At 42.1% G+C, this 57,671-nt stretch carries 44 protein-coding genes and 1 pseudogene (1 of these 45 running past the window's edge); 33 read left to right on the forward strand and 12 right to left on the reverse strand.

The window, feature by feature from the left end:
- Window positions 1–330: 330 nt before the first annotated feature.
- On the forward strand, window positions 331–1,359 hold the full coding sequence (locus tag HUZ36_RS21895; protein ID WP_176033615.1) for a tetratricopeptide repeat protein: 1,029 nt from the start codon (window positions 331–333) through the stop codon (window positions 1,357–1,359).
- 59 nt (window positions 1,360–1,418) lie between these two features.
- Here HUZ36_RS21895 and HUZ36_RS18170 read toward each other — a convergent pair whose 3' ends face one another.
- Window positions 1,419–2,198 carry a nucleoside-binding protein gene (locus tag HUZ36_RS18170; RefSeq protein ID WP_176033616.1) on the reverse strand — a complete coding sequence of 260 codons (780 nt, stop codon included), beginning with the start codon at window positions 2,196–2,198 and terminating at the stop codon, window positions 1,419–1,421.
- 73 nt (window positions 2,199–2,271) lie between these two features.
- Complete coding sequence (locus tag HUZ36_RS18175) at window positions 2,272–3,585, reverse strand: Na+/H+ antiporter NhaC family protein (protein WP_176033617.1); 1,314 nt, start codon at window positions 3,583–3,585, stop codon at window positions 2,272–2,274.
- Between the two features lie 273 nt (window positions 3,586–3,858).
- Between HUZ36_RS18175 and dapB the strand changes: the two genes are divergently transcribed.
- From dapB to HUZ36_RS18215, 8 genes are all read left to right on the forward strand, one after another.
- Window positions 3,859–4,662: a 4-hydroxy-tetrahydrodipicolinate reductase gene (dapB, locus tag HUZ36_RS18180; protein WP_176033618.1), complete on the forward strand. Its 804-nt coding sequence runs from the start codon at window positions 3,859–3,861 to the stop codon at window positions 4,660–4,662.
- 207 nt (window positions 4,663–4,869) lie between these two features.
- On the forward strand, window positions 4,870–6,006 hold the full coding sequence (gene carA / locus HUZ36_RS18185) for a glutamine-hydrolyzing carbamoyl-phosphate synthase small subunit (RefSeq protein WP_128732656.1): 1,137 nt from the start codon (window positions 4,870–4,872) through the stop codon (window positions 6,004–6,006).
- A 16-nt stretch (window positions 6,007–6,022) separates the two neighbouring features.
- Window positions 6,023–9,241 carry a carbamoyl-phosphate synthase large subunit gene (gene carB, locus HUZ36_RS18190; protein ID WP_176033619.1) on the forward strand — a complete coding sequence of 1,073 codons (3,219 nt, stop codon included), beginning with the start codon at window positions 6,023–6,025 and terminating at the stop codon, window positions 9,239–9,241.
- Window positions 9,242–9,287: 46 nt separating this feature from the next.
- Window positions 9,288–9,764: a transcription elongation factor GreA gene (gene greA / locus HUZ36_RS18195; RefSeq protein WP_125253230.1), complete on the forward strand. Its 477-nt coding sequence runs from the start codon at window positions 9,288–9,290 to the stop codon at window positions 9,762–9,764.
- Window positions 9,765–10,091: 327 nt separating this feature from the next.
- Entirely contained in the window at window positions 10,092–10,697 is a 606-nt protein-coding gene (locus tag HUZ36_RS18200; RefSeq protein ID WP_147391121.1) for a hypothetical protein, read from the forward strand.
- Between the two features lie 532 nt (window positions 10,698–11,229).
- A complete protein-coding gene (locus tag HUZ36_RS18205) occupies window positions 11,230–11,505 on the forward strand; it encodes a hypothetical protein (RefSeq protein WP_147390501.1) in 276 nt (91 codons plus the stop codon).
- Between the two features lie 504 nt (window positions 11,506–12,009).
- Window positions 12,010–14,805, forward strand: coding sequence for a collagenase (locus HUZ36_RS18210; protein ID WP_176033620.1), 2,796 nt, complete (start codon window positions 12,010–12,012; stop codon window positions 14,803–14,805).
- A gap of 351 nt (window positions 14,806–15,156) precedes the next feature.
- A complete protein-coding gene (locus HUZ36_RS18215) occupies window positions 15,157–15,909 on the forward strand; it encodes a transporter substrate-binding domain-containing protein (RefSeq protein WP_176033621.1) in 753 nt (250 codons plus the stop codon).
- A gap of 135 nt (window positions 15,910–16,044) precedes the next feature.
- Here HUZ36_RS18215 and HUZ36_RS18220 read toward each other — a convergent pair whose 3' ends face one another.
- Window positions 16,045–16,485, reverse strand: a complete 441-nt coding sequence (locus HUZ36_RS18220; RefSeq protein ID WP_128731049.1) for a VOC family protein — start codon at window positions 16,483–16,485, stop codon at window positions 16,045–16,047.
- 160 nt (window positions 16,486–16,645) lie between these two features.
- Here HUZ36_RS18220 and HUZ36_RS18225 point away from each other — a divergent pair, with 160 nt between their 5' ends.
- The 8 genes from HUZ36_RS18225 to HUZ36_RS18255 all read left to right on the forward strand — a co-directional run bounded on the left by HUZ36_RS18225 (window position 16,646) and on the right by HUZ36_RS18255 (window position 25,173).
- The gene (locus HUZ36_RS18225; protein ID WP_254879585.1) at window positions 16,646–17,707 is read left to right on the forward strand and encodes a GGDEF domain-containing protein; all 1,062 of its coding nucleotides are present in this window, start codon (window positions 16,646–16,648) and stop codon (window positions 17,705–17,707) included.
- Between the two features lie 11 nt (window positions 17,708–17,718).
- On the forward strand, window positions 17,719–17,823 hold the full coding sequence (locus HUZ36_RS21805; protein WP_368659807.1) for a hypothetical protein: 105 nt from the start codon (window positions 17,719–17,721) through the stop codon (window positions 17,821–17,823).
- A 117-nt stretch (window positions 17,824–17,940) separates the two neighbouring features.
- Complete coding sequence (locus HUZ36_RS18230; protein ID WP_176033622.1) at window positions 17,941–19,002, forward strand: DUF2066 domain-containing protein; 1,062 nt, start codon at window positions 17,941–17,943, stop codon at window positions 19,000–19,002.
- 1 nt (window position 19,003) lies between these two features.
- Window positions 19,004–19,708, forward strand: coding sequence for a DnaA inactivator Hda (gene hda, locus HUZ36_RS18235; protein ID WP_125253222.1), 705 nt, complete (start codon window positions 19,004–19,006; stop codon window positions 19,706–19,708).
- An 83-nt stretch (window positions 19,709–19,791) separates the two neighbouring features.
- Window positions 19,792–20,772 (forward strand): phenylalanine--tRNA ligase subunit alpha, encoded by a 981-nt coding sequence (pheS, locus tag HUZ36_RS18240; protein WP_125253221.1) that lies wholly within the window; start codon window positions 19,792–19,794, stop codon window positions 20,770–20,772.
- 13 nt (window positions 20,773–20,785) lie between these two features.
- Window positions 20,786–23,173 (forward strand): phenylalanine--tRNA ligase subunit beta, encoded by a 2,388-nt coding sequence (gene pheT, locus HUZ36_RS18245; protein ID WP_176033623.1) that lies wholly within the window; start codon window positions 20,786–20,788, stop codon window positions 23,171–23,173.
- 2 nt (window positions 23,174–23,175) lie between these two features.
- Window positions 23,176–23,475, forward strand: a complete 300-nt coding sequence (gene ihfA, locus HUZ36_RS18250; RefSeq protein WP_099641651.1) for an integration host factor subunit alpha — start codon at window positions 23,176–23,178, stop codon at window positions 23,473–23,475.
- Between the two features lie 111 nt (window positions 23,476–23,586).
- Entirely contained in the window at window positions 23,587–25,173 is a 1,587-nt protein-coding gene (locus HUZ36_RS18255; protein ID WP_176033624.1) for an EAL domain-containing protein, read from the forward strand.
- 516 nt (window positions 25,174–25,689) lie between these two features.
- Here the strand turns inward: HUZ36_RS18255 and HUZ36_RS18260 are convergent.
- Window positions 25,690–26,610, reverse strand: coding sequence for a LysR family transcriptional regulator (locus tag HUZ36_RS18260; RefSeq protein ID WP_176033625.1), 921 nt, complete (start codon window positions 26,608–26,610; stop codon window positions 25,690–25,692).
- A 92-nt stretch (window positions 26,611–26,702) separates the two neighbouring features.
- On the opposite strand from HUZ36_RS18260, the gene HUZ36_RS18265 reads away from it, so the two are divergent.
- The 3 genes from HUZ36_RS18265 to HUZ36_RS18275 all read left to right on the forward strand — a co-directional run bounded on the left by HUZ36_RS18265 (window position 26,703) and on the right by HUZ36_RS18275 (window position 28,085).
- Window positions 26,703–27,161 (forward strand): DMT family transporter, encoded by a 459-nt coding sequence (locus tag HUZ36_RS18265; protein WP_176033626.1) that lies wholly within the window; start codon window positions 26,703–26,705, stop codon window positions 27,159–27,161.
- The gene (locus HUZ36_RS18270; RefSeq protein ID WP_147390492.1) at window positions 27,161–27,586 is read left to right on the forward strand and encodes a DMT family transporter; all 426 of its coding nucleotides are present in this window, start codon (window positions 27,161–27,163) and stop codon (window positions 27,584–27,586) included. Before HUZ36_RS18265 ends, HUZ36_RS18270 begins: the two co-directional genes overlap by 1 nt.
- 157 nt (window positions 27,587–27,743) lie before the next feature.
- The gene (locus tag HUZ36_RS18275; RefSeq protein ID WP_147390491.1) at window positions 27,744–28,085 is read left to right on the forward strand and encodes a hypothetical protein; all 342 of its coding nucleotides are present in this window, start codon (window positions 27,744–27,746) and stop codon (window positions 28,083–28,085) included.
- A 40-nt stretch (window positions 28,086–28,125) separates the two neighbouring features.
- Here HUZ36_RS18275 and HUZ36_RS18280 read toward each other — a convergent pair.
- A pseudogene (locus HUZ36_RS18280) lies at window positions 28,126–28,359 on the reverse strand (IS110 family transposase); the annotation flags it as partial.
- A gap of 60 nt (window positions 28,360–28,419) precedes the next feature.
- Complete coding sequence (locus HUZ36_RS18285; RefSeq protein ID WP_176033627.1) at window positions 28,420–30,042, reverse strand: alpha-glucosidase family protein; 1,623 nt, start codon at window positions 30,040–30,042, stop codon at window positions 28,420–28,422.
- Between the two features lie 617 nt (window positions 30,043–30,659).
- Between HUZ36_RS18285 and HUZ36_RS18290 the strand changes: the two genes are divergently transcribed.
- The 5 genes from HUZ36_RS18290 (at window position 30,660) to HUZ36_RS18310 (ending at window position 41,364) form a co-directional block, all read left to right on the forward strand.
- A complete protein-coding gene (locus HUZ36_RS18290; protein WP_176033628.1) occupies window positions 30,660–33,515 on the forward strand; it encodes a TonB-dependent receptor in 2,856 nt (951 codons plus the stop codon).
- 319 nt (window positions 33,516–33,834) lie between these two features.
- A complete protein-coding gene (locus HUZ36_RS18295; RefSeq protein WP_147391099.1) occupies window positions 33,835–35,349 on the forward strand; it encodes a tryptophan halogenase family protein in 1,515 nt (504 codons plus the stop codon).
- A 230-nt stretch (window positions 35,350–35,579) separates the two neighbouring features.
- Window positions 35,580–37,454 (forward strand): alpha-amylase family glycosyl hydrolase, encoded by a 1,875-nt coding sequence (locus HUZ36_RS18300; protein ID WP_176033629.1) that lies wholly within the window; start codon window positions 35,580–35,582, stop codon window positions 37,452–37,454.
- A gap of 3 nt (window positions 37,455–37,457) precedes the next feature.
- Window positions 37,458–38,957, forward strand: coding sequence for an MFS transporter (locus HUZ36_RS18305; protein ID WP_176033630.1), 1,500 nt, complete (start codon window positions 37,458–37,460; stop codon window positions 38,955–38,957).
- 10 nt (window positions 38,958–38,967) lie between these two features.
- Window positions 38,968–41,364 carry a glycoside hydrolase family 15 protein gene (locus HUZ36_RS18310; RefSeq protein ID WP_176033631.1) on the forward strand — a complete coding sequence of 799 codons (2,397 nt, stop codon included), beginning with the start codon at window positions 38,968–38,970 and terminating at the stop codon, window positions 41,362–41,364.
- Window positions 41,365–41,418: 54 nt separating this feature from the next.
- Here the strand turns inward: HUZ36_RS18310 and HUZ36_RS18315 are convergent, their stop codons facing one another.
- Window positions 41,419–42,438, reverse strand: a complete 1,020-nt coding sequence (locus HUZ36_RS18315) for a LacI family DNA-binding transcriptional regulator (RefSeq protein WP_128730164.1) — start codon at window positions 42,436–42,438, stop codon at window positions 41,419–41,421.
- 316 nt (window positions 42,439–42,754) lie between these two features.
- On the opposite strand from HUZ36_RS18315, the gene glk reads away from it, so the two are divergent.
- The 7 genes from glk (at window position 42,755) to HUZ36_RS18350 (ending at window position 50,525) form a co-directional block, all read left to right on the forward strand.
- Complete coding sequence (gene glk / locus HUZ36_RS18320; RefSeq protein WP_128730162.1) at window positions 42,755–43,762, forward strand: glucokinase; 1,008 nt, start codon at window positions 42,755–42,757, stop codon at window positions 43,760–43,762.
- A 4-nt stretch (window positions 43,763–43,766) separates the two neighbouring features.
- A complete protein-coding gene (locus HUZ36_RS18325; RefSeq protein ID WP_125253207.1) occupies window positions 43,767–44,786 on the forward strand; it encodes a LacI family DNA-binding transcriptional regulator in 1,020 nt (339 codons plus the stop codon).
- A gap of 693 nt (window positions 44,787–45,479) precedes the next feature.
- A complete protein-coding gene (edd, locus tag HUZ36_RS18330) occupies window positions 45,480–47,333 on the forward strand; it encodes a phosphogluconate dehydratase (protein WP_176033632.1) in 1,854 nt (617 codons plus the stop codon).
- Between the two features lie 23 nt (window positions 47,334–47,356).
- Complete coding sequence (locus HUZ36_RS18335) at window positions 47,357–47,977, forward strand: bifunctional 4-hydroxy-2-oxoglutarate aldolase/2-dehydro-3-deoxy-phosphogluconate aldolase (RefSeq protein ID WP_125253205.1); 621 nt, start codon at window positions 47,357–47,359, stop codon at window positions 47,975–47,977.
- A gap of 17 nt (window positions 47,978–47,994) precedes the next feature.
- Window positions 47,995–48,999, forward strand: coding sequence for a type I glyceraldehyde-3-phosphate dehydrogenase (gene gap, locus HUZ36_RS18340; protein WP_128732661.1), 1,005 nt, complete (start codon window positions 47,995–47,997; stop codon window positions 48,997–48,999).
- A 167-nt stretch (window positions 49,000–49,166) separates the two neighbouring features.
- Complete coding sequence (gene adk, locus HUZ36_RS18345; protein ID WP_125253203.1) at window positions 49,167–49,811, forward strand: adenylate kinase; 645 nt, start codon at window positions 49,167–49,169, stop codon at window positions 49,809–49,811.
- 564 nt (window positions 49,812–50,375) lie between these two features.
- Window positions 50,376–50,525, forward strand: a complete 150-nt coding sequence (locus HUZ36_RS18350) for a hypothetical protein (protein ID WP_176033633.1) — start codon at window positions 50,376–50,378, stop codon at window positions 50,523–50,525.
- A gap of 470 nt (window positions 50,526–50,995) precedes the next feature.
- On the opposite strand, the gene HUZ36_RS18355 is transcribed toward HUZ36_RS18350, so the two are convergent.
- The 4 genes from HUZ36_RS18355 to cmoA form a co-directional block, all read right to left on the reverse strand.
- Complete coding sequence (locus tag HUZ36_RS18355; protein ID WP_147390309.1) at window positions 50,996–52,318, reverse strand: hypothetical protein; 1,323 nt, start codon at window positions 52,316–52,318, stop codon at window positions 50,996–50,998.
- 208 nt (window positions 52,319–52,526) lie between these two features.
- Window positions 52,527–52,946: a hypothetical protein gene (locus tag HUZ36_RS18360; protein ID WP_125253201.1), complete on the reverse strand. Its 420-nt coding sequence runs from the start codon at window positions 52,944–52,946 to the stop codon at window positions 52,527–52,529.
- 516 nt (window positions 52,947–53,462) lie between these two features.
- Complete coding sequence (gene cmoB / locus HUZ36_RS18365) at window positions 53,463–54,431, reverse strand: tRNA 5-methoxyuridine(34)/uridine 5-oxyacetic acid(34) synthase CmoB (protein WP_147390308.1); 969 nt, start codon at window positions 54,429–54,431, stop codon at window positions 53,463–53,465.
- An 8-nt stretch (window positions 54,432–54,439) separates the two neighbouring features.
- Window positions 54,440–55,165 carry a carboxy-S-adenosyl-L-methionine synthase CmoA gene (gene cmoA / locus HUZ36_RS18370; RefSeq protein ID WP_176033634.1) on the reverse strand — a complete coding sequence of 242 codons (726 nt, stop codon included), beginning with the start codon at window positions 55,163–55,165 and terminating at the stop codon, window positions 54,440–54,442.
- A 115-nt stretch (window positions 55,166–55,280) separates the two neighbouring features.
- On the opposite strand from cmoA, the gene HUZ36_RS18375 reads away from it, so the two are divergent.
- Window positions 55,281–55,958 carry a DUF3334 family protein gene (locus tag HUZ36_RS18375; protein WP_125253198.1) on the forward strand — a complete coding sequence of 226 codons (678 nt, stop codon included), beginning with the start codon at window positions 55,281–55,283 and terminating at the stop codon, window positions 55,956–55,958.
- A 392-nt stretch (window positions 55,959–56,350) separates the two neighbouring features.
- Here the strand turns inward: HUZ36_RS18375 and HUZ36_RS18380 are convergent, their stop codons facing one another.
- Window positions 56,351–57,671: the 3' portion of a response regulator gene (locus tag HUZ36_RS18380; RefSeq protein WP_176033635.1), read on the reverse strand. 2,411 nt of this gene lie beyond the right edge of the window; only the last 1,321 of its 3,732 coding nucleotides appear in the window; its start codon lies beyond the right edge, outside the window; it ends in the stop codon at window positions 56,351–56,353.

Genomic DNA, 57,671 nt, shown 5'->3' on the forward strand with positions numbered 1-57,671 from the left:
TAGGAGGCGGTTTACCCGCCGAGCTGTTGGGTCTCTCAAACAAAAAGAATAAAACAGTCTACTCTGTAACATCGCGAAGTAAACTCGCACCCACCACGATATCAACAAGGTGCTGTACTTTGTAGGAGGCGGTTTACCCGCCGAGCTGTTAGGTCTCTCAAACAAAAAGAATAAAAACATCCTACTTTGTAACATCGCGAGGTAAATTCGCTCCCACTACAATATCAACTTCATTGTCGAGTCAGATTTTTACTCTTTTATGTGATAAGTTTGATGTAAACTACTAAGCTTCATTATGATTGTTTAAGCTGGCGCGATAGGAGTATTTGTGTGCTACAGGTTGCATTATTGCTTTCTGCATTTGTTGTGTTAACGCCTAACGAGCTATTCAAGACACTACAGGCTATTCAGGGAGCAAACGCGTCTAATCCGAGCGAAGCTTTGGAAATATATACCAAGGTACAGCCAGTCCTGCCTAAAACCCCTTCAAAAGGGTTATACGAAATTCATTTAGCCGGCCTCAAGTCAGGAATTAGAGCAAACGATGTTGGGTTAATCAAAAGTATTATTAACCTTTTCTCAGAAAATAAAGATTGGTTACATTATTTAAACTATGAGAAAGGTGAAATAGCCACTTATCTTGCTATTTATTTTAGAAGGACCGGTAAGTTTGAGCTGGCAGAGAAGAGCTATGAATGTGCAATTCGATTTTCGACAAATGAACAAAAGCAAAAGATCATAAATAACTTAGCTGTACTATATCGGACAGCGGGTCAGTTGGATGAAGCTGAAGAGATTCTTGATAGAGCTCTTATCGAGTATAGGGAAGAGGAACACATTAAAGCAGCGTTACATAATAATTTAGCGAACGTATATTTTGATCGGGCAAATTATGAAAAAGCGGCTGAGTTGTATCGGCTGGCGTTTCTACACCATCAACAGTCGGGGGAGAACTACGAGGCCAGCTATGTTGGCCTGAACCTACTCAATAGCTATATTGCGTCAAAACAATGGCAGGGCTATCAGCGTTATGTCAATACAGTGAAAATGCGCGTTGATCAAACCCAAGACAGCGAGTTAATAACAGTATTAATGTGGCAAGAACTTACTGTTAAAAGAGCAGAGCAGGTTGCTGAGTTGAATCAAGAACAGCAAGTTTTTTTATTAGACTCCCTTCCTATGCTTATGAAAACAGAGTATCACCACAACATAACAAGGTATGTGTCACTGCTACAGTTGCCGAAACTAACTACGCTATATCAAGATTTCGCCACTTATAAGAACCTAAGTGTCAGAAAACTAGATGATAATAAGCAGTCTCTAGATCTCGTTTTGTCTTGGTGCCAAGAGGGAATTTAGTTCAGTGTCGGCTACAAGAAGCATAAACGCTAGTAGCCGCTGCATCATGGGTACTGGGTTTAGAAAGTCCATGCAAGGTGTAATTGTGGAACGGATTCGTTGGTATCTGTACCAAGTTTGTTGTGCCAATACTGCCATTCCACACCTAACATCAGCTGATTATCTGGCATCCCCAACGCATAGCCGAGATCCCATTGAAGAATTGGTTGTGCGAGCAGCCAGCCTTTAACATCATTACCAAGCTCGTTTTCTCGCTCGCCAATATATTCTACATGGCCAGTAAGATAGAACTTTTGTTCGCCTATTTTGAAAGGATAGCCCCATGCAAGATCTATCATCCAACTATCACTTTCCTTAGGAGCGCCGCCATTGCTGATCCCTTGGCTATCGTCTTGATAGAGAGTAAATGTAGATGAGAAAAAGTTGAACCCTTCAAAGTTCCAGTTCACTTTGACACCAGGTAAGTATTTCATCACTTTAGCATCTCCAGCTGCATTGAAGCCCATTGTTAGGCTAACGTCAGCTATAGCGTCAAAAGAAGACTTAAAATCAGCAATCTTTGACATGGAGAAGCTTGAATACCACTCCCCATAAAAGTCACCATCTTGATAGTCATCAGTGAGATCATCTTTACTGTAATCGATAAAAAAGAAGTTATCACCATAGCGATAGCCTGAAGCATGTTGAAGCGAATAAACGGTTGTGGTTGCTTCATTTTTGCTAAAGGGGTTTTTAAAGTCGCCGTGGTTGACGTGCAGCTGTGTAGTGCTCCAATCAGCGGCATAGCTAAGTGAGCTAACAGCAAGTGAGGATAAAGTAATGAGCGTATTGAGTTTCATTTATTAATTCGGATAACATTAAAAATGAAAGTATAACAAAAGCGCCCTAAGTTGGGCGCTTAAAGTAAATAAATTATGCTTTATTTCTTCTTAGGCAAATAACACAAATGGCAGTGAGCGCTAGAATAAAACAGTAATAAGATGAACTAGATACATCCCACGGGCTGATTTTAAAAGTAGCACCGAGTAACAGTGCCTGTGCACCATAGGGTAAAGAACCCTGCATAACGCACGCAAAAATATCGAGTAAGCTTGCAGAGCGCTTAGCTGAAATGTTTCCGTCTTCAGCTAGCTTTTTAGCAACAGGGCCAGCAACAATAATACTTACAGTGTTATTTGCAATACATAGATTACTGGTTAATACAAGCGCTGCAATACCGAGTTGATCAGCGACTTGGCGGTGCCATTTAGCAATGATACTGGTAATTTTTTGGATTTGCTTTGCTAAAAAATCGAGGCCGCCATTGATACGAATAAACTCGGATAGGCCACCAATGAACATAGATAGTAAGAAAATCTCCTGCATATCACTGAAGCCTTTGTAGACGTCATTTAGGAACGCTGCGCCTTGGTAGTCACCCACAAAACCTATGCAGCCAGCAAACACAATGCCACTAAAAAGAACAACAAAAACATTAATCCCAATCACTGCCAAGACCAAGATAAACGCATAGGGTAAAACTAATAGCCAATCAAACGGTTTGGTTTCTACAACCTGCGGCTCTGGGGTTAAAAATACTAATAGCAAGACAGTCAACAACGCAGCAGGTAGGGCTATCTTTAGATTCTCTCTAAATTTATCTTTCATTTCACAGCCTTGGGTTCGTGTGGCTGCAATTGTGGTGTCAGAAATAATAGATAAGTTATCGCCAAACATTGCACCCGATACTATAGTGCCAGCCATCAGTGCAGGGTCGATCCCCGTTTTCATCGCCACTGCAACAGCAATAGGGCCAATCGCACCAATTGTGCCCATGGAAGTTCCCATTGCAGTAGAGACGACAGCGGAAATAAGGAAAAGGCCAGGTAATAGGAAAGCTGGAGGAATAAGTGACAAACCTGCGTTAACCACAGCATCGACACCACCTGTTGCACTTGCAACGGCTGAGAAAGCACCTGCCAATAAATAGATGAGGCACATGGTGATGATGTTGCTGTGTCCAGCGCCTCGAATAAACGTTTCGACACTGCGGTTTATGGTATCTTTATTGAGTAAAAAAGCCAAAACAATGGCGGGTAGAATAGCAACGGGCGCTTTTAATTGATAAAACGCATAGTCGACGCCCTGTGATTGTAAATACAATCCTGCGCCAAGAAAAATCCCTACAAAGGTCAGCAGTGGCAATAATGATAGTTTTGCCTTTGTTTGATTGTAATTTGGTTGCATAGCACTCCCCAACATAAAGCACAGCCAATAATTGGCTGTAAAACCGCAAAACACGCCTAATAAGATGAAGTTTTTTCAACCCTAATAGGTTAGCGAGCGCGGCAGTTTATATGTTTAGACGTCTAAAGTCTAATGTTTTATTATTTTCAACTTGACTGACTATGACATACAGATACGGTAAACTCTACTCCTGCAAAAACGCATTTCTACATATCCGGTTAGCCATAATTGCTACCATTCGGATAATTAATATCGTAAAAATAAGGGTGACACATGACAAGAATAGGTATTTATGGTGCGAATGGCAGAATGGGACTTGCATTAATTGAAGCTTGTTATTTATCGCAACAAGCTGAGCTGATCTGCGCTTTCGTTCGAGAAAGTTCACAATACCTTGATAAAGCAATTACTCAATTGCAGCCAAAGGCAGACACAAATATTCGTTTTAGCTCTGAACAAGATACGCTTGAAAATGTTGATGTATTAATCGACTTCACTTTACCTGAGGGAATGAAGCAACACCTATCAGCCGCGATTGCTGCTAAAAAGCCAATGGTGATCGGTACCACAGGTCTTACTACAACTGAAATGGAACTGCTAGTTGAGGCTGCAAAGGAAATACCTATTGTCTTTTCTCGTAATTATAGTGTGGGTATTAATCTTCTCCTTAATTTAGTGCAAACAGCGGCACAGAAGCTTGCTGACGAGATGGACATTGAAATCTTTGAGGCACACCACCGCCACAAAATCGACGCTCCGTCAGGTACCGCACTGGCTATTGGTGAAGCGATAGCAGAAGCTAAAGGCTGGCAGCATGACGATGTTGCGGTTTATGACCGAAGTCACAGCCATGAAGCGAAATCACAACATGAGATTGGTTATTCGGTGCTTAGAGCGGGTGATATAGTAGGTGAACATACCGCTTACTTTGCAACAATGGGGGAAAGACTCGAATTAACACATAAAGCTGCATCGAGATTGACCTTTGCATCAGGCGCTGTAAGGGCTGCGCAATGGTTAAAAGATAAACCAGCAGGCCTTTACGATATGCAAGATGTCCTAGATTTAAAGAAGTAAGCATATCATTTTGCGGCTTTAAAGTAAAAAAAGAGTTTAAAGGCTTATTTTTGTAATTTTGGTGATTTTAATTAGACGAAATGTGATTCATGCTGTAGACTATAACGAATTTGCCAAAATTTTAATAACTGCGTGTTACCAAGCGCTTTGTAGACGGGATGTTGAGCGTTTTGCTTTCGCCCGTTTTTTACTATCTAGGAGGTTAACTTGACTAAATCCGCTCTGTTAGTCCTTGAAGACGGCACGGTTTTTCGTGGTACTGCTATCGGTGCTGACGGTATGTCAGTCGGTGAAGTAGTATTCAATACGTCAATGACGGGGTATCAAGAGATCTTAACGGATCCTTCATACGCGGAACAAATCGTTACGCTCACTTACCCACATATCGGCAACACCGGTACTAACAGCGAAGATGAGGAAGCGGACAAAATCTGGGCAAAAGGCCTAGTGATCCGTGACTTACCACTGCTTGCGAGTAATTTCCGTAATGAACAGTCATTAAGTGACTACTTAAAAGAACGCAATATCTTAGGGATAGCAGATATTGATACTCGTAAACTCACTCGCATTCTTCGTGATAAAGGAGCCCAAAATGGTTGTATTATCGCAGGTGATGAAGTTGACGAGCAACAAGCGCTAGAAGCTGCGCAAGCATTCCCTGGCTTAAAAGGGATGGATTTAGCAAAAGTAGTGACAACAGAAACTCAGTTTGAATGGCGTGAATCAAGCTGGACTCTGGGCGAAGGTTTTAAAACACTTCGCGCTGAAGATGAAAAGTTTCATGTTGTTGCCTATGACTTTGGTGTGAAAAAGAACATTCTTAGAATGCTAGTTGACAGAGGCTGTAAACTAACAGTTGTTCCAGCAGAAACCTCCGCTGCTGATGTCCTAGCACTCAACCCTGATGGCATCTTCCTATCAAACGGTCCTGGTGACCCTGAACCATGTACTTATGCCATTGACGCGATAAAAGCATTTTTAGAAACAGACACACCTATTTTCGGTATTTGCTTAGGCCACCAGTTATTAGCACTCGCTTCTGGTGCAAAAACAGTGAAAATGAAGTTTGGTCACCATGGTGGCAACCACCCGGTTAAAGACTTAGATCGTAACGTTGTGATGATCACAGCACAAAACCATGGCTTCGCTGCTGACGAAGCAACGCTTCCTGATAACCTACGTGCAACGCATAAGTCTTTGTTTGATGGCACACTGCAAGGGATCCATCGTACTGATAAGCCTGCGTTTAGCTTCCAAGGTCACCCTGAAGCAAGCCCAGGTCCACATGATGCAGCACCGTTATTCGACCATTTCATTGAATTAATGCAATCTCGCAACGCTTAATTAGACCGGAGTAATAATGCCAAAACGTACTGACATAAAAAGCATTCTGATTTTGGGCGCAGGCCCAATTGTTATCGGCCAAGCCTGTGAATTTGACTACTCTGGTGCTCAGGCCTGTAAAGCGCTGAGAGAAGAAGGATATCGAGTCATTCTTGTAAACTCGAACCCTGCAACGATCATGACTGACCCTGAAATGGCTGATGCAACGTACATTGAACCAATTCACTGGGAAGTTGTTGAAAAAATCATCGAAAAAGAAAAGCCAGATGCTGTCCTTCCTACGATGGGTGGTCAGACAGCACTAAACTGTGCGCTTGATTTAGACAAGCATGGTGTACTTGCTAAGCACGGTGTAGAGTTAATTGGTGCGACGGCAGATGCAATCGACAAAGCAGAAAACCGCGAGCGTTTTGATATCGCGATGAAAAACATTGGCCTTGAGTGTCCTCGCGCAGAGATTGCACACTCAATGGATGAAGCAAAAGACGTGCTAACGCGTATCGGTTTCCCATGTATCATCCGTCCTTCTTTCACCATGGGTGGTACCGGTGGCGGTGTTGCTTACAACATGGAAGAATTTGAAGAAATCTGTACACGTGGTTTAGACCTTTCACCAACTAATGAGCTTCTAATTGATGAGAGCTTACTAGGTTGGAAAGAGTATGAGATGGAAGTTGTTCGTGACAAAAACGACAACTGCATCATTGTATGTTCTATTGAAAACTTTGACCCCATGGGTGTTCACACAGGTGACTCAATCACTGTTGCACCAGCACAAACATTAACTGACAAAGAATACCAGCTAATGCGTAATGCTTCGATGGCGGTACTACGTGAAATTGGTGTTGAAACAGGTGGTTCAAACGTTCAATTTGGTGTGAATCCAAAGGATGGCCGTATGGTTATCATTGAGATGAACCCTCGTGTATCTCGTTCATCTGCACTAGCCTCAAAAGCAACGGGTTTCCCAATCGCGAAAATTGCAGCAAAATTGGCTGTGGGCTACACGCTTGATGAGCTACAAAACGACATCACTGGTGGCGCGACACCGGCGTCATTCGAGCCTTCAATTGACTACGTTGTTACCAAAATCCCTCGTTTTAACTTTGAGAAGTTCGCTGGTGCAAATGACCGTCTAACGACTCAGATGAAGTCTGTTGGTGAGGTTATGGCGATTGGTCGTAACCAACAAGAGTCTCTTCACAAAGCACTTCGTGGTTTAGAAGTGGGTGCAACAGGTTTTAACCCGATTGTTGCACTTGATGCGCCAAACGCAAAAGAAACCATCATTCGTGAGTTACGTGAGCCAGGTGCAGAGCGTATTTGGTACATTGCAGATGCAATGCGTCACGGTATGAGCGTTGAAGATGTATTTGAGTTAACCAAGATTGATCGCTGGTACTTAGTGCAGATTGAAGACATCATTAAAGATGAAACTAAGATTGCAGAAGCGGGTCTTGCTGGTCTTAACAAAGATTTCCTTCGTCGCCTCAAGCGCAAAGGTTTCGCTGATGCGCGCATCGCTGAGATTGCAGGTGTTTCTGAAAAAGAAATCCGCAAGAAGCGTCATCAGTTAGAAATTCTACCTGTTTACAAGCGTGTTGATACTTGTGCAGCAGAATTCAGCTCAGACACAGCTTACATGTACTCTACATATGACGAAGAATGTGAAGCAGCACCGTCTGACAAAGACAAGATCATGGTTATCGGCGGCGGCCCTAACCGTATTGGTCAAGGCATCGAATTTGATTACTGTTGTGTTCATGCGGCGCTTGCAATGCGTGAAGATGGCTATGAAACTATCATGGTTAACTGTAACCCTGAGACTGTTTCAACCGACTATGATACGTCAGATCGTCTATTCTTCGAGCCAATTACACTTGAAGATGTGCTAGAAATCGTACGCGTTGAGAAGCCAAAAGGCGTTATCGTTCAGTACGGTGGTCAAACACCACTTAAGCTAGCGCGTGACCTTGAAGCGAATGGTGTGCCAGTTATTGGTACTTCTCCTGACGCAATCGACCGTGCAGAAGACCGTGAGCGTTTCCAGCAACTTGTTGAGCGCCTTGACCTTCTTCAGCCTGAGAACGCGACAGTTACTTCTCTAGAAGAAGCGGTTGCTAAGTCTCAAGAGATCGGTTTCCCATTAGTTGTTCGTCCATCATACGTATTAGGTGGTCGTGCTATGGAAATCGTATATGACGAAGATGACTTACGTCGTTACATGACTGAGGCGGTATCTGTATCTAACGAAGCACCAGTTCTTCTTGACCGCTTCTTAGATGATGCAATCGAAGTTGACGTTGATGCTATCTGTGATGGTGAAAACGTGATTATTGGCGGTATTATGGAGCACATCGAGCAGGCGGGTGTTCACTCAGGTGACTCAGCATGTTCATTACCAGCACACTCTCTATCGCAAGATATTCAAGACGTTATGCGCAAGCAAGTACGTGATATGGCGCTAGAGCTTGGTGTTGTGGGTTTAATGAATACTCAGTTTGCTGTGAAAGATGGCAAAGTATACCTAATCGAGGTTAACCCTCGTGCAGCACGTACAGTACCGTTTGTTTCGAAGGCAACGGGTGTTGCACTGGCAAAAGTAGCAGCGCGTTGTATGGTTGGGCAGTCTCTTGAAAGCCAAGGTGTAACAAAAGAAGTTATCCCTCCTTATTATAGCGTGAAGGAAGTTGTACTCCCATTCGCTAAATTCTTAGGTGTTGACCCAATGCGTGGTCCAGAGATGCGCTCTACGGGTGAAGTGATGGGTGTTGGTGAAAACTTCGCCGAAGCATTCGCAAAAGCCCAATTAGGTGCATCAAACACTTTACCACGTGGCGGCCGCGCGCTACTATCTGTGCGTAATGGTGATAAGGCACGCGTCGTTGAACTGGCTAAGACAATGAAAGCCATTGGTTTTGAGCTAGATGCAACGAATGGTACGGCGAAAGCGCTTGAAGAAGCGGGTATTGAAGTACGTCGCGTAAACAAAGTATTCGAAGGCCGTCCTCATATTCTTGACCGTATCAAGAATGGTGAGTACAGCTATATCGTTAATACGACCGAAGGTCGCCAAGCTATTGAAGACTCGAAGGTGTTACGTCGTGGTGCACTTCAGCATAAGACTAACTACACCACTACGCTAAATGCAGCGTTTGCAAACTGTACAGCGAATGCAGCTGACGACAGAAGCTCTGTAAACTCTGTTCAAGAATTACACCAGCGTTTGAACTAAAAAGAACAAAGCCAGAGCATATGCTCTGGCGATGAGTGAGATACTTATGCAATCAATTCCGATGACAGTGCGAGGCGAAGAATTGCTTCGTGAAGAACTGAATCATTTAAAAAAAGTTGTTCGCCCAAAAATTGTTGCAGACATTGCAGAAGCACGTGAACACGGCGATTTGAAAGAAAACGCTGAATATCATGCAGCAAGAGAGCAGCAAGGTTTTTGTGAAGGCCGTATTCAAGAAATTGAAGCGAAACTTTCAACTGCACAAATAATTGATGTAACTAAAATGCAAAATAACGGCAAGGTTATTTTTGGCAGTACGGTTACTATCGTTAATGTGGATACGGACGAAGAAGTTAGCTACCGCATTGTTGGTGATGATGAAGCAGATATTAAAAATAACTTAATTTCTGTTAACTCTCCAATTGCGCGTGGATTAATTGGCAAAGAGCTAGATGATACAGTGAATATTCAAACGCCAAATGGCCTAGTTGAGTATGAAATCATCGAGGTTGAATACAAGTAATCCTTTTCAATTAAAAGCCCGTATTTTGAAAAATACGGGCTTTTTTGTTACCCACCTTGTCATACCTCTTCCTCACCTCTATGAATATGGATGCACAGGTGTTCACTTAATACTATGTTATCAACAACCTCTTCTCGTTTATTAAGATTAATTGGTATTAATCCAGTTAATTGATGTAGCTTCTTACCCCGTGTCTCAGTCACTGAACTTAAACGAGTCTGAACGCTCACTCAGAACTTAGCTGTAATGTCATGTAATTGCTAATTATGCAAAACCTTCTAGGGTTTGTGTTAATCCTTGACACGGAACAAAAATGAGGAGGTACATGTGCCATTTGAAATGGAACAGTTTAAAACTGAAGGATTTGAGCTTTTTATATCAAGTTGGAAAGAGAGGCTAGCAAGCACAGGAATTCATCAAGAGTTACCCAGTCAAAAGCATGAGTTTTGGCGCACTCTACGACTAAGATCCACAGTGGATCTCAGCAAGCATAGCGCACTTCTCCAAGGGGTTAGCTTGGCTAGGTACGACACATACCTCGTTCTTACTGCTTTGTTGTACACCAATAGCTTGTTTGAGAGTAAAGACCTAATTATCGGCCATAACTTGCCAGGACACTTTTTTAATGACGCTAATCCAGCTCAGCAGTGTTTTTCTCGAGAATTGCTTGATTCTCTTAATCTCAACCAGCCGCTTTGCTTAATCGATGAATACTTCGAGAATTTTGAGATAAATACAATATGCTATGAGCAATTACGCAAGGCCGTTCCGACATGGCACGATGCGTTTCATGAGCTGGAAGCCGTAACAAATTTCACTTCGGCGCCACGCTCAGCATCCCAGCTTCCTAGTAGTTTATTATATTTTATACCGCAGCTATTTTCTGAAAAGCAGATTATTGAGCAGTGTAATCATTTATCCGCGCTTTATTGACTCAAACTTTAGGTAGAGAGTGTTAATACCAATTTGACTTAATACTTGCTCAATTTGAAGGAGTAAATCTGACGCTAACTGCGTTAAAAAATTTCTCATTTAGAACAACTAAATATCAAAATTTTTGCCTTGCCTACACGGATGTAGGTACCTTGGCGATAGCAGGACGCGGTAGCGGAGTTATCGACAGGATTTTCTCGCCTCAAAATAGACTACTTAATTAAGCAAATTGGTATAAAGGCCACATAAAACTTGCGGCTAAAAAAGTATAAGTTATTCGAAGTCCGGTTTGATGAATATGAGGCATTTTAGCTTTTTGGCGATAGTTGAGTACCTAGCCACAGAGTGTGAATAAGGGATAAATTTGCATGCAAATTAATTAGCCGATGATGTAACAATTGACACAGTTTGAAACGAATTTACTTTAGACTTTTTTGCTGTGCTTGCTACACTTTATTTGTTCCCAAAACCAATTAGACACCGATCCCTAAGCATTGTGATATGGATCGGTATCTTTATTTATAGGATTAGCATGAGTTTATTAAAAAGTGCACTTATTAAGACTTTAAAAAGTAAATCTACTCAGCAGGTCGCTTCGGTCGTGCTTGATAAAGCATTGAAGCAGGGAAAGGAGTTCATAGACTCACGAAACACGCAAATGAAAAGTGAGACTGATGAGTTAGTATTGGGACTTCAGCACCTATTAGTGCAGAAGCCAACGGATGGTATTTATTCCATTTCGCTTTCAAACTGTAAAATTAGAGTTAAAATATCATCAGGTGCCATCGCCCAAATAGATAAAATTTAAAATATTCTCCTTTTCTGTAAATTTCTATTCCTCACCACCGTCAGTTAACCGATTTATCTTTATTTAACCAAGGGTTGGGTTTAAATGCTCGAAACTTGATATGTACTGTAATCTGGTAGTCTCAATGACAAATTATGACTGAGCTTATGCTCAAACTTTAGGTCGGGATAAGCAGTTAGTTAGTCAACTTAGGTGCCTCAGCGCAATATTGCTCTAGCCAGAAGTGATTTCTTAATATATGGCAAATTTATACATCAAAAGCAGCTCTATTCAAGCAAAACTAACGCTGTAGTACGCGATAATGGTTTCCTTTTTGGAAACAGCGGAGGTGGTATTGTGATTTCTACTTCGCGCATTTGAGCCCCTCCAACCAAGATATAAATCACCTCACTATTCCATAATGTTATATAAAATATATTGTATACATTGTGTATTTAATGTTAGAAAAATAAAACCCAATCGGATAGACCCGTTGGGTTTGGATACACAACATAAAGGTAACTTATGAAAACAACAAAATTTACGTCAGTCATGGTCGCGTTAGCAATGGCAGGAGCGGTAAACGCCCATCAAGAGTCAGAGCGATTATTTAAGCCATTAGAGGCGTCGAGCCAGGCAAAAATTAATATCTCGCATGGTCATGAACACAACGCCAAACGGGATAAAGCGCCGGTCGCCGAGAGTGAAGCTATGCAAGTTAGCCCATTACTCGCCGCACAAACTTCTCAAGTCAATACATTTTATGCTGACCGCAGCGAGCAGCTAAGCGTTTGCGACTTAGCTAGTCTGGCAAATGCCAACAGCAGTCAAATTGTTGCTGAAGTCAAGCTGCAAGGGGCTAGTTGTATCAATGCGCTATTTTCGGCTGAAAGCAGTACTCAATCAAAAGTGTTTACTTCTGATAAAATGTATGCCGCTGCGCAAAGCACAAAAGCGCTTTCTCAGAGCTACGCTGGCAACGGTAGCTCTGATCTAGAAGCTTTATACTTATTTATTCGTGCGGGCTTCTACGTCGAGTTTTACAACGACCAAGTGAGTTTTGCAACTTGGGTAAAGCCAGCTGTGAAAGAGGCTTTGGATGCGTTTGTAAATAATAGCCACTTTTACGATGACAATGATGCACATGGCAAAGTCTTAAGCGAAGCAATAATCACCATGGACTCGTCTGAGTTGCAAGACAGCTACCTGCCAGTAGTGAAGGCTTGGCTAGCAAAATGGAATGAAAGCTATGGGCAGAAATGGAATATGCGAAGCGCGGTAAATGGCATTTTTACGATTTTATATCGTGGACAATGGAATAGTAACTTCGTAGCGCAGGTAAAAAATGATCAAGAGCTAGTCCAATTATTAGGTAACTTTACGGCGCAAACTTGGATGATAAACTCTGATTCACAATACCTCATTATCAATGCTGCAAGCGAACTGGCAAGACTAAAGCTATATGATGGTGCAGCAATACAAGACAACGTAGACAATCAACTAGTGTCACTATTTTCACGCTATGAGAGCTATGGCTTTGGGGATGGAGTATGGTTGGCTGCGGCTGATGTTGCAACGTATTACTCGGATTGTAGTAAGTTTGATATTTGTGACTTTGACAAAGAGCTAGAAGCGAAAGTTTTGTCACAGCAGCATAGCTGTAGCGACACCATTAAAATACGTGCACAAGAGTTAACACCCGTACAGCTGACATCTGCTTGTGAAAAAATGGAAGCAGAGGAAGTGCGTTTCCACGATATGCTTGAGACAGGTCGTTCACCCGTAGCAGACGATAACAATGATTTTCTTCAGGTTAATATCTTTAACAGTAGTTCAGACTATAAAAAATATGCTAAAGCCATTTTTAAAATAAGCACAGACAATGGTGGTATGTATCTGGAAGGGGATCCAAGCGATGTGAATAATATTGCTAACTTTGTTGCTTACGAGGCAAGCTATGCTAAACCCGATCACTACATCTGGAACTTAGAGCATGAGTATGTGCATTACCTTGATGGTCGTTTTGACTTGTATGGAGGATTTAATGCCCCAACCAAACCAATCGTGTGGTGGAGTGAAGGGGTTGCTGAATACATCGCAAACCTTAACGACAATCTAGCTGCTATCGATACGATTCAAGATGGCTCCACCTATACGCTAGCTGAAATCTTTAGCACCACTTACGATGGATTTGACCAAGATAGGATCTATCGTTGGGGATATTTAGGTGTCAGATTTATGTACGAAAGACACTTTGATGAAGTAAAGGCAATGCGACAAGAAACCAGAACCGCAAATTGGGATGGTTATCAAGAGCGTGTCAATCGTTGGGCGTCTCAGTATCAGTCTGAATTTGTGCAATGGTGTAATAGTTTGGTTGATGGCGGACAAAATAACGCGCCGACATCACAAATTAATGGCCCATATACAGGGACTGCTGATCAAGACATTCAGTTTTCGAGTCAAGGAAGCATAGATCCAGATGGTGACACATTAACGTATCTTTGGAGTTTTGGAGACGGTAGTGAGAGCAACATCGCTAATCCCACACATAACTATACTCAACCTGGTGAGTATCAAGTAAGTCTTACGGTTATGGATCCTGCCGGTTTAAGTCATGTAAGTAATACGATTGCTTCCATAAGTGCAGCGTCATCAGAAAAGTTACGTTCAGGAAGTCCAGTAATTATTTCAGGTGAACAAGATGAACAACTTGCCTTTTCCATTGACGTTGCTGCGGGTGTAGACAAATTAATTTTGACGACATCTGGAGGAACTGGAGATGTTGATCTGTATGTCAAAGCGGGAACAGCGCCAACATTCAATGAATTTGATTGCCGGCCTTATAAATCTGGTAACGAAGAAATATGCGAAATTGCTACCCCGGTAGCTGGCACTTATTACCTTATGCTACACGGTTACAATCGCTTTGAAAATGTTCAGTTATTAGGAGAGATCCAAACTAAGTCAACGGTTGAGGACATGTGCAAGTCTCAAGGTAGTATATCCAATGGCAGATTAACAGCCGGTAAAACGGTGTGTCTAGGTAGCCAAGATCCGATGTGGTTTAGCCTTGAAAATGTAAGTGCACAGCAATCAATTGTAATACAAACTGCCCATGGCAGCGGTGACTTGGGGCTTGAGTACAGTAATGGGGGGTGGCCAAATGGTAGCAATGTGGAGGCTAGCTCTTTTAATCAAGGTAATGTTGAATGTATCGAGCTCGATGCACAATCTTCGTATTGGGGATATATAAAAGTATCAGGTGCCCCAGCTGGTGCATCAATCAAAGTATCGTATAACGCGGGGAGCTGCAATTAGCTATAAAAGGGTAATCGACTATAATGTTTGAGGAGCTTTATGAGCTCCTTTTTCGTTACCCAGAGAATGATGTGACAGTTTTACTCAAAAGAGGCTAGGCTGTATTGATAATATAATACCAATTAGACTTAATACTTGCTCAATTTGAAAGTGTAAATCTGACGCTAACCGCGTTAAAAATGTCTTATTTTAGAACAACTAAATAAGACATTTTCCTTGCTTACTTGGATGTAGATACCTGAGCGAGAATAGAACGCGGTAGCGGAGTTATCGACAAGATTTTCCCGCCTCAAAATAGATCACGTAATTAAGATAATTGGTATAAGTGCTGTGTGAGTGATGAGGCCTGTGGTGTTAAAGATAGCTTTTCTTTCTATTTTTCTATTTCTGTTAGGGTCGTTTCCAGCATATAGCGCTCTGCAACAGACACTATATGTGTATCATAATAAGCCGCCATACATCACAGACTTAGACGCTCGTGAAGGCCTCTATTTTGATATTGTCAGGCTGATAAATAGCCATGCGACTGAGCTACAGTTTGACTTGCGATTTATTCCCCGCAAGCGTCTGGATAAACTGCTTCAAGAAGCACAGTTACCAGGCTTTATATTAGGGGTTAACCCAGCTTGGTTTGGGGACATAAAAAAACAGAAGTACCTTTGGAGCAGCCCATTAATGTATGACACGGATGAATTCGTATCGCATATTGAACATCCGTTTGAATATTATCATCCAAGCTCGTTGTCTGGCAATTTGGTCGGTACAATCGCTGGTTACTATTATCGATACCTTGATCAAAAAAATGAATATTCAAAAGTGCAAAGAGTAGATGTTAATTCTGAGGAAGCCTTGCTTGAAATGGTGTTGAAAAAACGGGTTAATGTTGCCATTGTCAGCCGCTCGACCACAGAGTATTTAGCCACTAAAAATGGTTGGAAAGAGGTGTTTTACTTTTCTCAAAATCCACATGAGACATATTACCGAGCGATTATGGCACCAGAGTCACTCAAAGCAGAATTTACGTTACTACAAGATGCACTAGACTCTGAGTTATTTAAAAAGCAACTTGTGACATTGCTAAAAAGTTATCATTTAGTCTACTGAAAAATCAAACTACAGTGGTGCCAAGTGCATGCTAACGTGCAACATCAATTTTAACTACAACATGAGCGCTAATCGTTGAGTGTATAACGGGCGGCATTAACGCTATTTTTCGAATCACGACAGCTGGGCGTTACGTTACCAGCTACCTGTATTTTCCATCGATTTCCACGGCTCTTGTGGTGGTAGTGCATCACCCTGTTGCAGTAATTCGATCGATATACCATCAGGTGACTTGATAAAGGCCATGTGGCCGCACCGAGGAGGCCTATTTATAATTACGCCGGCTTCTTGCAGTTTATGGCAAAGATCGTAAATATTTTCAACGGCAAAAGCCAAGTGCCCAAAATTACGACCGCCATCATATTTTTCGGGATCCCAGTTGTAAGTTAGCTCAATCGTGGGTGAAAAGCTCTCTCGCGCTTGCTCTGCTTGCTCAGGGGCTGCAAGATAAATCAAACTAAAACGACCTTGCTCACTGTCATACCGCTTTACCTCAATAAGCCCCAATAGATCACAATAAAAATTAAGTGACTCATTTAGATCGCTTACACGAACCATGGTGTGTAAATATTTCATTACTTATTCCTTCTGGGTTACTAACATCAATTTTAAAGCTTTACCTCATGGATTAAAAGCGAAGGCTTAACTTTATAAAAATGAGGCGGATTTCTGGCAATTTCTACATCGGGTAGTTAAGCTTTTTGACGATGGATAACGAATTAAAAGAAGGTGCTCGATGATGGCAGAACTTCCAGAGGTAATTGATAGCATGACAGACATCGTATCATGCTTAAATACAAGTGAGTCTTTGGAGCATTTTTTATTAAATGTTCACTGTATTGTGCAAAAAATTACCTATGCCGATAATTTTTATGTTGTGTTGCAACGTCAAGATGGCTCATTTGAGTTTCCTTATTTTCATGACGTCAAGGATAGTATTTCACTAGATGAGTTAAATAATTTAACTACAGCTGAGTTAAACAAGACGCTGACCTATTATGCGCTTAGTTCAGATAGCGTAAAAAATTACACCGAGCACTCGCTAAAGGCACTCACTTCCGCAGGTGTTATCGATATGCTAGGGAGCTTTCCCAAACAGTGGTTGTGTTTCCCATTAATGAATAAAGACAAGCATTTAGGTGCTTTTGTACTCCAGTCTTACCGCCGTCAAGATGAATACTCAGACAGCATGGTAGATCTTTTATACACGGTGAGTCATGTAATCGCTTCTGCAATGGATGCTTTTGCAAACCAGCAAGCATTAATTGACGCCAATCAAGCATTAAGAAAACACGAATTAGAGTTAGAAAAAACCGTACAAGCGCGAACCTTCGAACTTCAAGCGAGCCTGTCTGAGTTGCAATCAGAAATCGACAAACGCAAAGCGCTTCAAGAAAAGCTGGAATTTGATGCCTATCACGACAATCTCACGCAGCTTGCCAATAGAAAGTATTTGTTAAATGAGTTACAAAAATTATCTGCGCGTTCATCTCGTCAGCCAATTAATGTGTACCTAGGATATTTAGATTTAGATAATTTTAAACCAATCAATGACACTCATGGTCATCATAGTGGCGATGAAGTGCTGGTACATGTTGCTAGAAGATTGCAGGAGACATTAAGGGAGTATGACTTTGTATGTCGGATTGGTGGAGATGAATTTGTGTTTGTTATTAATGAAAGCATTGCATCAGACATGTTATCTCGATTAACAGAACGTATTCGCACTGAGGTTAACCAAGATATTTTGTTGAGTATGGTCAGCTTGTACAGGTTGGTTGTAGTATTGGAGTGGTGATTGCTGAAGGGGTGAGCGTGAGTGCTGAGTCGTTGTTAAAAAGGGCGGACAATGCACTTTATGAAGCAAAGAAACAAGGTAAAAATCAGGTCTCATTTAGCTTTGAACCACGCTGAACTTGAGATTAAGATCCTTATATTTATCATGTTTTTATAATTTCTTTTGGTGATTGCATGTTGGCCTTTGCTTTACGTTGGTGATTGTTTTAGGATCAAGCTTTACAGATAAAACAATTGCATTCTATGACCATTAGGCTGATCTTTATTGCACTTATTTGCTTTACCTTGACGGCAAAAGCTGTTGAAGTTCAAAATCTATATGAGACTTCACTGACCGTTAGCGATAAATCTCGTGCGACACGGGCTAAAGCGAGCCAACAGGCGCTGTTAAAAGTATTACAAAAGCTCACCGGTAAAGCTGACGATTTTTCCCATTCGGCAATTCAGTCAAGCCTAAGGCGGATCTCGGACTACATGTTGAGATATGAATATTACGACATGCAAGGCGCAACGAAAATAAAGGTTGAATTTGAGCCGGGGAAAGTTGAAGAGCTGGTTAGAGAAGCAGGCTTACCTCTTTGGGGAAATCGACGCCCTATGATTGCTATTTGGATGGTAATTGAAGACAACTTTCAGCGTGATTTCGTGACACAAGAAAGCTACCCCCAATTAGAACGATTAATTTACGATACCGCTGATGAATGGGGAGTGCCTGTTGTTGTCCCCTTGATGGACTTGGTAGACCGAAGTAACGTTAGTATTGCTGAAGTATGGGGAAACTTTTCCAACGAAGTGGAAGCTGCATCACGTCGGTATGAAGCCGAACGTGTTATTACTGCAAGGTTGTTTCAACCTCCTCATACCAGCTCTTGGCAATTAGATTGGCGTTATACTGATGCAGAGCTTTTTGAACCTGAGCAATATGTTGGCGATAAACAGCAAGTGATCATTGATATGATAAATTATGTATCTAGTACCTTGGCTCAGCAATACGTAATAGATCCCAATCAAACGCAAGATGTGCACCGAACAGTGATTACGGTCGATCAATTATTATCCTTTGCTGATGTTGAGCATGCAAGACGTAGGCTATTGTCTATGAGCACAGTGATGGATGTTGACGTCATCTATCGAGCAAAAACGGCTGTCAAGTTTGCCATTGAGCATACTTCAACAGTTTCTGATTTGCGTAAAACAATAGGCTTAGAGCAGAGCTTTAAAATATTCGTTGACCCTAGGGCGTACTACCAAATTGCCGATGATGGTAATTTAAAATATAACTGGGTGGGTCGCTAAGATGGAATCGCCACGTCAAATGGCATTGCCCGTCACATTACCTGATGACGAAACATTTTCTTCTTATTTCGGTGGTGAAGCTTCCTTAGAAGTAAGCCACCTAAAAAATGGGCTAGCTCAGCGCTCAACGGGGTTTCAATATACTTATTTGTGTGGATTAGCAGACTCTGGCAAGTCGCATTTACTCTATGCTACTTGTATCGAAGCTCAGGAGTTAGGGCTTTCCACTATTTTGCTGTCATTGCGAGAAGTACTCGACTTCGGCCCTTTGGTGCTTGATGGTTTAGACGCCTTAGATGTTGTGTGCATCGATGATGTCCATTTGGTTGCTGGGAACGAAGCATGGGAAAAAGCATTATTTAACTTTTTCAATCGCTTCAACGAAAAAGGTAAGTGTCTAGTGGTGACTGCAGACTTACTTCCTAATATGCTAAACCTGTCGTTACCAGACTTAGAATCGCGCTTGACGTGGGGTACGACATTTCAGATCCGCTCAATGAGTGATGATGACAAAGCCGAAGCATTGGTAAAAAGAGCGTATATGCGTGGCCTTGAACTTTCAGATGACTGTGCTCGATTTTTGCTCACTCGGCTAAGCCGTGACATGCGAGCACTGCTCGATGTACTAGACAAACTTGATCACGCATCCATGGCAGCGCAAAGAAAGTTAACGATTCCTTTTATAAAAGCGACTTTAAAGCTGTAACAGGGCTAGAATATCGCCTTGCAATTCAGTTATCATAAGAGATTAAATAACAGCAAATTACCTCAGCAAAGATCAGGTAGACAATGAATTTAGAAAATATTTTAGCGCAAGCGCTCGAAGCCGTAGAGCAGGCAAGCGAAATTGCGCACCTTGAGGAAGTTAGAGTTAACTACCTTGGTAAGAAAGGTGAGATCACCGGTCTTCTAAAAACGCTAGGCAAACTAGCGCCGGAAGAGCGTAAAGACGCAGGTCAAGTGATTAACCAAGCTAAAACCCAAGTACAAGATGCGATTACGGTAAAACGTGAAGCGTTAGCAAATGCAGCACTTGAGCAGAAGTTAGCCGCTGAAACCATCGATGTGACCTTACCAGGTCGTACTATGCCTGCTGGTGGCCTTCACCCAGTAACTCGCACTATTGAACGAATTGAACAATTCTTTGGTGAGCTAGGATTTGCTGTTAAATCTGGCCCAGAGGTTGAAGATGACTTTCATAACTTTGACGCGCTAAATATTCCTGAGCATCACCCAGCGCGTGCTGATCATGATACTTTCTATTTCAATCCTAAATTGGTACTGCGTACACAAACCAGTGGTGTTCAGATCCGTACAATGGAAGCAGAGCAACCACCTTTACGTATTATTTCGCCGGGCCGTGTTTATCGTAACGACTACGATCAAACACACACACCGATGTTCCATCAAGTTGAAGGCCTGATGGTAGATACTGACGTTAGCTTTACTGAACTGAAAGGGATCTTGCACGATTTCCTACGTAATTTCTTTGAAGAAGATATGGAAATTCGTTTTCGCCCTTCATACTTCCCATTTACAGAGCCTTCAGCAGAAGTAGATGTAATGGGGAAAAATGGTAAATGGTTAGAAGTGCTCGGTTGCGGTATGGTGCACCCGAACGTATTGCGTTCGGTAGGCATTGATCCTGAAAAATACACAGGTTTCGCCTTTGGTATGGGGGTTGAGCGCTTGACTATGTTGCGTTATGGCGTAACTGACTTGAGGGCTTTCTTCGAAAACGATTTAAAATTCCTAAACCAATTCAGATAAGAGCGACAAAAGTATGAAATTCAGTGAAAAGTGGTTACGCGAGTGGGTTAATCCAGCAATTGATACTGATGCGCTATCTGAGCAATTATCAATGGCTGGTTTAGAGGTTGATGGTGTAGACCCTGTAGCTGGTGACTTCCAAGGGGTTGTTATCGGTGAAGTAGTTGAGTGTGAACAACACCCAGATGCTGACAAACTTAGAGTGACAAAAGTAAACGTAGGCGAAGACGAGCTACTAGATATTGTCTGTGGTGCCGCTAACTGCCGTGTAGGTTTAAAAGTAGCGGTTGCTAAAGTGGGCGCAACGCTGCCTGGTGATTTCAAAATCAAGAAAGCTAAACTTCGTGGTCAGCCATCACATGGTATGCTTTGTGCGTTCGAAGAGCTGGGCATGGCAGAAAGTTCAGACGGTATTTTAGAGCTACCGATGGACGCGCCAATTGGCCAAGATATTCGCGAATACTTTGGCTTAGACGACGTAACTATTGATGTTGACTTAACTGCAAACCGCAGTGACTGTTTAGGGATCAAAGGTCTTGCTCGTGAAGTTGGAGTACTAAACAGTATCGATGTAACAGAAGTGGCTATCACGCCAGTTACTCCAACAATTGATGACAAAATCGCTATTGAGTTAGTAAACAGCGAAGCATGTCCACGTTACTTAGGTCGAGTGATCAAGGGCGTTAACGTTAACGCAGACACTCCATTATGGATGGTTGAAAAACTGCGCCGTTGTGGCGTGCGCTCAATTGACCCTGTGGTTGATGTTACTAACTACGTTTTGCTTGAGTTAGGCCACCCGATGCACGCATTCGATTTAAACCAAATCGAAGGTGGGATCAAAGTACGCAACGCCCATGAAAATGAAGAGCTGGTATTATTAGATGGCAATACGGCGAAGCTTAAGCCATCAACGCTGCTTATTGCAGATGACAATAAGGCACTGGCCATGGCAGGTATTTTTGGTGGTGAGCGCTCTGGTGTTAATGAGCAGACAACAGACATTTTATTAGAAAGTGCCTTCTTTGCACCGTTGGCAATTGCGGGTCAAGCGCGTAGCTATGGTTTGCATACTGATGCGTCGCACCGCTACGAGCGTGGTGTAGACCCTGTACTGCAGCGTGACGCAATGGAAAGAGCAACAGGTTTGCTGCTTGAAATCGTTGGTGGTGAAGCTGGGCCGATTGTTGAAGCGGTATCAGAAGCAGATTTACCAAAAGAGCGTGAAGTGACTTTACGCCGTGAGCGTTTAGATCGCGTTATCGGTTATCATATCGAAGATGCTAAAGTATCTGATATCTTAACGCGTCTTGGTTTAGCGGTAACATTTGCAGGCGGCCAGTGGCAAGCAATAGTACCGAGCTATCGCTTTGATATCAGCATTGAAGAAGATTTGATCGAAGAAGTGGCTCGCGTATTTGGCTACAATAATATTCCAAATGTGGCGCCAACCGCGGCGTTAAAGATGACAGATCATCAAGAAGCGCGTTTGCCAGTAGCGCGTTTTAGAGATGAGTTAGTAAGTCGTGGCTACCAAGAGGCGATCACCTACAGTTTTGTTGATCCAAAAGCTCAGCAGTTGTTGCACCCACAATCTGATGCATTAATCTTGCCACACCCAATTTCAGTGGAAATGTCGGCAATGCGCGTAAGCTTGATGACGGGCTTAATCAATGCGGTTTCTTATAACCAAAATCGTCAACAATCACGCATTCGCTTGTTCGAAACTGGGCTGAAGTTTATTAAAGATGACAGTGCAGAAAACGGTGTACGTCAAACGGCTGTAATTGGTGGTATTGCCTATGGTAATACACATAATGAACACTGGTCTGTGCCTTCACGTAAAGTGGATTTCTTTGATGTAAAAGGCGATGTAGAAGCATTACTGACACTATGTAATGATAAAGCACGTTTTAGCTTTAAAGCCGAAGCGAGTGATGGCTTGCACCCAGGCCAATCAGCTGCAATTTATGCAGATGGCAAAAAAGTCGGTTTTATCGGTGCAGTACATCCGCAGCTATTAAAGCCGTTAGAGCTTAAAGATACGCCATATGTGTTTGAAATTGACATGGCTGCTTTAGAAAACCGTCTGCTTCCTGAAGCGGTAAGCATCTCTAAATTCCCATCAAATAGAAGAGATATTGCTATTTTAGTTGCAGATGACGTAAAAATAGGCGATATTTTAGAGTGCATTGAGAAAGTTGGCGGAAATCAATTAGTTGACCTAAACTTATTCGATGTGTACAAAGGGCAAGGTGTTGAACCTGATCATAAGAGTTTAGCTATTGCTCTAACATTGCAAGCGGTTGATAGAACACTCGAAGAGAAAGACATCAACGCGGTTGTAGAAAACGTGGTGGCCGAATTGGCCAAACAATTCAATGCATCGTTGAGGGACTAGATATGGCGCTTACTAAAGCCGACATAGCTGAACACCTATTTGATAAACTGGGGATCAATAAGAAAGATGCCAAAGACTTAGTTGAAGCGTTTTTTGAAGAAATCCGCTCAGCGCTAGAAAACGGCGAGCAAGTAAAGCTCTCCGGGTTTGGTAACTTTGACCTTCGCGACAAGAAGGAACGCCCAGGTAGGAACCCAAAAACTGGGGAAGATATTCCTATCTCTGCGCGACGCGTGGTAACTTTTAGGCCAGGCCAAAAGTTAAAAACCCGTGTTGAGGTCGGCACAAGCAAAAACTTGTAAAAGTAAAAAAGCCTTGGTAGTGATACCAAGGCTTTTTTTAATTTGAAATAGTATCGTCATATACGCACGCTACACTCTGCGCCTTGTCGCATTTTGTGGAGTGAGAAGTATATGCGAGGAGCACACTCCTTAAGCAAGTTGTTAAAGAATATCTTTATTGCTTGGCTTTCTTGTAGTTTTGTTTTTTCGATAGCGACTTTATTCAGCTATGTGCACCTAAAGGAAACGGCAAAAGCTAACCTAGCTACCGTAGTAAACCGAATTGTCTCTGATATTGATAAAGAATTTACCGTTGTTGATGACACACTCAAGTATGCAGTAGATCTCTCTCTAAACTGTGATCCGCACAGTCTTCATCATATGCGCAGGCTAGTGTTTGAAAACCCTGGTATGAGCGAAATAGGGATTATAGATCCCAAGGGAAAACTCGTCTGTAATTCGTTTGGAAGATTGACTCCCCCAGTTAATACTAGCACGCCTTTAAAGCAACCTGGTTTGAGATATTATGGCCCCATTATTACTGATTATTTGGAGCTACCAGCATTTGTTCTTGCCCGTACTCGAGATGATGGCTATGAGGTAAACGTGCTGATGCCAGATCATTGGCTGAAAAGAATGTTAGACATATCAGCTCATCATGATACTAATTTTGCAGCTTTAGTTGATAACACGACAGGCGTACCCATCTTTCTAAACGGTAATTATTCACTGCCGATCCGCCAGAAACTTTTTCCAGCTAAAAACCGACAAGCTGTAGAAGGGCACTTTGACGATGGCGCTGTTAAGTTTGCTTATATTTCCGCAATCCCTAGTTTGCCGCAGTTAAGTTTGATCATTGCCAAAAACGACGACCGCTTGGTCAAAATGGAATGGATCTGGGGGCTACTGTGGGGGGTCTTGTATTGCTGCTCTTGGGGTGGGCTAACCTTTCTGTTAATTAACTATGATAAACGTCAGCTGAGCAGTAAAACGCAAATTCTACGAGCACTTGCAAATGAAGAGCTTTTCAATGTTTATCAGCCACTTGTATGTGCTCAGTCAAAAAGTATTGTTGGCGTAGAAGTATTGATCAGATGGCGCCACCCGTTAGAAGGTGTTTTGGGTCCCGCTTATTTTGTACCAGAGGCCGAGAGAGATGGCACCATACTGGATATTTCAATCGCCCAAGTGGAAGAGGCAATACGAGACTTAAGCGAGATCTTATTGCAGCAACCGAAGTTTAAAGTGTCATTTAATGTCAATGGCTTATTACTTGGATCAAAGCGATATATTGATACACTGCTTGGCGCAAAGAAGCATATTTCATCACTCACCATTGAGTTAACTGAACGAGATGTGCTGACACAGGCACAAACCAAAACGGTCTTAAATGAACTTAAGCGTGCAGGCATTGAGATAGCTATTGATGATTTTGGTACAGGTTATAGTGGCTTACAGTATTTACAGAGCTTCCCAATAGATTTACTCAAGATAGACCAAAGCTTTGTAGCTTCGATAGGCCTAGACACACTTCAGTCTCCAGTACTCGCGGCTGTAATAGATATGGCGGAAAAGCTCGATAAGAAACTAATTGCAGAAGGAGTCGAAACACAGGCTCAGGCGGATTATCTGCAAAGTCGGGGCGTCAACATTCATCAAGGATGGTTATATTACCAAGCGCTCGAGCTACCTCAGCTAAAGCATGAGATGAATAAGTGATCCGTCCTAGCATGGACTGACACTATTTGAAATTAAAACGCTCAATGAACTTCATCGGGCGTTTTGTATTTTAGTTACTGGAAAATGTATCACCCAACGGGTTAGATGTTAGCTCGGTTATCAAACATGGCCTTGTTAGCATTGTAAGGCAGGTATCTTGCGGCTAATTGGCGCAATCAAGTTAGAGGCAACACCGATCAAAGTAGAACGCACGAGTTAGCAGCTAGATAACTTTTCAAAATCAATTAGTTAACCTGCTTAATTGCTCAGGCTAGCGGCCTCTGTACGTATAAAAAATATAATTGCTTATTAAGGCAAATTTAGGTGTAATGAATACATAATGAGCGCTGAGCAATGCAGGGAAAGCTTACATAACACTAGCTAGGAAAGTGAGAGCCTCCAAAAAAAAATTCCCTTAGCATAAATAACACCAACTCTGAGACATCGAGCGGGTAGCAGCTCAGTCCAACAAGCGATTATGCAACACAAACTGCGTGTCGCATAAATACTAAAGTGTTATGAGCTTTTACCACTGTCAACCTCCCAGTAAACGGAGTGCAGTTTCTCCTCAAGAAAGTCGATGAATACTTTTACTTTCTCTGGTATGTGTCGCCTTTCTGGGTACACAGCAAAAATGCTGTGATCTGGTAAGTCATAGTTAGCCAACACTGGAACCAACTGACCTGTATTGAGGTATCTCTGAACAATAAATGTTGGCATTTGACAGATCCCTAGTCCTTGTAAAAGCATCTCACATATAGCATCACTGTTGTTTACTATGAAATTTCCAGTAGGTTCAACCTTGAGTTTTTTATCTGCTTTAAAAAATGTCCATTCAACACCCGCTTGAAATAAACTGTAATAAATACAATTGTGATCTTTCAAGTCGTGCGGGGTGTTGGGAATACCAGCTTGTTGCAAATACTCAGGGGATGCACATACAACACTGTTGCACTTAGCTAATTTCCGAGCAATTAGGCTTGAATCTTTTAATTCTCCTATCCGAATTCCGACATCGTAAGCACCAGCGATCATATCAACAACTTGATCATCCATACTTAAAATGACTTTTATATCAGGGTACAGATCTAGGAACTCTTTTAGGTGAGGAGCTAGGTGTAATCTGGAAAAAGTCATTGGGGCATTAATCTTTAATGTGCCTTTAGGCTTGCCTTGATTTAATGTCGCAGCAGTAATGCCTTGTTGAGCTATGTATACAGAATTACGAGCGTAATCTGAAAACTCTTCGCCTGATTCCGTTAGTACCAACTTGCGAGTACTCCGATGGAATAACCTTGTACCAAGGTTATCCTCTAAACTAGATATACGTTTGCTCACGGCTGACTTTGTCATTCCAAGGCGCTCAGCTGCTAATGAGAATGAGCCTGCTTCTACCACTGCAACAAATATTGGGATTGCGGAAAAAACATCTTTCATTGGTGAGTTTTACTCAACTTAGTTGTGATAATCTAGCTATTATACATCAATTTGTTGTTAATTATAATGCCCTCATCAGAAGAGGAAAATTTATGTTAAAACAAAGTGGTTTAGTTTTAGTAGCTATTTTTAGTGGTCTGTTACTTGCGTTAATGATCAGTGTTAATGCCGAATTAGCAAGTACTACGTCTGCATTTCAAGCATCTTGGATTGCTCATGGGGTTGGTGGCATTACAGCGTGGTTTCTTTATTCTGCATTCAAAAAAAATCACGCTCGTGCAAACCGACCAGAAATCAAGAAACAGTACTGGTTTGGAGGTGTTCCTGGTGCTTTAACAGTAGTTTTTGCATCAATGACAGTACAGAGTTATATCGGTCTGACAGGAACTTTAGCGTTAGCGCTCATTGGGCAATTTCTTCTCTCATTAATTCTTGAACATTATGGTTTGTTAAACCAACCCAAAACTAAGGTTACTATAGTCAACTTGTTGCCCACATTGCTGGTTGCAGTTGGGTCAATTTTAATAATTTACGGTAAGGTAGAGATGTAATGGAATTTATATTACTAGGTCTTCTTAACGGGTTTTGTATCACTTTAAGTCGAGTTTTGAATGGCCAGCTTAGTGTGCGTAATGGAGCTTTTCATGCTTCATTTGTGAATCATGCTGTAGGGTTTGCTTCATTGTCCTTATTGTTTATATTTGTAGCTGAACCAGTAAATGCATTACCTCAAGACCTAACTTTATATGTCGGGGGAGTTATTGGTGCGTTGTACGTAGCAGTGAATAGTTTTGTTATGGTTAGGCTTGGATCAACAAATTCAATAGTATTAGTTGTTGCTGGACAAATGCTGTTTGGGTTGTTCATCGAGGTTTATAGTTTCGGCTTTGAACAAGTTGGGGCGCAGCTTATTGGAGTTGGTTTAGTTGTCATTGGAGTTTTCTTCAAAGGACGATTAAGCTTCCAAAATAAGTAAGTACAACTACTCAAGTACGCTCATAACAAAGCATTTAAGAGTGATTCCCAACGCTTGGAATTTTTGGTGCCATCGTTGGGTTTCGTGTTTACGGTGGTATGGTTAAGTTCAGTGGTAGCGTTGCTCACACCTTAATGCGTGCGTTAGAGTTTCTTGCATGCCATACGATAAAATTATAGTCAGTGAAAATGGCCAAGAGTTCCCATACTCAGAATCATTTGATGGTGAATCATATTACTATGAAATTAGCATTTTCTTTGATGATCGTGATGGTGAGTTGTTTATTTCAAAATGGGGCTCTCATATAGCTTTCGACGATGATGATAGTTGGCTTGATTTTAAGATTGCACCTAGCGATTTCTTTCCAAATCAAAAAGAGTTAAGTCACGGTAATATTCTGAGTTATATGAATACATTACTGGAAAGAGAATCTGAGGGGCGAGTTATACCAAAGGAAGAAGTAGAGGAGCACTACCAAAGATATTTAAAATCAGAGTAGTGAAACTCTAACAAGAGACTATGGCGTCAATAGCTAAATTTTAAACTTTTGGCGCTTCCCACATTGCCCCGTTTCTGGCCATCGAATTTACGATCACAATCATCTTTCTGACACAGGCAATGAGTGATACTTTTTTGGGTTTTCCGGCAGCAACTAGCTTTTCATATTGGGATTTGAATACGGGGTTTGATTGAATCGTAGACATCATAGCCATGTATAAAACGGTCCTTACTTGATGGCGACCACCTTGTATTTTTCTGGGACCTTTGAAGCGAAAAAAAGCCGGAAAATAAAAAAGAGCGGCTTAGCGCCGCTCTATGCTGATATAGCTGTATTAAATCACTTCAGCAAAATAACAACCAAAGGCGCTCAACTGAAGTACATTGTTAGTAATGCTGCCACTTTGATGTTTGACGTCGCATTCTGACAGTGTTAGCTCAGGTAAAGTGAACGTCTGCTGGGTATCTGCTAAGTTAAAGACACATAACAAGGTTTGTTCATCCACTTTTCGATAGAAAGCTAATACCGGCTCTGGCGTGTCGATAAACTCAATTTCACCAGTTTTTAGTGCAGGTTGTGCGCCTCGCCATCTCAAAAATGCTTGATAGTAGCTAAGTGTTGAGTTGTTATCCTGTACTTGTTCATCAACTGCTCGCTCGCTATGTTCATTGGACACAGGGAGCCAAGGCTTAGCTTCTGAAAACCCAGCGTGTGGTTTGGCTTTTGTCCACGGCATTGGTGTACGGCAGCCATCACGACCTTTAAAATTAGGCCAAAATGTGATCCCGTATGGGTCTTGCAACTCTTCAAATGCCACCGCAGCTTCACCAAGGCCAAGTTCTTCACCTTGGTACATACAAACACTTCCTCGTAGCGAACCGAGTAGGGCAGTGAGCATTTTTACTTGTTCGTTATTAACTAGGCTGTTAGTACTCCAGCGACTTGCGACGCGTTCGACATCATGATTAGCAAATGCCCAACATGGCCACCCCTCGGTCATGACAGATTCGAGGCGAGATACGGTGTCTCGAATATATTTCGCACTGTAGTCGCGGGTGAGAAGTTCAAAGCTATAGCCCATGTGCAGCTTATTATCATCTGCGGTGTACTCAGCCATAGTTTGTAGCGAATCTTCTGAACTTATTTCTCCAAGGCTAACGGTTCCTGGATAGCGGTCAAGCAGCGCGCGGATCTCTTCCATAAATGCCAAGTTTTCAGGCTGGGTATTATTGTAATAGTGGTACTGGAAAGCATACGGGTTGTCTTCGCTAAAACCTCTTCCCTGACGTAACGCAACTGGCTTTGCCGGGTTATCTCTTAATTGTTGGTCATGAAAGCAAAAGTTAATTGCATCTAATCTAAAGCCATCAACACCTTTTTTCAGCCAGAACTCAACATTATCTAGGACAGCTTTACGTACATCTGGATTATGGAAATTAAGATCCGGCTGCTCAGTCAAAAAATTATGTAAGTAATACTGACAACGTCTAGGCTCCCATTGCCAAGCAACACCGCCAAAGATAGACAGCCAGTTATTAGGCGGACTGCCGTCAGGTTTAGCGTCAGCCCAAACATACCAGTCAGCTTTATCGTTGATTTTATTTTCACGACTTTCGATAAACCATGGATGTTGGTTTGAGGTATGACTCAGGACTTGATCAATGATTATCTTAATATCACGCTCGTGAGCTTGGTTAATCAATTCATCAAAATCTTCAATCGCACCAAACATAGGGTCTACATCACGATAATCGCTAATATCATAGCCAAAATCTTTCATTGGTGACTTGAAAAACGGTGAGACCCACACCGCATCTACGCCAAGAGATTTGATGTAGTCCAGACGATGGATTATTCCTTTTAAGTCGCCGATACCATCTGCATTACTATCTTGAAAACTGCGAGGGTAGATTTGATAAATAACTGCACCTTTCCACCATTCATTATTACTAGCCATGTACATTCTCCGGCTGCTCACCTTATTGCTTTGTGGTTGTGTTGCTTACTAGTCTTGATAAGCACCACTATATTGTGGCAAAGAATACGTCATGGTTTTTAGGCTGTAAAAAACCTGCATACGTATGCAGGTTTTGCATTGCGGGATAAAGTAAAGTCCAAGCAAGATATATTTCTGTCAAAAGACTTTACCAATTAGATGTAATTGATTTGATTGTTCTGTATTTATTGGGTCTAGCTGTGATTTATTGGTAAGACCAATTTAAGCTTGGTGGGCGAATACACAACAGCTCCGATATTATAGAGGTATAGCAAATGACCGTAACGCATTTGGGTTAAAATTTAGTGAACTTTACACCGAATAAAATTAACGAGAGGACTAATAACCTTTAATCATAAAAAGTTATATATTTCATTTGGTTAGGTTTTGTTTTCGTAAACTACCTGTAAATTTTATTAAAATACACTAGCTTTGAATACGTATGCACAAAGTTGTTTGCAAATTTAATCAACCGCTAGTATTTACCAGACAACAATAGTGCCAGATTGTTTTTTCATCAAATTGCACGCCGATGAGCAAATCGCACAATATAATATGGTTAATTGGGATAAAACATTATGTCTAAGTTCAAACCGAGTATGCTAACACTTGCACTGATTGCAGCGGGTGTGAGTCACGCAGCTCCAGTCGAAGATAACGCCGTTGACAAAGATGAAAATGTAGAAGTGATAGAGGTTCGTGGGATCTCGCGCAGTATTATCGCTTCTATTGATAAAAAAAGGTTCAGCGATACGGTCTCAGAAATAGTTGATGCTGGAGATTTGGCGGCTTTACCAGATGTTTCTATTGCAGACTCGTTAAGCCGTTTACCAGGCATAACGGCTGTTAGAGCAAGTGGACAGTCTTCTCAGTTAAATATCCGCGGAATGAATGGCGACTTTATTCAAACGACACTCAATGGGCGCGAGCAAGCCAGTACTAGTGGCTATACTGCTGGTAGTCGCTGGATCTCGTTTGACCAATATCCGTCTGAGCTAATTAATCAAGCTGCGGTCTATAAGTCTCCCAAAGCTTCTCTTGTTGAAGGCGGGGTTGCAGGAACGGTAGAGCTAAAAACCGCTAATCCACTTGATGCTGAAAATGAGCATAACTTTAATTCTTCAGTTAGATATTCATACAACGATGCTGCGTCTGATGTTGGTGCTGATTCTACAGGAGAGCGCATAAGCTTTTCTTATCGTGGTAAGTTTCTTGATGAGACACTGGGCTTTGCAATAGGGGGAGCTTATTTAAATCAACCTAATAATGCCATCGATATTTCTGCACATGCCCCAACTCGCTCCCAAGATTTTGACGGTGATGGTAATGAAGAACGCTCGGTTAACGGTTTTCAATATCGCTCGGCAAAAGGAAGCGATGAGAGGCTTGGCCTGTTAAGTACTTTGGTTTATCAACCAACAGACACATTCAAGGTACAATTTGACTATTTTCACTCAAAATTTGAATCGGAAGATAAAAAGAGCGGTTTAAATATTGAAGGCTTTTCAAAAGATCTGAACTCTCTGTATTCCATTGACAATGCTGTTGTAAAAGATGGTTTCTTGGTTGCCGGTGACGTGACGATTACCGACCCTACAGGCCCTTGGGTGGAAATGCGCTCTGAGGATCAATCTACAGATTCGACGACAGACAGCTTTGGCTTAAACTTGCAGTACACCACTGACACTTGGGAAATAGCCCTTGACATCGCACACAGTGAAGGCGAAAAAACGCGAAGAGATATGATTGCCTCTATGCACGCCTACGAGTTCGGTACGGCGACACTGGAAGATGGTACGCTGGTAAATACATGGCAGGAATTAAGAAACCAAACGTTTTCTTTTGAGCAAAGAGAAAAAGACTCACCGTTTTTAACTTTGGGTAATGGCTATACCGATCTTTCAAATATGCGCTTGGGAGACTGGGAGCAATTTCCACATAAGTATACGGATGAGTTGGACAGCGTAAAAGTTGACTTCAAATATTATATTGAAAATAGCTTTATTTCATCGATTGAGGTTGGCGCACGTTGGTCAGACCGAGAGTTTACCGATCAACGTTCGACGTTTAGATGGGGCGCTCGTGAAGGGCAAAATGGTTATCAGCTACCTGATGGCACTATTGTCACGAATAAAGGCTGTGAGTTTAATGATCAAAACCACCCATGTATTCCTCACGATGTGACGGGGTTTGTCTCGCTTAGAGAGACGCGTGGCTTCCAATACTTAGAGTTAGACCTTGAAGGTATCGCTGATCAGGTCTTTGGGCCCGGCAATTATGACGCGCAACAAACTTGGGGTCATAACTGGACTCTTATTGAAAGTGGTGTGGTTAAAGAAGAAGTACTTGCAGGTTACATCATGGCCAACATAGACACCGAAATCGCAGACATTCCTGTGACTGGTAACTTCGGTGTAAGAGTTGTTAGAACTGATACTAAATCTATTGGGATCCAACAGATCCAAGGTAATGAAGTAGGTGATTCAATCGTGGATGATAATGGTGTTGAAAGAACGGATTATCGCCATGTCAACTATGGTCCAGAGTACACTGACACACTACCTTCATTAAACCTGAACTTCAGAGTAAGTGACACCGACCAAATCAGATTTGCAGCAGCAGAGGTGATAGGTCGACCGCCTGTCTATCAGCTAAGAGGGGGCGCAGGCTCATGGGCTGATACGGCAAATGATGGTAAAACTCCTCGTTACAATGTGTGGTCAAAAGGTAATCCAAATCTAGACCCATTTAGAGCAACTCAAATAGATTTGTCATACGAGCGCTATTTTGAAGATGGTGGTGCTTTTGTTGCAGCTTTATTCTGGAAGGATATTGAGTCATTAATTGAAAGTATCACTTATCAAGAAGGTGAAGTCGACTGGGCTGATATTGGTCTGGAAGTTCCGGAAGGATTTGTGGCTGGTCAGTATCAGACCACACAAAATAATGATCAGGGCGGCTATGTCCGAGGTATCGAACTTGCCTACACGACAATGTTTGATAACTTACCGGGGATTTTTTCCGGTTTAGGCTTCAATGCTAACTATTCATATACCGAAAGTGAAACCACCGTTGATGGTGGCGGTAACTTCCCAGATCAACAGCTACCACTGCCTGGTTTGTCTAAAAATGTCTGGAGTGCAACGGTATTTTGGAACATTGATTCATTCACAACTCACTTAAATATTCGTTACCGTGACGAGTACGTTTATGAGGGGGCGTCACCTGGTGGGTCATCGTTAGCATGGGCTGATGAATATACGGTAGTCGATTGGCAAGCATCATATAATTTTGAAAATGGCTTAGAGGCTGTGTTGCAAGTAAATAACCTGACTGACGAACCGAATACGACAAATTATGGTACAGCTCTGGCGACAGGGGAATACAAGGAATTTGGTCGCCAGTATTATCTGGGCTTTAACTATAGTTTTTAATCAATAAGAACTTGATAGCCACCAAAGTAAACCCCTGCTTTGGTGGTTTTTTTATAATCGCTGAAGCAGTAGTTGATTGCTATCATCTATTTTCTAACAAGGCGTATTTATACCAATTTGACTTAATACTTGCTCAATTTGAAGGAGTAAATCTGGCGCTAATAGCGTTAAAAATTTCTTATTTAGAACAACTAAATAACAAAATTTTTGCCTAGTTATCGACAAGATTTTCTCGCTTCAGAATAGACCACTTAATTAAGAAAATAGGTATTACTCAGCTTTTTATAAGCAATGTTGACAGTGTTAAGGTATGAAGACGATGAAAAGCCAAAAAATAGTGATTTTAGGTGGCGGAACTGCTGGTTGGATGGCTGCAAATATGATGGCTAAGAGTTGGGCAGATAAAGCGATCGAAATCACCGTTGTTGAGTCTTCCAGTATCGGTATTATTGGGGTTGGTGAGGGATCAACACCACAATTTAAGGGCTTTATGGATTACCTTGGTATTTCGGAAGCTCAATGGATGCCAGCTTGCAACGCGACATACAAAAATGGGATCCGATTTATTGATTGGTCAACGAAAACCGGATTTTCCAGTTACTTTCATCCTTTTCCCGCACAGCCAGATGACTACTCTGCACCTGCATTTTTTCATAATAGCTTCGTGAGGCGTAAGGCAATTGATGTTGAAGGTCATCCAGACCACTTTTTTTTGGCCACTCATTTAGCGAACACAAATAAGTCGCCAATTGCTGCACAAAACTTTCCGTTCGAAATCAATTACGGCTACCACTTTGACTCAAGTTTGTTGGGAGAGTTTTTGGCACGTGAAGCCGAAAAGCGCAATGTAAAGCATATTGATGCAACAATTTCAGATGTGAGAAAGCATGTGAATGGTGACATTGCGGCACTTGTTACCTCACAGGGCGTAGAAATCGCTGGAGATATTTTTGTCGATTGCTCAGGTTTTAAGAGTTTACTGCTACAACAAGCACTTGATGTCGGTTTTGAATCATTTGGCAATAACTTGTTTAATGATGCTGCGGTGGTATTAGCAACCAAACAAGGCGATATCATTCGCTCTGAAACGCAGTCGGTGGCGCGCAAATACGGATGGTCTTGGCATATCCCATTAACCAACCGGACAGGTAATGGCTATGTATATAGTCAGCGCTATTGCGATAGAGATCAGGCCGAAACAGAGTTAAGGGCCGCACTGGGTCTACTAGACTCAGACGTTGAAGCTCGCCATATAAAAATGAAAGTGGGTCAAGTGAAAACCCACTGGAAAAATAATTGTATTGCTGTTGGCTTATCTCAAGGGTTTATAGAACCATTAGAGGCGACGGCTTTACACATAGTTCAAGAGACTGTGCAAAGCTTTATAGAGTGTTATCAAGAGGCAGGATTCACGGATGGGAATCGCGACAAACATAACCATTCGATCGCAACGCGCTATCAAGCCATTAGAGATTATATTGTTGCCCATTATCGTGTAAATAGTCGCACGGATACACAGTATTGGCTTGATAATGCAAATAATAACAACCTATCTCGCTCACTATTTAATGTGCTGCAAACTTGGGTGTCAGGCAATAATTTATCGGATGAATTGGCGCGCCAAAATATTGATCAGTACTACCCATCGGTTAGCTGGCACTGTCTGCTTGCAGGCTATGGAGTCTATCCAGATCAGGCTCAGCTCAAACCAGGCAACGCGTTAGCTAAGCAATATAATATCGAAAAAATTGAAGATTACTTGAGACGATGTGGATTGAATTTTAAAGCACATCGGTTGGAACTAGATGCGCTTGCCTCAACTTTTCATAAATAACCAGACCAAGTTACTTGAAGGTAACCGACTATTAGCATCGAGTTCAACACAGTGAGCGTTAAAAAGGCATTTATTCTAAGTAGCTTAAGTTAAATATTGCTTAACAGCGCTTATCACTAGTCATAAAGCCTGAAGAATAACGATGAGTAGTTCTGTGAATACGTATGCAGGTCGTTCTAAATAAACAGTGAGGCAAGTAGACTCTGTTAAAACAGCAGTATGACAACATTATGAAAAATAAATCTTTATTATTGGCTGTTTCAGCCCTTTTAGGTGGTGCAGTGAGTATAGCTGGCTGTAGCCCTGCGCCTATCGACAAAAAGTCACAGCAGATGACGCTACAACCTGAGGTTGTGCCATTGAGTAAGCCCGTCGTGTATCAGGTATTTACTCGGTTATTTGGTAATACTAAACAAGTTAATAAACCTTGGGGAACACTAGAAGAAAATGGTGTAGGCAAGTTTTCTGACTTCACTCCAACGGCGCTGCTGGCGTTAAAAAGCATGGGGGTAACCCATGTTTGGTATACTGGCGTGCTTCATCATGCACTTGTCACTGACTATAGTAAATATGGCATTGGTCAAGATGACCCAGATGTGGTGAAAGGCAGAGCTGGCTCACCTTATGCAATCAAAGACTACTATAACGTTGACCCTGATCTTGCTAATGACCCCTCAGCACGTCTTGCAGAGTTTGAGGCGCTAATTAAACGCACCCACGAGGCGGGGCTTAAAGTCATTATCGATATTGTACCAAATCACGTTGCCCGTAATTATCAATCTTTAGGGGCACCAAATGGAACGATAGATTTTGGCGATAATGATGACACGCAAGTCACTTATGCGAAGAACAATAATTTTTATTATGTCGTAGGTGAAGCATTTGAAGTGCCAAGCAGCGATGATTATCAAGTGCTAGGTGGTGATGTACACCCTCTTGCTGATGGTAAGTTTACTGAAATTCCGGCGAAGTGGACAGGGAACGGCGCTCGATCAGCAAAGCCAGATATCAATGACTGGTATGAAACCGTCAAAGTAAACTATGGGGTTAAGCCTGATGGTAGTTATGATTTTGACCGCCTACCAGATGAATATGCAGACAAGGGCTATCAAGCACACTTCGAATTTTGGCAACACAAATCGCTGCCAGACAGTTGGTATAAGTTCCAAGCTATTACCCATTTTTGGCTAGAAAAAGGGGTGGATGGTTTTCGTTACGATATGGCTGAAATGGTGCCAGTAGAGTTTTGGAGCTTTTTAAACTCATCGATTAAAACAAAAAAACCGGACGCATTTTTGCTAGCTGAAGTATATAACCCAGCTTTATATCGGCCTTATATCAAACAAGGGAAGATGGATTACCTTTATGATAAGGTTGGTTTTTATGACACCCTAAAAGCCTTAATGCAAGGAAAAGGAGATGCTCAAACTGTATTAGATATTCATCAGTCAGTTGCGGATATTGCTCCGCATATGCTGCACTTTTTAGAAAACCATGATGAACAGCGGATCGCAAGTCCTGAGTTTGCTGGAGATGCACTTAAAGGTAAACCTGCCATGGTGGTAAGTCATCTGATAAGCACAGCTCCGTCTATGATCTACTTTGGTCAAACGGTAGGTGAAGATGGCTCGGAACAAGCAGGGTTTGGCAGTCCTAGCCGTACCAGTATTTTTGATTATATTGGGGTGCCCGAACATCAAAAATGGATGAACCACGGTAAGTTTGATGGTGCATTGCTGAGCGAAGAGCAAGTATCGCTGCGCAACTACTACATTAAGCTTTTGAATCTGGCTAAGCAACCCGCGATAGCTGCAGGGCAATACAGTCCAGTGGCTACACACAGTGATGACCCTATCAATACTGAGAAAATAATGGCATTTGGCCGCAAGCTAGGCCAACAAAAACTGCTTGTTATCAGTAATTTTGACGCACAACAATCTCGAACTGTAACAGTGCACTTGCCTGCAGATTGGCAAGGTCGCTACAGCGATATTCTCGAGGCGCACGCGAATTTACAATTACAACAGAGTGAAGTTGGCGAGCAGGTCAAAGCCACAATTACCCTTGCACCACTGGCGAGTGCGGTATATCAACTAGAGAAGTAATCTATGCAACAAGAACAACAAAAACCACAACTCAGTTTTTGGCAGATATGGAACATGTGCTTTGGCTTTCTAGGGATCCAATTTGGGTTTGCATTGCAAAATGGCAATGTTAGCCGGATTTTTCAAACGTTAGGTGCTCAAGTCGATGACATTCCTATTCTGTGGGTTGCTGCGCCACTAACAGGCCTTATTGTTCAACCTATTATTGGCTATTGGAGTGACAGAACTTGGGGTAAGTTGGGACGCAGGAGACCTTTCTTCCTGTGGGGCGCGATTCTCACGACGTTGTCACTGTTTATTATGCCAAATTCACCAACCCTTTGGATTGCAGCCGGTATGTTATGGATCATGGATGCGTCAATTAATGTGACAATGGAACCGTTTCGAGCGTTGGTTGGCGATAACCTAAATGAAAAGCAGCGTGCCAACGGTTATGCGATGCAAAGCTTTTTTATTGGCGTTGGAGCTGTGGTTGCGTCAGCCTTACCTTGGATGATGACCAATTGGTTTGATGTCAGTAATACAGCACCAGCAGGACAAATTCCTGAATCGGTAAAATATGCTTTTTATTGGGGTGGGGCGATCTTATTCGTTACGGTGATGTGGACTATTGTCAACACAAAGGAATATAGCCCAGAGCAATTAGCTGCATTTGAAAAAGCGCAAGCTCATCAGCCGCAAATAAGCACCGCAAATGTACAGGTCAACTTTTTAAAAGGCGCTGTAATAGCGGGTGGTTTTGGTGGTTGTGTGTTACTTGCTGTGGCGATAATGAAGCTTGAAAAGGAGCTTTATTTATTGAGTGGCTTATTAATTGCGTTTGCCATGGTATTTGCCGTAGCTCATGTAATGCAGCGAAAGCAAAGCGTAAATAATGGCTTTTATCATGTTATTTTTGATCTATTCACGATGCCAACAACCATGCTGCAACTTGCAGTGGTGCAATTTTTTAGCTGGTTTTCTTTATTCGCGATGTGGATTTACACCACTTCCGCGGTAACGAGCTTTCATTACGGTACTTCGGATGTAACCAGCAAACTTTATAATGACGGTGCAGATTGGGTTGGAGTGCTGTTTGCGGCTTACAATGGTTTTGCGGCCATCGCTGCAATGGTGATCCCGTTTATGGTGAAGCGTATCGGGCTTAAAGGGGCGCATGCTGCAAACCTGTCACTTGGTGCTGCTGCATTAATCAGTTTTAAATTTATCGGTGACCCAACACTACTGTGGATCCCCATGGTTGGGATTGGCTTTGCTTGGGCATCAATTTTGTCACTACCTTACGCCATGCTGAGTAATGCACTTCCGAGTAGTAAAATGGGAGTATTTATGGGCATATTTAACTTTTTTATCGTTATTCCACAATTACTCGCTGCCAGTATTTTAGGACTTATTTTGCGCCACGGTTTTGACAACCAACCGATATTTGCACTGATTATTGGGGGCGTATCGCTTTTACTCGCTGCACTAGCTGTTTCAAGAGTCACGATTAAGGCTCAATAAGGAGAACAACATGATTAAGTATTCAACAATTGCACTTGCGCTTGTCAGTGCGGGTCTTATTGGTTGCGGTACTCAGCAATCAGCAATCGATTCACATTCAGCACCGGGTGCCCCCGGTGCCAAACCTTATTGGGCTTACTCAGGTAAAACAGGTATTGGCACGTCTTACGAGGCTTATCAAAGTGGGCAATATAGTGATGCAGCTTCTACCAAAGCTGTGTCAAAGGTATGGTTTTCGCTTGCTAAAGGCATGATCACAGAAACTATGTTTGGTCTTATCCACCAAGCGCAAATTAAAGACATGCAGTTTATCATTGTTGGTGATGGGTTTGTGGTTAAAGAATCGGATACAGATAGCTTGGATGTGACCATAGATTACCTGCACAAGGATGATAGTGGCCGTCCACTGTCTCTCGCCTACAAAGTGGTCAGCAAAGATAAGCAAGATCGCTTTACGCTTGAAAAGCATATTTTTACAGACCCTGAAAGGCAAACGTTATTTGTTAGAGCAAAGGTGGATAGTAAGTTAAAGGCTGTTAAGGCGTTTGTGAACGTTAATCCTTACGTCAATAACAATGGTTTAAATGACTTTGCAAAAGTAACAGATCAAGGGCTGTTAGCGTGGGAGGGTGATAATTATTTATCGTTGCAAAGCAAAACGGGGTTTGTTGAAGCTTCTGTTGGCTTTACAGGCACCAGCGATAATTTATCAATGCTGGAGTCTACAGGTAAGTTAGCTCAAGCTTATACCACCACAGGGGAAACGTCAGGGAATGTGAACTGGCTGGCAAATTTAGGCACTATTAGCGGTAGTAATACCTTTGATTTAACCTTGAGCTTTGGTCACTCAGCGCAAAAAAGTTTTGCCGAAGGCGCAGCTTCTCTAGCTAAAGGGTATGGGCAAGTATTGGCAGATTATAATGGTGAAGGAGAGGCGATAGGGTGGCAAGACTATATCACCAGCCTTAAACCACTTAACTCAATGACCGCTAACACAACAGATAATGGCAAGCTCTTGTATACCAGTGCACTTGTATTAAAAGCACAAGAAGATAAAACCCATGCAGGCGCCTTGATCGCATCATTATCTAACCCGTGGGGAGATACAGTGCCTGCAGAGCAAGGCCATACGGGTTATAAAGCAGTATGGGTACGCGATTTTTACCAAGTGGCAATGGCATTTTTAGCGATGGGTGATGAGCAAACAGCACTAACTGCATTTGAATATTTAGAAAAAGTCCAAGTCACGGATAAAACACCAGGTAACCAAGGTGATACGGGGTGGTTCTTGCAAAAGACCCATGTTGATGGTGAACTTGAGTGGGTGGGCGTACAGCTTGATCAAACTGCAATGCCAATTATGCTAGCATGGAAACTGTGGCAAGCAGGTGTCCTAAGTGATGAGAAGTTGGTGTACTGGTACAACAAAATGCTCAAACCGGCTGCCAACTTTTTGGTTGAAGGGGGACTGGCGAAAATACTATGGAATGACACACAAATCATGCCTCCAGCAACTCAGCAAGAGCGTTGGGAAGAGCAAAATGGTTACTCCCCATCAACTACGGCTGCCATCATTTCAGGCTTAGTCACAGCAAGTGACATTGCTAAGTTAGCTGGTGACAAAGCTGGAGAAGAAAAGTTTCTAGCAACAGCACAGCAGTATAATCGTGAAGTTGAAGCCTTAATGTTCACCACCGAAGGTAACTTACAGAGTAAGCAAAGTGATGGGCGTTATTTCTTCCGAATTGGTCAGGATAAAGACCCGAACTCGAGTACACCATTAAACGCAAATAATGGCCGTCAAGGTATGGATAAGAAACAGATCATTGATGGTGGCTTTTTGGAGCTTGTGCGTTATGGGGTAAGGGCGGCAGATGCGCCAAGTATTGTAGCAACAATGCCTGAATATGATGATGAAACGATTGCAGAAAACTTGAGAGTAAAATACAGCTTTAAATTTGATGGCGATGTGAATAGCTACCCGGGTTATCGCCGCTATGGTAATGATGGCTATGGCGAAGATGAAAAGCGCGGAACAAATTATGCTGAAGGCGGACAAAATACTGATGGTCAGCGCGGTCGGGTATGGCCGTTTTTCACCGGTGAACGGGGTCATTATGACATTGCATTAGCACTGCTAGACGGTGAACTGAGTATCGATGAGCAGAGCAAAATAAAAAATACTTATGTTAAAGCGATGGAGCATTTTGCTAATGAGGGCATGATGTTACCAGAGCAAGTATGGGATGGCGTGGGTCAGAATACCTTTGAATATACGCTCGGTGAAGGAACTAATTCAGCGACACCACTAGCTTGGACACACGCAGAATACGTAAAGTTGGTTCGTTCACTACAAGAAAAACAAGTGTGGGATCACTACCCAATTGTAGATAATAAATTGCAATAACGAATACAAGCGATAAAAATGCCAAGGTTTACCTCGGCATTTTTATCGCGACTGTTACCGTGAAGACTGTCTGATAATCAGTTTAGGTGGCAGTAGTGTATCGGCTACTTGTTCTCCTCTGATCAGCCGAAGTAAATTATCAACCAGCATTTGACCTGCCAGCGTGGTATTTTGCTGTACTGTTGTCAAAGATGGAGAGACATAACCGGCCGCAGCTATGTTGTCGAAACCAACAACATGTACGTCGTGCGGTACGCGGATCCCAGCTTCTTGTAGCGCTTTGATAGCGCCAATTGCAATAAGATCACTGGCGGCAAAAAGCGCATTGAATGTCACGTTATTGGCAATAAGTGAGCGGGTCGCATGGTAACCTGAGTCTTCTGTGGAGATGGCATTGGCTATTTTACGATCGCTGACTTCGATCGCCTTTTGCTTGAGAGTATCTCTAAAGCCCTTAAAGCGAGCGAAAAATTCAGGACTATGATCCGAAGCATCGCCAATAAACGCACAATCAGTCCTAACCATTTCAATTAAATGCTTAGCGGCCAATGCACCACCGCCATAATTGTCGCAGCTCACTGTTAGATCAGGGCGATCATCAACAGATGCGCCCCAACAGACGAATTTAGTGTGATTGTCGAGTAGGGTTTGTAATTTCGATTGGTAGTCGATGTAATCACCGTAACCCAGTAAAATAAGGCCATCAGCGCGATGACTATCTTCATAGTCAGCGTGCCAATCACTGCTGGTGGATTGAAACGAGACTAATAAATCGTAACCTTCTTTTGCACATGCGCGAGTAATACTGCCCAGCATACTTAAAAAGAAAGGATTGATCTGTGATTCATCCTCCGTTGGGTCTTCAAATAGTAATAGTGCAAGTGTGCTACTTTGTTGGGTACGCAGGTTACTGGCGTTTTTATCGACTTTATAATTTAGCTTTTTTGCAATCTCATGGACACGGCGGCGTGTTTCTTCGTTAACCAACGGGCTATTTCTTAAGGCGCGTGACACGGTAGATTGTGATACGCCTGCATAGTGGGCAATATCAAATGAAGTTGCTTTACCTTTCATGTTTTTCTCAACGCTTTGGACTGTGACATTGTCAGCCATTGAGAATTTTTTTCAACCAATTTAAGAGAATTTGCAAATTTTTATTGATACAGTCTGACACCGGTGTCATAATGTCGGTGTTTTATCATTTTGTTGTCAAAACGTATTTAGCTGCCCTATGCCAAGGGCAGCATTTTTTTACCAATTAATTCAATTTAGGTAAGAGCAAAAGCCAAGGCGTGCAAATTTTGGCTAGCTGAGACAATAAATTGCAGGACGTGTGCTGGCAGCCCTGATGTTAGCCCAAGCATAATCGCAGTGATAAAGAGATAATAATATGAGCCAGACAACAAGCCATTCATCCGTGCCGTTTGAACCGATTGTCGTTGCCGACATCGGGGGAACAAATGCTAGATTTGCTATAGTGTCAGATTTCGACACACAAACTAATCGTTTTTCAATCACTCACCAAGTTACTTTTCCAAGTGCTGAATTCCAATCTTTTGAAGCCGCTATCCAAAAATATTTAACTGAGTTACCCATCCCACAACCACGCCGAGCGTGTTTAGCGGTTGCAGGTCCTATTAAGTCTCAGCAAGTACACCTAACTAATCTTGGTTGGCATTTTAATTCTGAAGACATTCAATCACAGTTTGACTTTTATGAACTGGCGGTTATAAACGACTTCGCCGCGTTTGCGTATGCTTCACCATATTTAGCATTAGAGAAAAACCTTGTAATTAAACAAGGCCAGCCAGAGTTAGGGGCAAATATTGGGGTGATGGGACCCGGAACTGGTTTTGGGGCTGCGTGTCTTGCGCGAGATATTAACGGCAGTGCAGTGATGAGCTGTGAAGCTGGGCATATTTCACTTGCACCGGTGACCGCTTTAGATAAAGAATTATTGACCGTCCTTCGTGCCAGCATTCAGCATGTCTCTGTTGAGACTGTATTTTCTGGCCCCGGTATCGCGAGACTTTACAAAGCCATGGCGCAAGTGCGTGGTGAGCAAGCAAAAGACTTAAACGCTGCGCAAGTCAGTGCTCTTGCCAAAGAATGTAAAGTGTGTGACGCGACGCTTACACATTTTTGCGACTGGATGGGCAGTGTAGCAGGCGACTTAGCGCTGACTTTTGGTGCTTTAGGTGGCGTTTATATTGGCGGTGGGATATTGCCTCGCATGCAGACTAGATTGCAAGCAAGTAGCTTTGTTGAGCGCTTTACTGAAAAAGGCATGATGTCGCAGTATACCAGCCAAATTCCAGTAACTTTGGTGGTGCAGGATAATATTCCACTAATTGGTGCTGCGGCTTGTATTCACGAGCGACGAGGATCGTTAAGGTAGGCCAATGAAAAAAGTAACTATCAATAGCGTTGCTGAGTATGCTGGAGTGTCAAAAAAGACAGTTTCTCGGGTTCTGAACAACGAACCTAATGTCAGTCCGGCAACTCGCGAAAAAGTGCTAAAAGTTTTTGAAGAATTAAATTATAAACCAAATCCAATCGCGCGGGGTCTGGCACAAAACCGCAGCTTTATTATTGGTTGCCTCTACGATAATCCATCAAAGAGTTACATCACGCGCGTGCAAAGTGGTGCGCTTGAGGCATGTCAAAAACACAGTTACAACTTATTGATCCACCCATGTGAACTGCGTGGTCAAGACCTTATTGATAACGTTGAGCAGTTACTGACGACTTCAAGATTAGATGGAATTGTACTTACCCCACCATTTTCAGACTCCAAAGAGCTGATAGCTTTTTTAAAGCAGCGAAAAATTCCGTATGCACGTGTCGCGTCGGCAATTGAAGGAGATGACTCCATTTCGATTAGAAGTAACGATGAACAGGGCGCGTTTGAACTTACAGAGCACTTGATTAAGTTAGGTCACACCGAAATAGCATTTATCAAAGGTCACCCAGATCACAGTGCCACAGAAAATCGTTTTTCCGGTTATCAGCGCGCGATCGCAAAGCATGGTATAGATTTTCAGCCGCGTTTAGTCGCAGAAGGTAACTTCAGTTACCATTCGGGTGCAGACAGCGCAAAAGCGATTTTAGATCTAGACCCTAGGCCGACAGCTGTTTTTGCTTCAAATGACTATATGGCGGCTGCCGTTTTAAAGTTGGCTACGCAACGTGAAATTAAAGTGCCGCAACAGTTGTCTATTGCAGGCTTTGATAATGCGCCGATCGCTCGGCATATTTGGCCTGGACTAACGACCATTGCACAGCCTGTCGAAGAGATGACACGTATTGCAGTAGAGGAGTTAATAAAGCATATTTCGCAGCCGCAAGAAACGCCATTTCAACATGTACTTGAAGCTAAACTCATTACTCGAGAGTCGACCCAAGCGCGCTCGAACTCATAACATTTTCAATTTTTATACTTGCCCCAAAGCCCAATGCTTAGTCATTGGGCTTTTTATTTTCGCTGTTCTTAGGAAAAATGTTAAATACAGCGCGTTCAAGTAATCCTCAGGTTTGTATCGCATTAATGAAGCTTGTTGACCCATCAGTTATACCAATTTGACTTAATACTTGCTCAATTTGAAGGAGTAAATCTGACGCTAACAGCGTTAAAAATTTCTCATTTAGAACAACTAAATAGCAAAATTTTTGCCTCGTTATCGACAAGATTTTCTCGCCTCAAAATAGACCACTTAATTAAGCAAATTGGTATTAAGCTGCATATCGTCATGCTAAGGCCAATTGAGAATTTAACTCTACAATAGTGATTATGATCAGACATTAGAATAATTATTTTTGTCATAATAATTAACAATAAAATCAAACAACAAACGATTCTTGTTACACAGATATCAGTTGAATTTCTAATGGTTATAATTTGGTCATTTTAAAAAGTTAGACTAAATTTATAAGAAAGGTTGACACCGGTGTCAGCTTTGTGAGTAAATATAGTGACACCGGTGTCAGGTTGGGGTGAGAGACAACCTGATAGCGTACCTTTGAACGGGTAAATCAAAGCAGCTCTGTACAAGGATTGCCACGAATGCTGGTAATCGTGCAGAGCCTTTTTCCTCTAACACTAGAGAGTCAGTATTATGTTGCATCCACGAATTCAGGAAGTCACCGAACGCGTCATTGAGCGAAGCAAAGCAACACGTCAAGCCTATTTAGCTCGAATCCAACAAGCAAAAAAACAAACGCGCGTACGAGCAGGACTGGGCTGTGGAAATCTAGCACACGTGATGGCTGCATGTTCAAGCAGTGACAAAGCACGTCTGAAAGAAGACGAACAACCAAATTTAGCAATTATTAATTCGTACAATGACATGCTGTCGGCGCACGAACCATATAAAGAATATCCAGATTTAATTAAAGCAGTGGCAAATAAGTTTGATGCGACTGCACAAGTGGCAGGTGGTGTACCTGCGATGTGTGACGGGGTGACACAAGGCCGCGATGGTATGGAACTGTCTTTGTTCTCTCGCGACGTAATTGCCATGTCAACAGCGGTGGCATTATCGCATGATGTTTTCGATGGAGTTTTCTGTCTTGGCGTATGCGACAAAATCGTCCCAGGATTATTAATCGGCGCGTTATCTTTTGGTCATTTACCTATTTTCTTTTTGCCAGCAGGCCCAATGCAGTCGGGGATCCCAAATAAAGAAAAAGCTCGTATTCGTCAAAAGTTCGCTCAAGGTCTAGTAAGTCGGGATGAGCTACTAGAAGCCGAAAGTGCTTCCTATCACAGTGCTGGTACTTGTACTTTTTATGGCACAGCAAATTCTAACCAGATGCTAATGGAGATCATGGGTCTTCATTTACCTGGTAGTTCGTTTATCAACCCATACACTGAGCTAAGAGATGGCCTAACAGCGAGTGCAGTTGAGACCATGTTGGCGCAACTGCTCGATGGAAAAAGTGGCAATGTACTTGCGGACATCGTGAGTGAAAAAACCGTTATTAATGGTTTAGTTGGTCTATTGTCTACTGGTGGTTCAACTAACCATGCTATCCACTTGGTGGCGATGGCAAAAGCGGCAGGTGTGCAAATTACCTGGAAGGATATGGCCGACTTGTCTGAAGTGGTGCCGTTATTAACGCGTATTTATCCAAACGGGCATGCAGATGTAAACCATTTCCAAGCAGCAGGGGGGATGGGCTTCTTGATGCGTGAATTGAGAGATGGCGGCTTCTTACACAATGACGTCAAAACAATTGTGGGCGAAGGACTTGATGCTTACACCATGGAACCATTGCTGGATATTAACAGCAATGTGATCATTAGCGATAACCAAGGGCCTGCTAAAGTGAAGTGGGTACCAGTGCCTGAGAATTCGCTAGATGAAGAAGTGCTTCGTCCAGTCGCAAATCCATTTAATAAGCAAGGTGGCTTGCAATTACTCAGTGGTAATTTGGGTAAAGCGGTGATTAAAGTATCTGCGGTACAAGAGCAGCATCAAACTGTGACGGCGCCAGCAAAGGTATTCAGTTCTCAAGGTGAATTACAAGAAGCCTTTGCTGCTGGCAAGCTTAACCAAGATTTTATTGCCGTGATTAAAGAACAAGGCCCTAAAGCGAAAGGTATGCCTGAACTTCATAAACTGACACCAGTGATGGCTACACTACAAGACCAAGGCTTTAAAGTGGCAATTGTCACCGATGGTCGTATGTCTGGTGCTTCGGGTAAAGTACCAGCAGCAATACACCTTGCGCCTGAAGCGGTTGAAGGTGGTGCAATTGCTAAAGTGCACGAAGGTGATTTGATCACTCTAAATGCACCTAAAGGCGAATTAGTGCTACACGTCTCTGATGAAGAAATGGCACAGCGTGAATTACAGCTATCACGACAGTCACAGACATTTGGTACAGGCCGAGAGCTATTTTCAGGATTTAGACACATAGTGAGTAGTGCAGATCAAGGCGCATGCTCATTTGGCATCGAAGAATAATAACAGTGGGAATGAGGGTGAGCATGAGTATTAAAGAGATATTGTCAGCAGCACCAGTGGTTCCGGTTATCGTTATTGATAACCTAGAAGACGCGGTACCGCTTGCTAGGGCATTGTTTAATGGTGGCTTGCGAGCGCTTGAAGTTACACTTCGCACACCGGTGGCAGCGCAAGCGGTGAAAGACATTAAAGCGGCTTTACCAGAGGCCTATGTCGGTACTGGCACGGTAGTGGATAAAGCAACTTTCAATGCTTCTGTAGAAGCCGGCGCTGATTTTATGGTCAGCCCTGGCGTAAATGACGAATTATTGGAACTGGCAAAGTCTTCAAGTATTCCATTCCTTCCAGGTGCCGCAACGCCAAGTGAGGTGATGAAACTTGCAAGTCATGGTTTTGAATTCTTGAAATTTTTCCCAGCAGAAGCTGCAGGTGGTGCACCAATGCTTAAGTCTATTGGCGGACCAATTCCACAAGTAAAATTCTGTCCAACGGGTGGTATTTCGTTGGCAACTGCACCTAAGTATTTAGCACTCGACAATGTGGTATGTGTGGGCGGTACTTGGATGCTTGATAAAGCGCTTATCGCAAACAAAGACTGGCAAGCCATTGAAGCGCTTGCAAAACAAGCAAGTGAAGTAAAATAGATTAGGGGACAGTTATCATGATTAATATCGCAATTAATGGCTATGGACGTATAGGTCGTAATGTACTTCGCGCACTATACGAGTCAGGTCAGAATAAAGACATTAAAGTTGTTGCCATTAACGATCTTGCACCTGCAAATGTAAATGCGCATCTAACTCAGTTTGACTCAGTACATGGCCGCTTTCAAGAGCAAGTCGTACTGAATGATAATACACTGGTTATTGGTGGAGATGAAATTACGCTAACGCAAGAGCGTGATCCTGCAAACTTACCATGGAAAACACTGGATGTTGACGTCGTGCTTGAATGTACGGGGTTGTTTACTTCTCGCGAAGCCGCTGCAAAGCACATTGAAGCGGGCGCTAAGAAAGTGATCGTTTCTGCACCGGGTACTGATATGGACGCAACGGTTGTTCATGGCGTTAACAGTGAAGTACTTAATGCTGAGTCAACGATTATTTCTAACGCATCTTGCACCACAAACTGTCTTGCGCCTATTGCAAAAGTGTTAAACGACACTATTGGAATTGAGCAAGGTAGCATGACGACTATTCATGCTTACACGAACGACCAGAACTTATCTGACGTATACCACAAAGATTTGTACCGCGCTCGAAGTGCAACACAATCGATGATCCCAACAAAAACAGGCGCAGCAAAAGCAGTAGGCCTTGTGCTGCCTGAGCTGGCGGGTAAACTAGACGGCATGGCGGTTCGCGTGCCAACTATCAATGTATCGCTAGTTGATTTAACTTTTGTTGCGAAGCGCGAGACGTCAAAAGAAGAGGTCAACGCGGCAATTAAAGCAGCTGCTGAGGGCGTAATGAGTGAAATCCTAGAGTACAATGAGCTACCTCTGGTTTCGATCGATTTTAATCATAACCCAGCTTCTTCGGTATTTGACTCAACGCAAACCAAAGTTGATGGCAAACTTGTAAAAGTGATGGCTTGGTATGATAACGAGTGGGGTTTCTCTTGCCGCATGTTAGACCAAGTGAAGGCACTAGGTACATTCTTATAATCAGGATTAATTTCTGACCAAAAGCTCTGTTAATCGCAGAGCTTTTTTGTTTTTACGAGAAAAATGACCATTCTGCCTTATCAATTGGTATAAGTCCCTTGAGGATTGGCAGCGTATATGGAAAAATTCACACACAAATACCAATAACTCCAAACGAGGATTTAATTATGCGCATCATCTTGCTAGGCGCACCGGGTGCAGGTAAAGGTACTCAAGCTCAATTTTTAATGGACAAGTATGGGATCCCTCAGATCTCTACAGGTGACATGTTACGTGCCGCAATTAAAGAGGGAACACCACTGGGTCTTGAAGCGAAAAAAGTCATGGATGCCGGTCAATTGGTGTCTGATGAAATTATTATCGGCTTAGTCAAAGAGCGCATTGCTAAAGAAGATTGTGCAAACGGCTTCTTGCTTGACGGTTTTCCACGTACTATCCCACAAGCTGATGCAATGAAAGAAAATGGCATCAATGTAGACCATGTCATCGAGTTTGACGTTGCGGATGAGATCATTGTTGAGCGTATGAGTGGTCGTCGTGTACACCCAGGTTCTGGCCGTGTTTACCACATTGTTTACAATCCGCCTAAAGTTGAAGGCAAAGACGATGTGACAGGTGAAGACCTTATCATCCGTGATGACGATACAGAAGAAACAGTACGTAAACGCCTAGCAATTTATCACGAGCAAACTAAGCCACTTGTAGATTACTACAGCGCTGAAGCGGACGCCGGTAACACGCAGTATCACAAACTTGATGGTACTCAAGCTGTTGATGCGGTCAGCAAGCAGCTTGGTGAGCTTTTAGGCTAAAGTTTACAAATCGAAATAAAAAGGAGCTAATTTTAGCTCCTTTTTTAGTATATTAACCTCGCAACAAAAAGAATATTTAAGTCTCCTAAAAAGGTAAAAGTTTCACTCTACATGCCCAAGCTCCAGTTCTAGCGAGCAGTTTGCTAGCAAATCCAGACTGGCCTAGCAATTTCCATAGATTAGCAGGTGTTACGGTACAATTGCTTCCTCTCAGCTAGATATAGTGAAGGTTTTCAGCAGTAATAGTTGGTTAAGTTTGGATCCTGGTGATCCACACCTTCACAAGGTGTTGTATTCATCCAGAGAGATTTTTTAATTAAAGTAGTTGTTGAAAGCTTAAAAAAAGCTGTATGCAGTATACCTTAGAGCAACTAGCGGATAGGGGCTCAGGTCGTTTACTCGTCACCTGAGTAACAAGTCTTTCTAACGCAAATTCATACTTTCCGTATTAAAAAACAGGACAATTTAAAAGCAAATGTTTGCTAACTATCTCAATGTTGTTATTATTTTTTTACTTGCAATGTAAGCAAGTTGAAAATTCAGATTGTCATTAAGGATAAAAAAATGAAATTAAAAGTAAAAAAGAAAAGTATGTTAAACCTATCTGATAACAAGTCATTAAACCAAAAACTGACACCACAAGTTGCGGGAGGCGGATTTACTTCCAGTTGGTTTAAAGAGTTAAGTAAAGCATATTGCGACATTGCAAAATAACTTAAACCATGGGTGATAGAACAACTAGGTAGGCTTCTCTTATAGTGTAAAGATAAGACTTGCCATTAAGGGTTGATATATCTACATGATTTGGAGCGTTTTAGCTCCTTTTTCACTTTATTTCTTGCTTAGAGATGAGCATAAAGCCGTATGACATTCGTACTATCCTATTGTTTTGATTAGTCACAAAACTTCTTATTTAGAACAGCTTAGAAGCAAAATTTTTGCCTTGCTTACAGGACGTAGTTACCGAGGTAATAGCAGGACGCGGGCGCGGTGTTATCGACAAGACTTTCTCGCCTCAACATAGACCTCTTAATTAAGATAATTGGTTTAAGGCTGTTATAGCGATGGTGTTAATCGATAGTGGGAATTACGGCTAAGAGGCTCTCAATGGAAGTTAGATGATATAAGTCGAGCTATGAGCTTTTTACGCGTTTAAGCTCGCCTCATATCACCTTTAATAAAGCTTAATTGGAGTTAAGTTCAAACTCTATTCTGATGGAAGCGCCACCATCATATATACCACTGTCTATCAATTGTTCGTATGTTTGGCGTTGAAACACATTGATAAGGTCAATGTAATTACCTTCATGATTATAATCGTAAAGGTTAAATGAGAGGTACATAGAGCTTTCATCCATCGTCTCATCAGTGAGAATATCACCAAATTCCAAATCAGGGATTGTTCCTTTAGCTTCAGAGTTGATATACCAACTTACCGCACCATGCTTGTAATCATTAAACCCTATCATATATTGTACTCTGTCAGCACTGGGTACAGCGTTGGTGTAATCATAAGATAATACGTTACTATTTGATGATACTAGGGCATTAACAAAGCTGTTTGAAAACTCATAACCAACATCGTAGGCCGAAATCTTCTGCGGTTGATCTAAGTGACCATTTTCGTCGATATGCTGATATGCAGTATTAAAGCTCTTAAAGTTACCCTCTGCAAAGCTGTTTTCCTCAAAGCTTGCAAGAGAAAGTAAGTTGGTATCTGCAATAGAGGGGTAGATATAAAGATTATCTTTGGTTCTATATGAAACTTGATGAAAAACAGAGCGGTTATCAATGGCACCACGTATGTTAACAGTCCCCATACTATGCTCATCAATGTGTGAGTAGTCGACTTTAACGCCTTGATGAATAAAGTCAGACTCTTTTACACTGATTGCTCCGGAAGAGAGATCAAATTTCGCCGCTTTTGAGCCGCCAAAGTATGGCGTTTTGATTGAAAGATAAGCGAGTTTATCCTTGCTACACATTGGCAATACGTCATCAGCAACATCAATATGAATTGGGCGGCGATTTACCCCCTCCAAAATAGCATCAGGTGCAGATATTTTAAGTTCAGAAATATCGACTTGCGCCTCATATGTACATGAACAAGAGTCATCACTGTTATAAAAACTGAGTCTATCTAGTGTTAATCCGTTAGAAACATCAAGATACGTGTCGACATAAGTCACCTTTTCACCATCATTGTTTTTCATTGGTATTATGACAGAGATATGTTGTGTCCCTTGGGGAATATCGGTATCTATCTTCCCTTGATTGTCAGATTTTGTGGTACCGTTTACGGCACCATCAAGTTTATGGAATACAACATCAAAAGCTGGTCGAGTGGCTTCACCGCACGAGTTAGTCACGCTAGTCATTGTTGTGAATTTTGCTAGAGCAGCACTGCTGCTTCCTGAACCTTGTGTACTGTTGTTATTATCACTACCGCCACAAGCTACTAATGAAGAGATAAGCGCAAGCGCGATGAGTGTTTTTGTAGTTTTCATTGATTTAGTCCATTATTGAATCAGTGCAGATGCTACCCAAAATCAGGAACAAAGTATAGCGCTGTTTCGGACTTATCCTTGATAATTACTATATAAATTAATCGATTATAAACTTGTACTGTTTTAGAGTAAGAAGCAAAAAAGATTTCTACTTACTATGTAATCTGGTGTTTGGATGCTGGCTAAATCATTGCTTCTTCTACATACCTTATTCCAAATTAAACACTTCTTTGAAATGATCCCATAAGCCCAGTGATTCACCAGCAAAGATATCAATACCTAGCCAAGACTTTAATAAGTAAAGCGCAACAAACAAGATCCCAAGCAAAATAACACTGAAGACAAGTAGCGTGATTAAAAAAACGATAGCGGCGGTAACACGTTCGCTCGAGCTCAGCTTGCGCCTGTTTACACCGCCAAGGAAAACAAAATAGAAACTCCAGGGTAAGAATGGCAGTGCTAATGTCGGCCTAAAGTCAATCTTATGGTTGTTCCAACTACGCGTATCCATTGCTTTTTGTAGTGCTTTGCGTTGTTTGTAACTAAAGCTGGCAGCTATATCAGGATCCATTTTCTTTAACAGTTGCCGCACATGGGTATATTCTTGATCTGATTTATTTACAGCCATTTAGTCTCCTTTTATGATGAAATAAGCCATGTAATGACAGCTGAGCTTTGTGTGGGGTACCTGAACAGAAGGCTTTTAGGCTGATCATGATCCCATTTTTACGGATTACTTCTCGCTTGCTTCAAAGCTAGGATTAACTGTTCCCCAAACTCTCAGGCTTTTTTAGCCACTGCTCGGGTACTATTGAAGAATAGCCATTACAGTGCCGGTTTTATAAATGGATGCGGTAGTATGTTCGATGAGCGATAAAAGTAAGCTTGCTCACCTATTGTCCAAAATGTTGGTTACTTATTACATATAGTGTAGTTCGACATATCTTACTATCAATATTAACGGTCAATCTAAAATACTGAGCTTGGGTGGGGTGCAACAGCTTCGCTTGGATTAAAGGGGGGAGGTTGATTTGTAAGCTATTACAACGATAAACACATTGGAGCTTATTGTTTTGTAGAGCTAAATATCATAGCTTGCCTAACCTGCAGAATGCAGGCTAGGCAAATTTGCACATTAACTTCCTTACGCCTTAGCAGTAAAAATGGCGCGAAGTGGAGCCGGATAGCCTTCTATCGTTTTGTTTGGGTCATCAGGGTCTAAAAAGTCAGCAAGCGACTCTGTTTCCATCCACGGGGTCTGGCGCTGCTCGTCCAATGACGTCACATCCCGGTTAACAACTTTAATGTCTTTGAAGCCAACTCGCTCCAGCCATAAGGTTAGTGCATCACAACTTGGAATAAACCATACGTTACGCATTTTTGCGTAACGATCGGTGGGCACCAATACCGTGTTAACATCCCCTTCAACGACGAGAGTTTCTAGTACCAACTCGCCGCCTTTGCGTAGTTGAGCCTTAAGCTGAGCTAAAAAATCAATCGGGGAACGACGGTGATACAAGACACCCATCGAAAAAACGGTATCAAAGGCTTTAAGCTCTGGCAATTGCTCTACACCAAGCGGTAATAGGTGAACATTAGGGTCTGGATTATAGTGCTTGATAGTTTGAAATTGACATAGAAATAGGTCAGATGGATCTATACCGACAACCAGTTCTGCACCTTCACCACGCATACGCCAAAGGTGGTAGCCTGAGCCACACCCAATATCTAGCACATTGCGGCCTTTTAAATCGCTAATGTGTGGTAACAATCTATCCCACTTCCAATCACTGCGCCATTCTGTGTCAATATGTATACCATGCAGGTGAAATGGCCCTTTTCTCCAAGGCATCATACGCTTAAGAAGGTGTGTCAGTTGCTTTTGGTGACCTTCGCTGATTTCTTCTACCGTGCCAATTTCAACTTTTGTAGTGATGTTGACATGCGAAGTAGAAATGTCAGGTAAGTTTTTAAGTACTTTTTCCCATTTTGGCCAGTCTCCATGCTGTGCTTCTTTTTGCCAATGACTTAGCTGCGCAGGAAGTGTTTCAAGCCAATGGCTCAGTGGTGTCTTTGCTATGGTAGCGTAAAAGTCAGTAAACCAATGATTCATAATTGCCTCTATTTTATAGCTACCAGTGAGCAGAAGTTAAAACATTGATACCAGACTTGAGTTTGACTAAAGCCAATATCTTTTAATCTTGTCAAATGTGTGCTCAAAGAGTCTGTGCGCATCACGTTTTCAATCGCTGTACGCTTTTGGCTGATTTCCAATTCGGAATAGCCATTGTGACGTTTAAAGTCATGATGGAGATCGATCAATAAATTGTCTTTAATGTCATTTTCCCCACGAATTTTTTCGCTCAATAGTAATACACCACCGGGTTTTAGGCCCTGATATATCTTCTCAAGCACCGCATTGCGGTTTTCTGGTGGGATAAACTGTAGCGTGAAATTCATCGCAACCACCGAGGCGTTATTAATTTCTATTTCATTAATGTCGCCTAAAATGACAGAGACGGGCACATCAGATTTAAAGCCTTTTAAGTGAAGTTTACAGCGTTCAGTCATTGGCGCAGAATTATCTACAGCGATAATGTGACAATTTTCTTTGTCGATGTTTCTGCGCATACTTAATGTTACTGCACCTAAAGAGCATCCTAAGTCATATAAATTGGAGTTGCTTTGTGTATATGCACCAGCAAGTTTACCCATTGTACTGACTATCGTTGCATATCCAGGCACGGATCGCTGGATCATGTCTGGAAATACCTCGACAACATTTTCGTCAAAAGTAAAGTCTTTTACTGCTTGCTCAGTGGCATAAATACTGTCTTTGCCCGTCACATCAAATCTCTCTTTGAAAATAATCTCGCTATTTTAGCATTTTATGCTGGATAGTCAGTGATAAATTCAGTAGCTTGGCTACTATTAATGATAAGAAGTAAATATGAGATAAAAAATGGCGAAAAACAAAGTGATTAGCACAGAAGATATTCTTTCAACTCTATGCCACTCGGTAACAGAAGTGCTGTCGTCGGCAAGCGGCAATCAAATAAGCTATTCTGCAATGGTACAAAAGATTACCCGTACTTGTATGAGACCAGATATTGGCTGCTTTGTACTGTTTGATGGTGGATTTACCGGTTTAGTTGTGACCAATTTTACGGCGCAAGCTGCGATGGAAGTTTATACTGACTATATGCGTAACATGGGTATGCCTGAAGACGAAATTGCACATAGCCATTTGTCAGATGATGTTGCAAATGTTTTAGGTGAGCTGATGAATCAAATTGTTGGTGATTTTACCAACAAGGTTCGCGAGCAGCTACATACATCTATCACACAAAACCAGCCCAAGATGATGGCGATTAATAAACAAGTACAAATCTCAGTTGATACGACCATGGATCGACCGCAAGCGCGACGTGTTACTTTTACCACGCAAGGTCAAAATATTTTCTATCTTGAGTTAGCGATGGATAAGACTGAGTTTATTAAACTTCACGACTTTGACATTGCAGAGTCTGTAGATCCAGATGATATCATTGCAAGTCAAGCGGATAAAAAGACGTCAACAAAAGCTGCACAGGAGCAAGACACTGCTGATGATGATTTTATGGATCAATTAGGTCTGTAAACGGGTAGCATTTTTTTATTGTTGCTGTGTAGACTCTGCGGCCAAGTTACCATAAAGATGCACATGTCATTACGTATGTAGCTGCGCCTATGGTGGCTGGGTTGCACGATTGCAAAGCATTATATAGCAGTCAAACAAGTTTGATGAGGTAATGGCTCTTGTCATTACTTACTCAAATGTCAGACTGAATAGTCATCTACGCTTTTTTTGGGCTATGTTTTGGCTGAGGTGTTAAGCTCTCGATAAAAGTGCTTTTAATGCTGAGTTATATTGGCAGATGTACTGTTTGCTGTGTCTTAGGCTGAAGTAGTAAGTCTTTAGCCTTTTTCAGTTTTTTCCCTTGTTTGGCTTAATGCAGTAGAGGGCGCAGAAGTAATAATTGGATTGTTGAATTAGTGGACGGAGCCCTTATCGATATTTAAGTCTTTAGCTTCCTCAACACGCTTTATTGACGTTAACATCATGTATGCCTCATTAAACTCGAAGTGTGCAATAGCCGTTTTTAGCTTCTGTAACTCTACCTCCGATAAATAGCTACTGGCCGTTATGGTATCGACTAACTCAGTCGCTTGGGTATCGTAATCTCTCAGTGCTCTAGCCAATTGTATTAGCTCCTCTAGCTGACTACTCTCGCTCTTCGTCACGCTGTTAGTGGCCTCCGATTCTATTACTTTATCTTGCTTGCGACGTAACTGACATTGCCCCAGCGCATATTTTACGTACTTGATAAGCTCATCTATTTCTTGTGCTTTAGGTGGATTAATATCAAGTGAGGATTCAATTTTTTTGAATTCAGTGACTAATTTTACAATAGATAAATTAGCACTTGCGCCTTTTAAGGCGTGAAGCATACTTTGTGCAAGTTCCAAATTTTCGATTGCCAATGCTTGTTTTAAGTTGATGAGCTCTTCAACTTGCTGTGAAAGAAACTTTTCAAGAATATCAAAATAAACTTTTTGATTTCCGGCAGCACGGGCAATACCTTCTGAAATATCAATACCGTTAAACTCAATAGTTTCCTCTGATACAAAAGTTGATGTCGTGGTCACGATGTCGTTTTGTAGATCGTCTGGCTCAAGTGGTGGTAGCGAGTGGTTGACTTGCGTATATTGTAAAATACGCTCTACTAATTGCTTCACGTCAATGGGTTTAGTTACGTGATCATTCATTCCAGCATCAATACAAATTTGTATGTCCTCTTCCATTGCATTTGCCGTCATCGCCAGCACAGGTAAGGTATCTTTATCATACTCTTTTCTGATCTTTTGCGTAGCAGTGATACCATCCATTATTGGCATTTGCATATCCATTAGCACAATATTAATGTGCTTGCTTTTGAGTCGCTCAATCGCTTCTTTGCCATTATCCGCAACTACGACATCTGCACCAAAATTTGACAGTATTTCAACTGCAATTTCTTGATTTACAGGTTGGTCTTCGGCGACTAAAATCACAATTCCCTGTAACACATCATTAGGTATGGATTGCGCTTTTTCGACAACACTTCCCCTTACTGTGGTTGAACCAAAAAGTGCTGTTTGTATGATATCGATAAGGTTTGATGGATTTATTGGCTTCAATAACACGCCATCAACTAAACTTGCCTGGGTGTCTGTCAGGTGCAATTCTCGTCCATAAGCCGTGACTAAAATTATTTTACTCTTTAACTCAACAAGTTGAGAGTGAATTTTGTCAATTAATTCTATACCATCT

Origin of the sequence: Pseudoalteromonas sp. McH1-7, assembly GCF_013366255.1 — a bacterium.
Lineage (GTDB): Bacteria > Pseudomonadota > Gammaproteobacteria > Enterobacterales > Alteromonadaceae > Pseudoalteromonas > Pseudoalteromonas peptidolytica.

Coding starts and splice junctions, on each gene's coding strand:
- HUZ36_RS18305 (WP_176033630.1), top strand. CDS start 37,458: ATGCAACAAGAACAACAAAAACCACAACTCAGTTTTTGGCAGATATGG.
- HUZ36_RS18300 (WP_176033629.1), top strand. CDS start 35,580: ATGAAAAATAAATCTTTATTATTGGCTGTTTCAGCCCTTTTAGGTGGT.
- HUZ36_RS18285 (WP_176033627.1), bottom strand. CDS start 30,042: ATGGCTAGTAATAATGAATGGTGGAAAGGTGCAGTTATTTATCAAATC.
- adk (WP_125253203.1), top strand. CDS start 49,167: ATGCGCATCATCTTGCTAGGCGCACCGGGTGCAGGTAAAGGTACTCAA.
- HUZ36_RS18170 (WP_176033616.1), bottom strand. CDS start 2,198: ATGAAACTCAATACGCTCATTACTTTATCCTCACTTGCTGTTAGCTCA.
- gap (WP_128732661.1), top strand. CDS start 47,995: ATGATTAATATCGCAATTAATGGCTATGGACGTATAGGTCGTAATGTA.
- HUZ36_RS18260 (WP_176033625.1), bottom strand. CDS start 26,610: ATGAAAGATGTTTTTTCCGCAATCCCAATATTTGTTGCAGTGGTAGAA.
- HUZ36_RS18220 (WP_128731049.1), bottom strand. CDS start 16,485: ATGAAATATTTACACACCATGGTTCGTGTAAGCGATCTAAATGAGTCA.
- glk (WP_128730162.1), top strand. CDS start 42,755: ATGAGCCAGACAACAAGCCATTCATCCGTGCCGTTTGAACCGATTGTC.
- HUZ36_RS18325 (WP_125253207.1), top strand. CDS start 43,767: ATGAAAAAAGTAACTATCAATAGCGTTGCTGAGTATGCTGGAGTGTCA.
- HUZ36_RS18375 (WP_125253198.1), top strand. CDS start 55,281: ATGGCGAAAAACAAAGTGATTAGCACAGAAGATATTCTTTCAACTCTA.
- carB (WP_176033619.1), top strand. CDS start 6,023: ATGCCAAAACGTACTGACATAAAAAGCATTCTGATTTTGGGCGCAGGC.
- HUZ36_RS18255 (WP_176033624.1), top strand. CDS start 23,587: ATGCGAGGAGCACACTCCTTAAGCAAGTTGTTAAAGAATATCTTTATT.
- hda (WP_125253222.1), top strand. CDS start 19,004: ATGGAATCGCCACGTCAAATGGCATTGCCCGTCACATTACCTGATGAC.
- HUZ36_RS18265 (WP_176033626.1), top strand. CDS start 26,703: ATGTTAAAACAAAGTGGTTTAGTTTTAGTAGCTATTTTTAGTGGTCTG.
- HUZ36_RS18310 (WP_176033631.1), top strand. CDS start 38,968: ATGATTAAGTATTCAACAATTGCACTTGCGCTTGTCAGTGCGGGTCTT.
- dapB (WP_176033618.1), top strand. CDS start 3,859: ATGACAAGAATAGGTATTTATGGTGCGAATGGCAGAATGGGACTTGCA.
- HUZ36_RS18205 (WP_147390501.1), top strand. CDS start 11,230: ATGAGTTTATTAAAAAGTGCACTTATTAAGACTTTAAAAAGTAAATCT.
- HUZ36_RS18335 (WP_125253205.1), top strand. CDS start 47,357: ATGAGTATTAAAGAGATATTGTCAGCAGCACCAGTGGTTCCGGTTATC.
- HUZ36_RS18290 (WP_176033628.1), top strand. CDS start 30,660: ATGTCTAAGTTCAAACCGAGTATGCTAACACTTGCACTGATTGCAGCG.
- HUZ36_RS18175 (WP_176033617.1), bottom strand. CDS start 3,585: ATGCAACCAAATTACAATCAAACAAAGGCAAAACTATCATTATTGCCA.
- HUZ36_RS18225 (WP_254879585.1), top strand. CDS start 16,646: ATGATGGCAGAACTTCCAGAGGTAATTGATAGCATGACAGACATCGTA.
- HUZ36_RS18270 (WP_147390492.1), top strand. CDS start 27,161: ATGGAATTTATATTACTAGGTCTTCTTAACGGGTTTTGTATCACTTTA.
- HUZ36_RS18315 (WP_128730164.1), bottom strand. CDS start 42,438: ATGAAAGGTAAAGCAACTTCATTTGATATTGCCCACTATGCAGGCGTA.
- HUZ36_RS18295 (WP_147391099.1), top strand. CDS start 33,835: ATGAAAAGCCAAAAAATAGTGATTTTAGGTGGCGGAACTGCTGGTTGG.
- pheS (WP_125253221.1), top strand. CDS start 19,792: ATGAATTTAGAAAATATTTTAGCGCAAGCGCTCGAAGCCGTAGAGCAG.
- cmoB (WP_147390308.1), bottom strand. CDS start 54,431: ATGAATCATTGGTTTACTGACTTTTACGCTACCATAGCAAAGACACCA.
- HUZ36_RS18355 (WP_147390309.1), bottom strand. CDS start 52,318: ATGAAAACTACAAAAACACTCATCGCGCTTGCGCTTATCTCTTCATTA.
- ihfA (WP_099641651.1), top strand. CDS start 23,176: ATGGCGCTTACTAAAGCCGACATAGCTGAACACCTATTTGATAAACTG.
- HUZ36_RS18210 (WP_176033620.1), top strand. CDS start 12,010: ATGAAAACAACAAAATTTACGTCAGTCATGGTCGCGTTAGCAATGGCA.
- HUZ36_RS18350 (WP_176033633.1), top strand. CDS start 50,376: ATGAAATTAAAAGTAAAAAAGAAAAGTATGTTAAACCTATCTGATAAC.
- HUZ36_RS18275 (WP_147390491.1), top strand. CDS start 27,744: ATGCCATACGATAAAATTATAGTCAGTGAAAATGGCCAAGAGTTCCCA.
- pheT (WP_176033623.1), top strand. CDS start 20,786: ATGAAATTCAGTGAAAAGTGGTTACGCGAGTGGGTTAATCCAGCAATT.
- HUZ36_RS18360 (WP_125253201.1), bottom strand. CDS start 52,946: ATGGCTGTAAATAAATCAGATCAAGAATATACCCATGTGCGGCAACTG.
- greA (WP_125253230.1), top strand. CDS start 9,288: ATGCAATCAATTCCGATGACAGTGCGAGGCGAAGAATTGCTTCGTGAA.
- edd (WP_176033632.1), top strand. CDS start 45,480: ATGTTGCATCCACGAATTCAGGAAGTCACCGAACGCGTCATTGAGCGA.